Annotated in this window: 42 protein-coding genes, 1 pseudogene and 1 riboswitch (2 of these 44 only partly in view); of the genes and pseudogenes, 22 read left to right on the top strand and 21 right to left on the bottom strand. The window is 63.3% G+C overall.

The features are described 5' to 3' along the window. Positions 1-474 carry the 3' portion of a hypothetical protein gene (locus AC097L_RS08135; RefSeq protein ID WP_479585828.1) on the top strand. It extends 159 nt beyond the left edge of the window, so only the last 474 of its 633 coding nucleotides appear in the window; its start codon lies off the left edge, out of view; its stop codon occupies positions 472-474. A 235-nt stretch (positions 475-709) separates the two neighbouring features. Here the strand turns inward: AC097L_RS08135 and AC097L_RS08130 are convergent, their stop codons facing one another. Continuing rightward, positions 710-1,636, bottom strand: coding sequence for a LysR family transcriptional regulator (locus AC097L_RS08130; protein WP_479585827.1), 927 nt, complete (start codon positions 1,634-1,636; stop codon positions 710-712). 88 nt (positions 1,637-1,724) lie between these two features. Between AC097L_RS08130 and AC097L_RS08125 the strand changes: the two genes are divergently transcribed. Next, positions 1,725-2,153: a PACE efflux transporter gene (locus AC097L_RS08125; protein WP_479585826.1), complete on the top strand. Its 429-nt coding sequence runs from the start codon at positions 1,725-1,727 to the stop codon at positions 2,151-2,153. Positions 2,154-2,266: 113 nt separating this feature from the next. Here AC097L_RS08125 and AC097L_RS08120 read toward each other — a convergent pair whose 3' ends face one another. Further along, on the bottom strand, positions 2,267-2,875 hold the full coding sequence (locus AC097L_RS08120) for a cyclic nucleotide-binding domain-containing protein (protein WP_479585825.1): 609 nt from the start codon (positions 2,873-2,875) through the stop codon (positions 2,267-2,269). 164 nt (positions 2,876-3,039) lie between these two features. Continuing rightward, positions 3,040-3,109, top strand: a riboswitch (S-adenosyl-L-homocysteine riboswitch). Positions 3,110-3,134: 25 nt separating this feature from the next. Between AC097L_RS08120 and metH the strand changes: the two genes are divergently transcribed. The 4 genes from metH to AC097L_RS08100 all read left to right on the top strand — a co-directional run bounded on the left by metH (position 3,135) and on the right by AC097L_RS08100 (position 11,644). After that, entirely contained in the window at positions 3,135-5,882 is a 2,748-nt protein-coding gene (gene metH, locus AC097L_RS08115) for a methionine synthase (RefSeq protein WP_479585824.1), read from the top strand. A 112-nt stretch (positions 5,883-5,994) separates the two neighbouring features. Then, a complete protein-coding gene (locus tag AC097L_RS08110; protein ID WP_479585823.1) occupies positions 5,995-8,238 on the top strand; it encodes a GGDEF/EAL domain-containing response regulator in 2,244 nt (747 codons plus the stop codon). After that, positions 8,235-9,338 carry an ABC transporter substrate-binding protein gene (locus AC097L_RS08105; protein ID WP_479585822.1) on the top strand — a complete coding sequence of 368 codons (1,104 nt, stop codon included), beginning with the start codon at positions 8,235-8,237 and terminating at the stop codon, positions 9,336-9,338. Before AC097L_RS08110 ends, AC097L_RS08105 begins: the two co-directional genes overlap by 4 nt. Continuing rightward, positions 9,335-11,644, top strand: a complete 2,310-nt coding sequence (locus AC097L_RS08100; protein ID WP_479585821.1) for an ATP-binding protein — start codon at positions 9,335-9,337, stop codon at positions 11,642-11,644. Before AC097L_RS08105 ends, AC097L_RS08100 begins: the two co-directional genes overlap by 4 nt. Positions 11,645-11,796: 152 nt before the next feature. On the opposite strand, the gene AC097L_RS08095 is transcribed toward AC097L_RS08100, so the two are convergent. Further along, complete coding sequence (locus AC097L_RS08095) at positions 11,797-13,338, bottom strand: YifB family Mg chelatase-like AAA ATPase (protein ID WP_479585820.1); 1,542 nt, start codon at positions 13,336-13,338, stop codon at positions 11,797-11,799. A gap of 279 nt (positions 13,339-13,617) precedes the next feature. Here AC097L_RS08095 and glnK point away from each other — a divergent pair, with 279 nt between their 5' ends. The 9 genes from glnK (at position 13,618) to AC097L_RS08050 (ending at position 22,763) form a co-directional block, all read left to right on the top strand. Continuing rightward, positions 13,618-13,956 (top strand): P-II family nitrogen regulator, encoded by a 339-nt coding sequence (gene glnK / locus AC097L_RS08090; RefSeq protein ID WP_295957531.1) that lies wholly within the window; start codon positions 13,618-13,620, stop codon positions 13,954-13,956. A 33-nt stretch (positions 13,957-13,989) separates the two neighbouring features. After that, positions 13,990-15,555, top strand: a complete 1,566-nt coding sequence (locus tag AC097L_RS08085; RefSeq protein WP_479585819.1) for an ammonium transporter — start codon at positions 13,990-13,992, stop codon at positions 15,553-15,555. A 229-nt stretch (positions 15,556-15,784) separates the two neighbouring features. Beyond that, a complete protein-coding gene (locus AC097L_RS08080) occupies positions 15,785-16,684 on the top strand; it encodes an SMP-30/gluconolactonase/LRE family protein (RefSeq protein WP_479585818.1) in 900 nt (299 codons plus the stop codon). 87 nt (positions 16,685-16,771) lie between these two features. Further along, positions 16,772-17,521 (top strand): YoaK family protein, encoded by a 750-nt coding sequence (locus AC097L_RS08075; protein WP_479585817.1) that lies wholly within the window; start codon positions 16,772-16,774, stop codon positions 17,519-17,521. 87 nt (positions 17,522-17,608) lie between these two features. After that, on the top strand, positions 17,609-18,010 hold the full coding sequence (locus tag AC097L_RS08070; RefSeq protein ID WP_479585816.1) for a hypothetical protein: 402 nt from the start codon (positions 17,609-17,611) through the stop codon (positions 18,008-18,010). Positions 18,011-18,245: 235 nt separating this feature from the next. After that, positions 18,246-19,283, top strand: coding sequence for a D-xylose ABC transporter substrate-binding protein (gene xylF / locus AC097L_RS08065; RefSeq protein ID WP_479585815.1), 1,038 nt, complete (start codon positions 18,246-18,248; stop codon positions 19,281-19,283). Positions 19,284-19,461: 178 nt separating this feature from the next. Next, positions 19,462-20,649 (top strand): sugar ABC transporter permease, encoded by a 1,188-nt coding sequence (locus AC097L_RS08060; RefSeq protein WP_479585814.1) that lies wholly within the window; start codon positions 19,462-19,464, stop codon positions 20,647-20,649. Continuing rightward, a complete protein-coding gene (locus AC097L_RS08055; RefSeq protein ID WP_479585813.1) occupies positions 20,649-21,440 on the top strand; it encodes an ATP-binding cassette domain-containing protein in 792 nt (263 codons plus the stop codon). Before AC097L_RS08060 ends, AC097L_RS08055 begins: the two co-directional genes overlap by 1 nt. A gap of 162 nt (positions 21,441-21,602) precedes the next feature. Then, positions 21,603-22,763: an ROK family transcriptional regulator gene (locus tag AC097L_RS08050; protein WP_479585812.1), complete on the top strand. Its 1,161-nt coding sequence runs from the start codon at positions 21,603-21,605 to the stop codon at positions 22,761-22,763. Between the two features lie 350 nt (positions 22,764-23,113). On the opposite strand, the gene AC097L_RS08045 is transcribed toward AC097L_RS08050, so the two are convergent. The 7 genes from AC097L_RS08045 to lplT form a co-directional block, all read right to left on the bottom strand. Then, positions 23,114-23,569: a hypothetical protein gene (locus tag AC097L_RS08045; RefSeq protein WP_479585811.1), complete on the bottom strand. Its 456-nt coding sequence runs from the start codon at positions 23,567-23,569 to the stop codon at positions 23,114-23,116. Positions 23,570-23,604: 35 nt separating this feature from the next. Then, entirely contained in the window at positions 23,605-23,901 is a 297-nt protein-coding gene (locus AC097L_RS08040; protein WP_479585810.1) for a hypothetical protein, read from the bottom strand. 547 nt (positions 23,902-24,448) lie between these two features. Next, a complete protein-coding gene (locus tag AC097L_RS08035; protein WP_479585809.1) occupies positions 24,449-24,841 on the bottom strand; it encodes a hypothetical protein in 393 nt (130 codons plus the stop codon). 8 nt (positions 24,842-24,849) lie between these two features. Continuing rightward, a complete protein-coding gene (locus AC097L_RS08030; protein WP_479585808.1) occupies positions 24,850-25,782 on the bottom strand; it encodes a glutaminase in 933 nt (310 codons plus the stop codon). Positions 25,783-25,903: 121 nt separating this feature from the next. Continuing rightward, the gene (locus tag AC097L_RS08025) at positions 25,904-26,392 is read right to left on the bottom strand and encodes a glutathione peroxidase (RefSeq protein ID WP_479585807.1); all 489 of its coding nucleotides are present in this window, start codon (positions 26,390-26,392) and stop codon (positions 25,904-25,906) included. Between the two features lie 26 nt (positions 26,393-26,418). Continuing rightward, positions 26,419-27,312, bottom strand: a complete 894-nt coding sequence (locus AC097L_RS08020) for a DMT family transporter (protein WP_479585806.1) — start codon at positions 27,310-27,312, stop codon at positions 26,419-26,421. A gap of 164 nt (positions 27,313-27,476) precedes the next feature. Continuing rightward, complete coding sequence (gene lplT, locus AC097L_RS08015; RefSeq protein WP_479585805.1) at positions 27,477-28,757, bottom strand: lysophospholipid transporter LplT; 1,281 nt, start codon at positions 28,755-28,757, stop codon at positions 27,477-27,479. Positions 28,758-28,936: 179 nt separating this feature from the next. Here lplT and alr point away from each other — a divergent pair, with 179 nt between their 5' ends. The 4 genes from alr (at position 28,937) to AC097L_RS07995 (ending at position 34,067) form a co-directional block, all read left to right on the top strand. Continuing rightward, positions 28,937-30,058 carry an alanine racemase gene (alr, locus tag AC097L_RS08010; RefSeq protein ID WP_479585804.1) on the top strand — a complete coding sequence of 374 codons (1,122 nt, stop codon included), beginning with the start codon at positions 28,937-28,939 and terminating at the stop codon, positions 30,056-30,058. Between the two features lie 321 nt (positions 30,059-30,379). Next, entirely contained in the window at positions 30,380-31,822 is a 1,443-nt protein-coding gene (locus AC097L_RS08005) for a lipopolysaccharide biosynthesis protein (protein ID WP_479585803.1), read from the top strand. Positions 31,823-31,889: 67 nt separating this feature from the next. Next, entirely contained in the window at positions 31,890-33,062 is a 1,173-nt protein-coding gene (locus AC097L_RS08000) for a glycosyltransferase family 4 protein (RefSeq protein ID WP_479585802.1), read from the top strand. A 12-nt stretch (positions 33,063-33,074) separates the two neighbouring features. Further along, the gene (locus AC097L_RS07995) at positions 33,075-34,067 is read left to right on the top strand and encodes a glycosyltransferase family 2 protein (RefSeq protein ID WP_479585903.1); all 993 of its coding nucleotides are present in this window, start codon (positions 33,075-33,077) and stop codon (positions 34,065-34,067) included. Here AC097L_RS07995 and AC097L_RS07990 read toward each other — a convergent pair. Continuing rightward, a complete protein-coding gene (locus AC097L_RS07990; RefSeq protein WP_479585801.1) occupies positions 34,064-35,989 on the bottom strand; it encodes an alpha-amylase family glycosyl hydrolase in 1,926 nt (641 codons plus the stop codon). The genes AC097L_RS07995 and AC097L_RS07990 overlap by 4 nt on opposite strands. 282 nt (positions 35,990-36,271) lie before the next feature. On the opposite strand from AC097L_RS07990, the gene AC097L_RS07985 reads away from it, so the two are divergent. Continuing rightward, positions 36,272-37,588: an Nramp family divalent metal transporter gene (locus tag AC097L_RS07985; protein ID WP_479585800.1), complete on the top strand. Its 1,317-nt coding sequence runs from the start codon at positions 36,272-36,274 to the stop codon at positions 37,586-37,588. 142 nt (positions 37,589-37,730) lie between these two features. On the opposite strand, the gene AC097L_RS07980 is transcribed toward AC097L_RS07985, so the two are convergent. The 10 genes and pseudogenes from AC097L_RS07980 to glnE all read right to left on the bottom strand — a co-directional run bounded on the left by AC097L_RS07980 (position 37,731) and on the right by glnE (position 52,732). Further along, positions 37,731-38,501: a hypothetical protein gene (locus AC097L_RS07980; protein ID WP_479585799.1), complete on the bottom strand. Its 771-nt coding sequence runs from the start codon at positions 38,499-38,501 to the stop codon at positions 37,731-37,733. A 381-nt stretch (positions 38,502-38,882) separates the two neighbouring features. Next, on the bottom strand, positions 38,883-40,601 hold the full coding sequence (locus AC097L_RS07975; RefSeq protein WP_479585797.1) for a hypothetical protein: 1,719 nt from the start codon (positions 40,599-40,601) through the stop codon (positions 38,883-38,885). Between the two features lie 389 nt (positions 40,602-40,990). After that, a pseudogene (locus AC097L_RS07970) lies at positions 40,991-41,233 on the bottom strand (phosphotyrosine protein phosphatase). A 71-nt stretch (positions 41,234-41,304) separates the two neighbouring features. Next, entirely contained in the window at positions 41,305-44,460 is a 3,156-nt protein-coding gene (locus AC097L_RS07965) for an efflux RND transporter permease subunit (protein ID WP_479585793.1), read from the bottom strand. A gap of 10 nt (positions 44,461-44,470) precedes the next feature. Then, positions 44,471-45,619: an efflux RND transporter periplasmic adaptor subunit gene (locus tag AC097L_RS07960; protein ID WP_479585790.1), complete on the bottom strand. Its 1,149-nt coding sequence runs from the start codon at positions 45,617-45,619 to the stop codon at positions 44,471-44,473. 26 nt (positions 45,620-45,645) lie between these two features. After that, on the bottom strand, positions 45,646-47,067 hold the full coding sequence (locus AC097L_RS07955) for an efflux transporter outer membrane subunit (RefSeq protein WP_479585786.1): 1,422 nt from the start codon (positions 47,065-47,067) through the stop codon (positions 45,646-45,648). 149 nt (positions 47,068-47,216) lie between these two features. After that, positions 47,217-48,455, bottom strand: a complete 1,239-nt coding sequence (locus AC097L_RS07950) for a beta-ketoacyl-[acyl-carrier-protein] synthase family protein (protein ID WP_479585783.1) — start codon at positions 48,453-48,455, stop codon at positions 47,217-47,219. Then, complete coding sequence (locus AC097L_RS07945) at positions 48,452-48,718, bottom strand: hypothetical protein (RefSeq protein WP_479585780.1); 267 nt, start codon at positions 48,716-48,718, stop codon at positions 48,452-48,454. Before AC097L_RS07945 ends, AC097L_RS07950 begins: the two co-directional genes overlap by 4 nt. Beyond that, positions 48,715-49,539 (bottom strand): alpha/beta hydrolase, encoded by an 825-nt coding sequence (locus AC097L_RS07940; protein ID WP_479585776.1) that lies wholly within the window; start codon positions 49,537-49,539, stop codon positions 48,715-48,717. Before AC097L_RS07940 ends, AC097L_RS07945 begins: the two co-directional genes overlap by 4 nt. 370 nt (positions 49,540-49,909) lie before the next feature. Further along, positions 49,910-52,732 carry a bifunctional [glutamate--ammonia ligase]-adenylyl-L-tyrosine phosphorylase/[glutamate--ammonia-ligase] adenylyltransferase gene (glnE, locus tag AC097L_RS07935; protein WP_479585771.1) on the bottom strand — a complete coding sequence of 941 codons (2,823 nt, stop codon included), beginning with the start codon at positions 52,730-52,732 and terminating at the stop codon, positions 49,910-49,912. On the opposite strand from glnE, the gene AC097L_RS07930 reads away from it, so the two are divergent. Beyond that, complete coding sequence (locus tag AC097L_RS07930) at positions 52,731-56,870, top strand: YhdP family protein (RefSeq protein WP_479585767.1); 4,140 nt, start codon at positions 52,731-52,733, stop codon at positions 56,868-56,870. The genes glnE and AC097L_RS07930 overlap by 2 nt on opposite strands. Further along, positions 56,867-57,671: the 5' portion of a carbon-nitrogen hydrolase family protein gene (locus tag AC097L_RS07925; RefSeq protein WP_479585763.1), read on the top strand. The gene runs 11 nt beyond the window's last position; the window shows 805 of its 816 coding nt (coding positions 1-805); its start codon is at positions 56,867-56,869; the stop codon falls past the right edge of the window. The genes AC097L_RS07930 and AC097L_RS07925 overlap by 4 nt, the downstream gene beginning before the upstream one ends.

Here is a 57,671-nt window from a genome sequence, read left to right as displayed (position 1 = left end):
GCCGCCGCCAGTGCGCCTACGGCTGATACCGCCACGCCCACCACGCCTGCCACCCTCAAGGCGCAAATTGCAAAGCTGGAGTCCAGCGGTGCCCTACCCGCATTAGACCGCTCTAGCAGCATTGCCGGGCCAGACGTGAATGGCAACGGGGTGCGGGATGACATTGAGGCCTATATCACCCGCCTGCCACTCACAGCTGCACAGCAACGCGCTGCGGTGCAAGATGCAAAAGCAACCCAAATGACACTTACTGTTGAATTGACGGACAAGGTCGCCCTGCAAAAGGTCGGTGATGCGCTTATGGCATCTACTAATTGTCTCGGTAAAAATTTTGTTGAGGGCCGCAGCGAAATGTCCGGCCGTATTGAAGCCATGACCGCCAATACCCGTGAGCGTGCCAAGCGTTATATGGAATACAACGCTGCACGCTCTGGCAGTTTTACAACAATGCCCAATGGTGACACCTGCGAATAAGTTCTGTCATCCCATCTGCGGCAGCCTGCTGGCCTTCAGCCTCGTTGCCTGCGGCGGGGGAAGCGGGAGCAGTGCAAACGCCGGCGCGCTCTCGGCAGATACTTCAGCATCTCCCATCTCCTCCATTACGCCCGCGACCATCAAGGCGCAAATTGCGCTGCTGGAGTCCAGCGGAGCCCTGCCCGCATCGGACCGCTCTAGCAGCATTGCTGGGTCACAACGAGCGTCAGACCCCTTATAAATCCCTAGAAGGCCCTGGCGGTGGTTTGCCGCCGACCCGCCCGGCGCTGACCAGCGCCACGAAGCGCCGCGCGCCCAGGCCCAGCGGGCGCTCTTTGGACCACACCACGTCCACCCACAGCTCCATGCGGTTGGTCAGGTTGTCGAACGGCATCTCGACCAGCGTGCCGACGGCGATCTGGCTGCGCACAAACGACTGCGGCAGCCAGCCCCAGCCGATACCGGCCTCGATCAGGCCCAGCGCGGCGATGTGGTTGTCGGTGCGCCAGCAGTGGCGGGCGTAGGCGAAGCGGGTGTCGATGGTGGCCAGGTCGCGGCTGGCGACCACGATCTGGCGGGTGTTGGTGAGCTGCTCTTCGCGCGGGCCCGCTCCTGGCCGCTGGGTCTGGGCCAGCAAGGCGGGGGCCATCACCGCCACCAGAATTTCGCTGCTCACCTCCTGGAAGCCTTCGCGCCCGTCCAGGCTGGGCCGCTCGAACACCAGCGCCAGATTGGCCCGCCCCGCGTGCAGCATGGCTAGCGCGTCGGCCTGGGGCGCGGCCAGCACCTCGACTTCCAGTAGCGGGTATTCCTGCGCCAGGGTGGCCAGCGGGCTACGCCACTCTGCGGCCAGCAGCTCGGGGGCGATGGCCAGCGTCAGGCGGCTTTCCAGGCCCTGCGTCAAGGCCAGTGCCTGGGCCTGCAATTGCCGCAACTGGGCCGCCAGCAGCCGGGCCTGCGGCTCCAGCGAGCGAGCTGCTGCCGTGGGCTGGGGCTCACGGCCACTGCGGTCAAACAGCGGCAAATTCAGCTCGGCCTCCAGGTGGGCAATGGCCATGCTGACGGCCGAAGGCACACGCCCCAGCGCCCGCGCGGCGGCCGAGAACGAGCCCCGGTCCAGCACGGCCAGAAACACCTGCACGCTTTCGGAGGTAAATGCCATCGTCCATCTATCAGTTAAGTTGAAATAAGCTGACTTTAAGTATCAAAGTTTAAGACATACATTCATCCCATATTCAAGGAATCGCGCCATGCAAGGAATGAAGAGAAAGTTTGTTTACGTCAGCCTGTACGAGGGCTTTGCCATCGTGGCCGCCACACTGGGGCTGGCCGGCATGTCGGGCCAAGGCATGCAGACCGCGGGCCTGCTGGCGGTGGCGGCTTCGGTGGTGGCCGTGGTGTGGAACCTGGTGTTCAACACCTTGTTTGAGGCCTGGGAAGCCCGCCAGACCGTGCGGGGCCGCAGTGTGGCGCGCAGGGTGGCGCACGCGGTGGTCTTTGAAGGGGGGCTGGTGCTGTTCCTGGTGCCGCTGATGGCCTGGTGGTTTGACACCACGCTATGGCAAGCCCTGGTGATGGACCTGGGGCTGGTGGTGTTCTTTGTGGTCTACACCTTTGTTTTCAACTGGGTGTTTGACCGGGTGTTTGGCCTGCCTGCGGCGGCGCTGGCTGTGGTTTAACAACCGCTTCCAGAAACACCGCAGAACTGGCTTTGCCAGGCTGCTGGTGTTGCCCCCTGCAAGGGGGGTGGCGAAAGATGCGAAGCACTGTAGCCTGGGGGTGAGCGTAAAAGTCAGGTTGGCATCAAATGGTCGATTTCCTGCTGCATGGCTTGCACCAGCTGGCTGTAGCGTTTGACCTTGCCCGTGGTGTCGCGCAGCCGCTCGGCGATGCGCATGGACACGGCCAGCAGCAGTTTGGCGGCAGTTTGCGGGTCGTCCTGGCTGAGTTTTTCCAGCGCGTCGCGCGACAGGATGGCGCAGGTGACGTGGGTGCTGGCGGTGCACGAGGCCAGCCGGGCCTGGCCGTCGATCAGGCCCATTTCGCCAATCAGGCTGCCGGGGCCAAGCACGCTGACGGTTACCGGGTCAACGCGGCTGACGACGATGTTTTCCACCGTCACCTCGCCTTCCAGCAGTAGCAGCATGTAACCGGTTTCGGTTGTATCGCCCTCGTGGATGAAGGTGGTGCCCATGGGGATGCGGCGTGGGGTCATGTAGCTGACGATGGCCAGCGCCTCGGCGGGCTTGAGCTGCATCAGCGCGGTGGGTGCAATCAGTAACTCCGCCGCCCGGCTGGCCGACCCCGAGTGCTGCACCGACCGCATGCGCTCGTGGGCTTCCAGCAGTTCCGGTGGCCGGGACAGCTGGGTTTTGATGCCGTCAATCAGATTTTTGAACATGGTCGGGTGGGTGGTGAACTTGTAACAAGCTGTGTAACACAGCGGTTTAAAGCCCGTGTGTAGCGAGGAAGATGATTGCTATTAAATAAATAGCTAATAGCGTATGCGATATAAGCGCTGGAGCCATATTTTTTATAAATTTTCGTCCGCCCTTAAAATTGCAGCTTCCCAAGGAGCGTTGCAGCGGGCTGGTTCCCGTCAGGCTTGGGTTGTTGCCAACGACGCTCACCTGAACCATGTCCCTCCACAGGTGAGTTGTATGTCCGAATCCGTCGTAAGCCCCGTCCCCCCCATGCTGTTGTCCGGTCTGGAGCCTGTGCTCATTGGCCAAGGCACGCTTTTTGTCAACATCGGCGAGCGCACCAACGTCACCGGCTCCAAGGCCTTCGCCCGCATGATTTTGAACGGCGAATTCGACCAGGCCTTGTCCGTCGCCCGCCAGCAGGTGGAAAACGGCGCGCAGGTGATCGACATCAACATGGACGAAGCCATGCTGGACAGCAAGGCGGCCATGGTGCGGTTTTTGAACCTGATTGCCTCAGAGCCCGACATCGCCCGCGTGCCGATCATGGTGGACAGCTCCAAGTGGGAGGTGATCGAGGCCGGGCTGCGCTGCATCCAGGGCAAACCCATCGTCAACTCCATCAGCATGAAAGAAGGCGTGGAGGCCTTCAAACACCAGGCCACGCTGGTGCGGCGCTACGGCGCTGCTGCCGTGGTGATGGCGTTCGACGAGCAGGGCCAGGCCGACACCTACCAGCGCAAGATTGAAATTTGCGAACGCGCCTACCGCATCCTGGTGGACGAGGTGGGCTTTCCTCCCGAAGACATCATCTTCGACCCAAACATCTTCGCCATTGCCACCGGCATCGAAGAGCACAACAACTACGCGGTCGATTTCATCGAGGCGGTGCGCTGGATCAAAGCCAACCTGCCAGGCGCAAAAATTTCCGGCGGCGTATCCAATGTGAGCTTTTCCTTCCGGGGCAACGACCCGGTGCGCGAGGCCATCCACACCGTGTTTCTGTACCACGCTATTTCAGCGGGCATGGACATGGGCATCGTCAACGCGGGCATGGTCGGCGTGTACGACGACCTGGAGCCGGTGCTGCGGGAGCGCGTGGAAGACGTGGTTCTGAACCGCCGCCCCGATGCGGGCGAGCGCCTGGTCGAGATTGCCGAAACCGCTAAGAGCGGTGCCAAGGACGAGAGCAAGCGCCTGGACTGGCGCGGCACTGCCGACCATTTTGTGACGGTGGAGCAGCGTCTGAGCCACGCCATGGTGCACGGCATCACCGACTTCATCGTGCCCGACACCGAAGAAGCCTACCAGGCCATCCTGGCCAAGGGCGGCCGCCCGCTGCACGTGATCGAAGGCCCGCTGATGGCGGGCATGAACATCGTGGGTGACCTGTTTGGCCAGGGCAAGATGTTCCTGCCGCAGGTGGTCAAGTCGGCGCGGGTGATGAAGTCCGCGGTGGCGCACCTCATCCCCTACATCGAAGAAGAAAAGCGCCTGGACGAAGCCGCGGGCCGCGATGTGCGCACCAAGGGCAAGATCATCATCGCCACGGTGAAGGGCGATGTGCACGACATCGGCAAAAACATCGTCACCGTGGTCTTGCAGTGCAACAACTTCGAGGTCATCAACATGGGCGTGATGGTGCCCTGCCACGAAATTTTGGCCCGCGCCAAGGTGGAAGGGGCCGACATCGTGGGCCTCTCCGGCCTGATCACCCCCAGCCTGGAAGAAATGCAGTACGTGGCGGGCGAGATGCAAAAGGACGACCACTTCCGCATCAAGAAGATCCCGCTGATGATTGGCGGCGCCACCACCAGCCGCGTGCACACCGCCGTGAAGATTGCGCACCACTACGACGGCCCGGTGGTATATGTGCCCGATGCATCACGAAGTGTGGGCGTAGCGCAGAGTCTGCTTGGGAATGGCGCTTCTAATTTCATAGCAGAACTAAACGCCGACTACGACAAGGTGCGCCACCAGCACGCCAACAAGAAGCAAACCCCGCTGTGGCCGCTGGCCAAGTGCCGGGCGAATAAAGCCGTGGTCGATTGGGCGGCCTACACGCCCAAGGTACCCAAGTTCATTGGGCGGCGTGTGTTCAAGAACTTCGACCTCACCGAGCTGGCCCGCTACATCGACTGGGGCCCGTTCTTCCAGACCTGGGACCTGGCCGGGCCCTACCCCGCCATCCTGACCGACGAGGTGGTGGGCGTGGAAGCCAGCCGCGTGTTCAAGGATGCGCAGGCCATGCTCAAACGCGCCATCGAAGGCCGCTGGCTCATCGCCAACGGGGTCGTCGCCCTGTACCCGGCCAACAGCGTGAATGACGACGACATCGCCTTCTACACCGACGAGTCGCGCACCGAGGTGGCCTTGACCTGGCACGGCCTGCGCCAGCAAGCCGAAAAACAAGCGGTTGAAGGGGTCATGCGCCCCAGCCGTTGCCTGGCCGACTTCGTGGCGCCCAAGACCAGCGGCATTGCCGACTACGCCGGCCTGTTTGCCGTCACCGCCGGGCTCGGTGCCGAAAAGAAAGAAGCCCAGTTCCAGTCCGAACTGGACGACTACTCCAGCATCATGCTCAAGGCCATTGCCGACCGGCTGGCCGAGGCCTTTGCCGAATGCCTGCACCACCGCGTGCGCACCGACCTGTGGGGCTACGCGCCGCAAGAGTCGCTGAGCATCGAGGAGATGATTGGCGAAAAGTACACCGGCATCCGCCCTGCGCCCGGTTACCCGGCCTGCCCTGACCACAGCGTCAAGCAAGACATGTTTGCGCTGCTGCAATGCGATGACATTGGCATGCAACTGACGGAGAGCCTGGCCATGATGCCCGCCGCCAGCGTCAGCGGCTTCCAGCTGGGCCACCCTGCAGCCCAGTACTTCAACGTCGGCAAGATCGGCGAAGACCAGCTCAAAGACCTGGCCCAGCGCCGGGGCGTGCCCGAGGCGGATTTGCGGCGCTTTCTGGCTCCCAATCTGTAAATTTAGGGTTTTCCCTATTGCACGGGCTCATGGGGCGATGCGCTTGTCCTAGGCTACATTTTGTAAGAGACTTAGCTTTTAGTTTGAACCTGCGCACGCCGCCCCACAGCCCATGGATGATGAAGATCTGCTTGAGTTCATAGACGGCCCGCCTACCAGCCCGCCCCGACAGGCGGCTGCTGGGCGAGAGCCGTGGCGGATTCTGGTGGTGGACGATGACTCCGATGTGCACGAAAGCACGGCCTACGGTTTGCGCGGGCTGGAGATCGAAGGCCGGGGCCTGCAGCTATTCCATGCCCACTCTGCCGCCGATGCCCTGGACGTGCTGCGCCGGGAGCGCGATGTGGCGGTGATCCTGCTGGATGTGGTGATGGAAACCGACAACGCCGGGCTGGTCACCGTAGGGGCTATCCGGGGCGAACTGGGTCTGACCCATGTGCGCATCATCTTGCGCACCGGCCAGCCGGGCCAGGCCCCGGAGATCGATACCATCCGCCGGTTTGACATCAACGACTACAAAACCAAAAGCGAGCTCACCCGCACCAAGCTCTACACCACGCTGACCACCGCTATCCGCTCCTACGACCAGCTGCGCCGCATGGATGCCAACCGCCGTGGGCTGGAGAAAATCGTCCATGCCAGCAACCAGTTCATCGCCGAACCCGGTCTGCAAAGCTTTGCCGAGGGCGTGATCACACAAATTGCCGGGCTGGTGGGCGTGGAGCCCGAGGGGGTGGTGTGCGCTTGCACGCCCAACACTCAGGTCGGTGCGCAGTGTGTGGTGATCGCCGCCGCCGGACGTTTGGCTTACCTGATGCAGCGCCACATTACCGATATTGACGACCCGTACATCGTCGCCAGCCTGACCCAGTGCCTGGCCGAGCGCCGCAACCTGCTGGGCGAGCGCAGCGTCACTTTGTTCTTTCCCGGCCGGGAGGGCGGTGACTTTGTTGCGTTTGTCTATGCATCGGCGCCGTTGCGCAATGTGGATGTGCATTTGCTGGAGGTGTTTTGTACCAATATTGCCCTGTGCGCGGCCAATGTGGAGCTGGTGACCCGGCTGCGCAACTATGCGTTCGTGGACCGCATGCTCGGCCTGCCCAACCGCACGGCCTTTATCCAGCACCTGGACGATGCGGTGGCCGCAGGCAGTACGGCTGGGCATGCCATCGGCCTGATGGACGTAGACCAGTTTGCCGAAACCAATGACATGTTTGGCCACGGCTACGGTGACCAGTTGTTGGCCGCCATCGCCCAGCGGCTGGGTGCGGTACATGCTGGAGCCGGGTATCTGGCGCGGGTGGCGGGCGATACCTTTGGCCTGTTTGGGCTGGAGTCCAGCGTCAACCCCGAGCTGCTGCGCGGCGTGTTTGAGCAGCCGTTTGCGATTGAGAACGTGCTGCGCCCGGTGTCGGTCTGCATGGGCTTTGTGCGCTGCGACGACACCAGCGGTAATGGCCTGGAGCTGCTGAAAGACGCGTCCATCGCCCTCAAGCGCGCCAAAGAGCTGGGCCAGGGCCGCAGCGCCTACTACTCGGCCGAGGTGGGAACCATCACCCGCGAGCGCACCCGCATGCTGCATGGCCTGCAGCGCGCGTTTGACCACGAGCATCTGTTCGTGGTCTACCAGCCCCAGGTGCGTTTGAGCGATGGCCAGCCCATCGGCGTGGAAGCCCTGCTGCGCTGGCGCACCGACGACGGCAAATTTGTACCGCCCGACCGCTTCATTCCGGTAGCCGAGCAATCCGGCCTGATCGTCACCATGGGGGCTTGGGTGCTGCGCACGGCCCTGCATGCCATGGCCGCCCTGCGTAGCCAAGGCCAACAAGGTGGCGCAATGGACATCCGGGTGGCGGTCAACGTGTCGTCGGTGCAGTTTGCCCAGCCGCAATTTCTGAACACGGTGGACGAGGCCCTGCGGGACACCGGCATGCCGCCCGAGAGCCTGGAGCTGGAGATCACCGAGTCGGTGGCCGTGATGGGCATGGAGCGTGTGGCCGCGCTGCTGCGGCAGATCAAGACGCGCGGTATTGCGGTGGCGATTGACGACTTTGGCACCGGCTTTTCATCGCTGTCCTACCTGGACCGCCTGCCTGCCGACCGCTTGAAGATCGACCGCGCCTTTGTGATGTCGCTGGATTCGGGCCGCCTGGGCGCACGCATCGCCGAAATGATTGTGCCGTTGGGCCACCAATTGGGCATGCAGGTGCTGGCCGAGGGCGTGGAAACCGAGGCCCAGGCCGACATTTTGCGTCGGCTGGGCTGCGACGAAGCGCAGGGCTACCTGTACGCCAAACCTATGCCGATTGAAGACCTGGGGCCCTGGCTGGCGCAACGCCTGGCCCCTTCCCCGTGAACCGGTGGCTCTGGCTAGCAGCCCTGCTGGTGGTGGGGTGCTTGCCAGGATGTGGTCCACCCAAGGCCATCCATCTGGGTTTCATCGGCAGCTTGTCGGACCGGGGTTCCGATACCGGGGAAGATGGCCGCAACGGCATGATTCTGGCGGTGGAGCAGCGCAACCAGGCCGGTGGGATCCACGGCCGCATGGTCGAGATGCTGGTGCAGGACGATGGTATGGACCCGGGCAAATCACAGTTGGCGATGCAGACCCTGGTCGCGGCGCACGTCGATGCGGTAGTGGGGCCTTTCAGTAGTGCGGTGGCGACGGTGGCGGTGCCGTTGAGTAACCAGGCAGGTATCGTCATGGTTAGCCCGACCGTAACCTCCACGGATTTTGCGGGACAAGACGATTTTTTGATCCGCATCAACCGCACCACGCGTGACAACGCCAACGAGTATGCGCAAGTGCTATACCAGCGCGGCCAGCACCGCATGGCGCTGGCCTACGACACCCGCAACGCCAGCTACTCCTTGGCCTGGCTGAAAGCTTTCAATGCAGCTTATGCCGCGCTGGGCGGCCAGGTGGTGGCTGCGGTGGCATTCGAGTCCGATGCCCGTACGGGTTTTGGCGATGTGGTGCGCAAGATGCTGCTCCAACCGCCGCAGGGCCTGCTGTTCATCGGCAGTGCCATTGATGTGGCGCGTCTGGCCCAGCAGGCCGAAAAGCTGGCCCCGCAAATGCCCAAGAGCGCGGCAGAAAGGGCGTCCAGCGAATTGCTGCTGGAGTTGGGCGGGCGCTCGGTAGAGGGGCTGTTGATTGCACAGGCCTTCAACCGGGATGACCCGTCCGAGCGCTACCGCAGCTTCCACCGGGAATTTGTGGCGCGGTTTGCACACGAGCCTGGTTTTAGTGCGGTGCTGTCGTACGACGCCACAGATGTGCTGTGCCAGGCCCTGGCATTGCAGGTGCCGGGCCAGTCCTTGAAAGACAGCATCCTTCAACACGGGCCGTTCCAGGGCCTGCAGCAAAGCATCCAGTTCGACCGTTTTGGCGATACCGCGCGCAAGGTGTTTTTCACCGAAGTGCGTGGGGGCAAGTTTGTGTTGCTGAAATGAACCGCTTGCGCGTCTGGCGTTTACGCAGCAGCCTGGCGGCTTTGCTGGTGGCGACGATTCTGGCTACGTTTGCGATTGTCGGTTCCGGCATCCTGCTGCTGCGCATCCCCCAGATTGAGCGCGCCAACAAAGAAGAGGTGGTGCGCGACACCAACGAAATCGCCGAGCGGGTGGAGATATTGCTGGGCTCGCTGCAAGCCCGCATGGAGCTGCTCAGTGAAGCGGTGGAAAACCGGGATCTGTTGGAAACCACCGCCCTGCTAGAACGCGCCGCGTGGGACGGTCACGCCATCCGCGCCATCTACCTGGCCTCCAACGAGGGCACGGTGCTGGCCGCCGGGGTGGTGCCTGCACTGCGGGTGCACCGCACCGACCTGCTGGGCAGTGACCTCTCGTCCAGCCCGCTGTTTCGCGCTGTGCTGGCATCGCGCCAAATGGTTTGGGGCAACAAGTTTCTGTCGGCCCTGTCGGGCGAGGTCACCGTGGGCATGGCTTACCCGGTGGGCCGCAATCGGGTGCTGCTGGCCGAGGTGCCGCTGTCCTACCTGCTGGACACCTTCCAGCTGGCGGCAGGGCAACGCACCGCGTCGATCTGGCTGGTAGACCGTAGCGGTGAAATCGTGGCCGACACCGACGGCGGGCGGCATGTGGGCACCGCCAATGTGCTGAACTGGCCGCTGATGCAAGCCGCGCTGAATTTCCAGACCCTGCCCGAAGTATTCCGCTTCGATGGCCACAGCTTCCACCCAGCGGTATCGCACTCCCTTGCGCTGGACTGGTACTTTGTCGGCGGCATGCCCGCGGGCATGGAGAACACGCAGCTTCGGGCGCTGGTGCTGGGCGTGGTGTCCGGGTTTGCGGGCGCGCTGCTGGTGGGCTTGTTGATGGCCCCATTCTGGGCCTCGTGGTTGACCCAGCCTCTGCGCGGCATCGTGGTCCGGGCAAAACAGATCACCCAGGGGGCAGAAGGCGGGCCCTGGCCCCGGGGCGCGATTGCCGAGTTCAACTGGCTGTCTGCCGACATCGAAAAAATGGCGGCCACCCTGCAAGAGCGGGAGCAGAAGTTTTTGGCGATCTTCAATGCTTCCCCGGTGGCCATGTCGGTGACCAGCACCGATCTTCCCTATGCTCTGATGGACGTGAACCAGGCATGGTGCCGGGTGTTTGAACGGCAGCGAGAACATGTCCTGGGGCGCACGGTAAACGAGCTGGGGGTCTGGCGCACCCAGGCCGAGCGGGAGGCCATGCTGGAGCGGTTCAAGCAAGGCCATGCTGCGGTTGAAGCCTGGATGTTGCGGGGCAGCGGGCAACCGATGCTGCTCCAGATCTCCTACCAGACAGTGCAAATCGGTACGACCAAATTGCTGGTCTGGGCCGGGGTGGATATCACCGACATGCACCGCATCGGCAACGAACTGCGCGAACTCAACACCGAACTTGAAGCCCGCGTAGAACGCCGCACCGAGGCGCTGGCCGCCGCCAATGAGGACTTGTCCGGTGCCATGGCCCATCTGCGGGAGACCCAGGTTGAGCTGGTGCGGGTCGAAAAAATGGCCGCCCTGGGCGGGCTGGTGGCGGGGGTCGCGCATGAGCTGAACACCCCGCTGGGCAACAGCCTGCTGGCTGTCACCGCGCTGAGTGCCGAGGTGCGCCAGTTCCGCACGGCCATGCAGGCCGGACTGCGCCGCAGCGCGCTCGACAGCCTGCTGGACAGCGTGGCGCAGGCCACCGACATCGCGGCCCGCAACCTGCACCGCGCGGCCGATTTGGTCACCAGCTTCAAGCAGGTGGCGGTGGACCAAACCAGCGCGCAGCGCCGTTCCTTCGAGCTGCGCGAAGTGGTCGATGAAATGGTCGCCAGCCTGCGTCCCAGCTTCGCCCGCACGCCTTGCAAAATCCAGGTGGAGGTGCCCACCGGCCTGCGGTTGGACAGCTACCCCGGCGCGTTGGGCCAGGCCATTGGCAACCTGCTCCACAACGCCGTGCTGCACGGCTTTGAGGGCCGCGACCAGGGCACCGTGTGCATCACCGGTGAGCGCGATGACCAGGGTGTGGTGCTGCTGCGTGTCGCCGATGACGGTTGCGGCATCCCGCCCGCGCTGCTAGGCCGCATCTTCGATCCTTTCGTGACCACCAAAATGGGCCGGGGCGGCACCGGTCTGGGCCTGCACATCGCCTTCAACGCGGTGACCCACGTGCTGGGCGGCAGCCTGGTTGTGCGCAGCGAGGAGGGCGTGGGGACCACCTTCGAAATGCGCCTGCCGGACACCGCCCCCAGGAACAGCGATGCGCTGCCCTTCGCGTAAAAATAGGCATTAAATCGGCTTCTGGCGCATATTCAGCATGCGCTGACAGCTATCGAATGCATAGTATTTGGCTTGTCCGCTTCTTATCCGCCTTGTGTCCCCAAGCGCATCAGGCTGGCCGATACGCGCCGGGTGTCGGGTGCATATCGACCCTAGCTTGTAGCCTTCAAAGCCCGCCGGTACTGCATCGCCTCCGCCACATGGGCCACCTGGGTAGTGGTGGACCCAGCCAGGTCGGCAATTGTTCGCGCCACTTTCAAGGTGCGGTGGATGCCCCGCGCCGACCAACCCAGTTTGGCGGCAGCCACGGTCAGGAACTTGGCGGCGGTGGGGTCGAGGGCGATCGACTGGTCGATCTCTTGTCCTTGCAGCGCCTGGTTGGTGCGGCCCTGGCGGTCGATGGCGCGTTGGCGTGCGGCGCTGCAGCGCGCCCGGATGGCGGCGGTGGATTCGCCAGGCGGGGCGTGCAGCAGGTCTTCGGCGGGCAGGGCGGGCACTTCGATGTGCATGTCGATGCGGTCGATCAGCGGGCCGCTGAGCTTGCTTTGGTAGCGCGCCACTTGGTCGGGGCTGCAGCGGCACACCTGCTGGCGTGAGCCCGCGTAACCACAAGGGCAGGGGTTCATCGCCGCAATCATCTGGAAGCGCGCCGGGAATTCGGCCCGTCGGGCGGCGCGGGCGATGGTGATACGGCCGGTTTCCAGGGGCTCGCGCAAGGCCTCTAGAGCAGCACGGGGAAACTCGGGGAGTTCATCGAGGAAGAGCACGCCGTGGTGTGCCAGCGAGATTTCACCGGGCCGGGGTGGTGACCCGCCGCCCACCAGCGCCACCGCGCTGGCCGTGTGGTGCGGGCTGCAGGTGGGCCGGGTGGCCCAGCGCTCCAGCGCAAAGCAGCCACCCAGGCTGGCAATGGCGGCGCTTTCCAAGGCTTCGTCCACCGTCATGGGCGGCAGCAGGCCGGCAAAGCGCTGCGCCAGCATGGACTTGCCCGAGCCCGGGGGGCCGATCAAAAGTAGGCTGTGGCCGCCAGCGGCGGCGATTTCCAGCGCCCGTTTGGCTCCAGCCTGGCCTTTGACATCGGCCAGATCGGCGTAGTCGGCGGTGGCGGGCAATTTGGTGGTGGCCAGGCGCGCCCAGCCGTCGGTAGGGGCGGCTTCGCCATCGCCACCATCTTCCAGGGGTAGAAACTGCTGCACCACATCGAGCAGATGGTGGGCGCAAAAAACCTGGGCATCGGGCACCAAGGCGGCTTCTTCGGCACTGCCAGGGGGCAACACCAGCCGGGTCTGCACCTGTTGGGTGTGCAGGGCCAGGCTCATGGCCAGCGCGCCGCGTACCGGCCGCAAAGCTCCGGACAGCGACAGCTCGCCGGCAAATTCATGCCCGGCCAGGCGCGTGCTGTCAATCTGGCCACTGGCGGCCAAAATGCCCAGGGCGATGGGCAAGTCAAACCGGCCCGAGTCTTTGGGCAGGTCGGCCGGGGCCAGGTTGACCGTGATGCGCTTGTTGTTCGGAAACTCCAGCCCGGCGTTCTGAATGGCCGAGCGCACCCGCTCGCGGGCCTCTTTGACCTCCACTTCGGCCAGGCCGACTAGCGTAAAGCTGGGCAAACCATTGGTTAAGTGCACCTCAACGGTGACAGCGGGGGCATCCAAGCCCAGCAAAGCCCGGCTTTGCACCAAACTTAAGCCCATAGTAACTAGCCTCCCCATATCGGTGCAAAAGAGCAGTTCAAAACACATAACCTACCCGTGCGCACCATTTGTGTGCGATAAAACCCTGCCCAAACCTGTGCGCCGTGGCATCGGGGGCTTGCTCCACGGTGTTACCAAAGTAACACTTATTTGGCACGCAACCTGCTTTAACCCGTTTGCCGTTCCCCTTTTCATTTTGGAGAAGCACATGACACAGCCCGTGCCCAAGGCCGCCCGCCTTGCAGCCCCATCTTGCGACAGCCTACTGAAAGAGCAGCCATGAAACTAGTCACCGCCATCATCAAACCTTTTAAGTTGGACGAAGTGCGCGAAGCCCTGTCCAGCATTGGTGTGCAGGGTATCACCGTGACGGAGGTCAAAGGTTTCGGTCGCCAAAAAGGGCATACCGAGCTGTACCGTGGTGCCGAGTATGTGGTCGATTTCTTGCCCAAGGTCAAGATTGAAGCCGCCATCTCCGACGAGCTGGTAGACCGCGTGATCGAAGCCGTGGAAGGCGCAGCGCGTACCGGCAAGATCGGCGACGGCAAGATTTTTGTTTACAACTTGGAGCAAGTTGTACGCATCCGCACGGGTGAAACCGGCAAAGAAGCGCTGTAAACAGCACCATCTTTCATCTGAAAGTAAATAAAAATGAAAAAACTACTAGCATCCCTGGCTCTCGGCTTGGGGTTAATGTGGGGCGGATCTTTCGCCCAGGCACAGGCTCCTGCCGCTGATGCTGCCAGCGCTCCGGCCATGGCAGCTTCTGCTGAGGCTAAACCTGCCGATGCGGCTCCAGCACCCGCTGCTGCGCCCGCACCGGCGGCTGCCGAAGCCGCTGCGTCTGCCCCTGCCGATGCCGCTTCTGCACCTCCCGCTCCCGTACCCAACAAGGGCGACACCGCCTGGATGATGCTGTCCACACTGCTGGTCATCATGATGACCGTGCCCGGCCTGGCCCTGTTCTACGGCGGCCTGGTGCGCAGCAAGAACATGCTGTCGGTGCTGATGCAGGTGATGGTCACGTTCTCGATGATCATCGTGCTGTGGTTCATCTACGGCTACAGCCTGGCATTCACCGAAGGGAATGCCTACGTCGGTGGCTTCGACCGGCTGTTCATGAGGGGCATCTGGGACAACGCTGCAGGCACATTTGCCAACGCTGCCACGTTCAGCAAGGGTGTCTACATTCCTGAAATCGTGTTTGCCGCCTTCCAGGCGACCTTCGCTGGTATCACATGCTGCCTGATCGTTGGTGCGTTCGCAGAACGTATCAAGTTCTCGGCCGTGCTGTTGTTCTCGGCCCTGTGGTTCACCTTCAGCTACGCTCCTATTGCCCACATGGTGTGGTTCTGGATGGGCCCTGATGCTTACTCCGGCAAGGAAGTGGTCGATGCGATGAACGCCAAGGCCGGTCTGGTCTGGCAATGGGGCGCGCTGGACTTCGCAGGCGGCACCGTGGTGCACATCAACGCCGCTGTGGCCGGTCTGGTCGGTGCCTTCATGATCGGCAAGCGCGTCGGTTACGGCAAAGAGTCCATGGCGCCTCACAGCCTGACGCTGACCATGGTCGGTGCTTCCCTGCTGTGGGTGGGCTGGTTCGGCTTCAACGCCGGTTCCGCTCTGGAAGCCAACGGCTTTGCCGCCCTGGCCTTCATCAACACCCTGGGTGCAACGGCCGCTGCGGTGCTGGCATGGTGCGTCGGCGAAGCGCTGATGAAGGGCAAGGCTTCGATGCTGGGTGCTGCATCCGGTGCCGTGGCCGGCTTGGTGGCTATCACGCCAGCCGCTGGTAACGTCGGTATCGGCGGTGGTTTGGTCATCGGTTTCCTGGCTGGTTTTGCCTGCCTGTGGGGTGTCCATGGCCTGAAGAAGATACTGGGCGCAGACGACACATTGGACGTGTTTGGCGTGCACGGCGTGGGCGGTATCCTGGGTGCGTTGTTGACCGGCGTGTTCAACTCGCCTAGCCTGGGTGGCCCATCCACCGTGGCCGACTGGGTGTCTGCCGGCATGACCCCTGCGGACGCTTACTCGGTAGGCGCACAGGTCTGGATCCAATTGAAGGCTGTGCTGTTGACCATCGTCTGGTCGGGTGTTGTGGCTGCCATCTCTTACAAGATCGTGGACCTGACCGTGGGTCTGCGTGTCACGGAAGAAGAAGAGCGCGAAGGTCTGGACATCAGCTCGCACGGCGAAACCGCATACAACAGGTAACACCCCCAGGCTGCAGCGCAAGCGCTTTCCGCCAACCCCCCTCGAATCTGTTTGCAAAAACAGATGCGACATGCAGGGGGCGGTATCTACAGCCCGGCAAAGCCGGTTCTGTGATACCCCTGGAAGGAGAGAGTAGCGTTTTGTCTGCCACGGCCCGGCTACAGCGATGTAGCCGGGCTTTTTTGTGCGCGTTCACAATACGGGTATCGCAACCTCTCAGATTTTTGCCATGACCTGGACCACCGTCACCACCGAACCCAACGCCCTGGGCGAATCGCCGTTTTGGCACCCGCAGGAAAAGCTTTTGTACTGGGTCGATGTGCCCGGCAAGCTGCTGCAGCGGCTGGACGTGGCCAGCGGCGTAGTGGAGCGCTGGGCCATGGCCAGCGAGCCGGGCTGCATCGCCCCGGCCACCGGTGGTGGCCTGGTGGTGGCGCTGCGCGACGGCATCTACCGCGCGCCGGTGTGGGGGGGCGAGATGGCCCTGCTGGCCGCCGCACCGTATGACCCGGCCACCACCCGCTTCAACGACGGCAAATGCGACCCGCTGGGCCGCTTCTGGGCCAGCACCATCTACGAGCCGCGCGATGCCCGCAAGGCCGAGCTGTACTGCCTGGAAGGCAGCACGCTGCGCAGCCTTGCGGGCAACGCCATCACCGGCAACGGCCTGGCCTGGTCGCCGGATGCCAAGACCCTGTACTGGTCGGACACGCCGCACCACATCGTCCACGCCTGGGACTGGGATGCCGTGCCCAATGTGCTGTCGCATTACCGCGAGTTCCTGCACATGGCCCCCAAGCCCGCAGGCTGGCAGCCCGGCATGCCCGGCTACGGTGGCCGCCCGGATGGCGCCGCGGTGGACGTGCAGGGCAACTACTATTCGGCCCAGTTCGAAGGCCAGCGCCTGTGCAAGTTCTCGCCCGATGGCGACCTGCTCAACGCCTATGCGCTGCCGGTGCGCTGCCCCACCATGCCTTGTTTTGGCGGTGACGATCTGCAAACCCTGTATCTGACGACGGGCCGCCACGGCCGCCCCGCTGCCGAGCTGGAGGCCATGCCTGCGTCCGGCTGCGTGCTGTCCATGCGGGTCGATGTGCCGGGCCTGCCAGTCAACTTCTTCCAGGGTTGATGCAGACCGGTTATTGCTGCGTTTTATGTAGCTACTAGCGTAGATGGAATATGCGCTAGAGCCCTATTTTTTATAAATTTACAGCCCATGCGCCGCCTTCGCCATTTGACCAGCCAGCACCGCATAGCCGCCACCAACCGGTTGCTGGGCGGCCTGCTGGCGTTCAACGCGGGGGCCATCAACGCCGGGGGCTTTCTGGTGGTGGGCATGTACACCTCGCACATGACCGGCTTTGCCTCCATGCTGTCCGACAACCTGGTTCTGGGCAATATCAAACTGGTGCTGGGCGCGCTGGGGGCTTTGCTGGCGTTTACCGCAGGCGCGGCGGCCACGGCGTTGTTGGTCCACTGGGCGCGCCAGCACCATCTGCGCAGTGAATACGCGCTGCCTTTGTTCTGCGAGGCCTTGCTGCTGCTGGTGTTTGGTTTGATCGGTGGCACGCTGAACCGGCAAACCCCGTTTGCCGTGCCGCTCACGCTGCTGGTGCTGGCCTTCACCATGGGGCTGCAAAACGCGGTGGTGTCCAAGCTTTCGGCCTCGCAGATCCGCACCACCCACATGACCGGCGTGATCACCGACCTGGGTATCGAACTGGGCAAGCTGGTCTACATGAACCGGCAAGACAGCCCGCTAGCCTCCCGTGTGCGGGCCAACCGCGTCAAGCTGCGCCTGTACGCCACCCTGCTGTCGGCCTTTGTGGTGGGTGGGCTGGTGGGGGCGACCGGCTTCAAGTACGTGGGTTTTATCTGGGTAGTGCCGCTGGCGCTGCTGCTGCTGGGCCTGTCGCTGCCGCCTTTGTTGGCCGACCTGGTGCGGCCCCGGCACCGGCTGGGGTAGCGGTTGGGGTGAGGGACTGGATAGCGGCACTTTTTACCCGCTTTTCGGGGATTTGTGGCGCGGATGGGTGGGTATGGTTGGCCCACCATGCACATCCAAGCCAGTCGCCTGCAGTCTGCCCTTGCCACCCCGGCCAGCGCTGCGCCGACCCGGTCGGTGGCGGCGGCGGCAACGACGGCAGTGGCCTCGGATGCCAGCCTCAGCACCTCCGGCAACTCCAGTACCGTCACCATCTCCCAGGCCGCCAAAGACCTGCTGGCCCAGTCCCAGGCCAGCGTGTCCCTGTCCAGCCGGGCGATGGACCTGATCCAGGGGCGCAACCCCTATGACAGCGCACCCGGCAGCACCCTTGGCAGCGCCAACCAGCAGGCCCAGGTCCACAAGGTGATGGACAACCTGGCCACCCAGCACAACAACCGCCAGATCTCCGACACCCAGTACCAGCACGACATGGCCTTCTACACCCGGGTATCTACCGCCATCGGCTGAAGCTATTGTTTTTATAGCTTCTTGCGCAGGCGGAATGTGCGCTAGAAGCCTATTTCATCTAGAAATGTGCTGAGATCCTTTTACACCGCCACCTAGGGCAAGTCCTAATCTGGCAATGCCCAAAATGCCGGATAGTTCGTCCGGAAGTCGAACTATCTGCCGCCACACGCTGTATTCGCCTTACCAGACCCGGTTTACCAGCCCCGCCTTTTGCAGGCATCCCATGGAGACAAGCATGAAAAATACACTTAAAACAACCCTGTCCGTTCTGGCCCTGGCCGCCCTCGGATCGGTCAGCACCGCCACGCTGGCGCAAATGACCGTGGGGGTGAGTTGGTCCAACTTCCAGGAGGAACGCTGGAAAACCGACGAAACTGCCATCAAGGCGCAGCTGGAAAAGCTAGGTGCCAAGTACATCAGCGCCGATGCCGGTGGCTCGCCCGAAAAGCAGCTGGGTGACATCGAAGGCCTGATGACCAAGGGCGCCAAAGTGCTGATCGTGCTGGCTATGGACAAAGACGCCATCCTGCCCGCCGTCAACAAGGCCACCAAACAAAAGGTGCCCGTCATCGCCTATGACCGCCTGATCGAAGCGCCAGGCGTGTTCTACATCACCTTCGACAACAAGGAAGTCGGCCGCATGCAGGCCCGCGCCGTGGTCAAAGCCCAGCCCAAGGGCAGCTACGTGATGATCAAGGGCTCGCCCACCGACCCGAACGCCGACTTCCTGCGCGAAGGCCAGCAAGAGGTGATCGCCGCCGCCGTCAAGTCCGGTGCCATCAAGATCGTCGGCGAGGAATACACCGACGGCTGGAAGCCCGAAGTGGCGCAAAAGAACATGGAGCAAATCCTCACCAAGGTGGGTGGCAAGGTGGATGCGGTGATTGCCTCCAACGACGGCACCGCCGGTGGCGTGGTGGCGGCCCTCACCTCCAAGGGTATCAAGGGCATCCCGGTGTCCGGCCAGGACGGCGACTTTGCCGCGCTGAACCGCGTGGCCTTGGGCTCGCAAACCGTCTCGGTGTGGAAAGATGCCCGCGCGCTGGGCAGTGAAGCCGCCAGCGCCGCTGTGGCCTTGGGCAATGGCAAAAAGGTGCCCGGTGCCGTGAGCTGGAGCGGTGGCGAGAAGAAGATTGCGCTGGAATCGCATTTCCTGGCCCCCGTGGCCATCACCCGCGACAACCTCGACGTGGTGGTGAAGGCGGGCTGGATCAAGAAGGATGAGCTCTGCAAGGGTGTGGACGCAGCTGTGGCTCCGGCTGCCTGCAAATAAATAGGCCCACCCCTAGGCTACGCTGCGCTTCGCCAACCCCCCTCGCATCTGTTTGCAAAAACAGATGCGACATGCAGGGGGCGAACCCTGGTGGCCCGGCAAAGCCGGTTCCACGGGTTCTCTGGAAGGGAACGCTGCGCCCGGCCGGCCTGGGTTTTCTCAACGTTTCGGAACTTCAATGACTTCCTCCCCCAACCCCTGGCGCAATGCCGCCATCGACTGGCGCCTGGTGCTGATGAGTCTGGTGCTGGCCGTGCTGGCGCTGGCCTTTGGCCTGATGTCCGACGGCCTGTTTTTCTCGCCGGAAAACCTCTACAACATCGCCCAGCAGACAGCGGTGGTCGGCATCGTTTCCACCGTCATGGTGCTGGTCATCGTGGCCCGGCATATCGACCTGTCGGTGGGCTCGGTGATGGGCTTTGTGGGCGTGCTGATCGCCTATCTGCAGTACAGCGCCAACTGGTCCTGGCCCACGGCCTGTCTGGCTGGGCTGGCGGTGGCCATGGCGGTGTCGATCTACCAGGGCTGGCTCACGGCGGTGCTGGGCGTGCCCTCGTTCGTGGTCACGCTGGGCGGGCTGATGTCGTTTCGCGGCGCGGCTTTTCTGGTGGCCGACGGCAAGACCCAGCCGGTCACCAACGATTTCTTTCTGCGCCTGGGCGGCGGCTACGACGGCGGCATCGGCACCACCGCCAGCTGGGTGGTGGTCGGCCTGCTCAGCGCGGGGATGCTGCTGCGCGCGGTGCAAAAGCGCCGCACCCGCCAGCAGCACGGCGTGGCCACCGACCCACTGTGGATGGAGGCCCTGTTGGTCGGCGTGCCCATCGCCTTGCTGCTGGCCTTTGCCAGCGCCATGAACCATTACCAAATATCCAGCAAGACCGAGCCGCAGGGCATCCCGGTGCCGGTGCTGATCTGGGCCGTGGTGGCGGGCGGCTTGTCGTTTCTGGTGCACCGCACCCGTTTTGGCCGCTACGTCTACGCCATGGGCGGCAACCCCGACGCGGCCGCCCTGGTGGGCATTCCGGTCAAGAAGGTGACCTTGCAATTATTCGCCCTGCTGGGTGTGCTGATTACCATTGCAGCTATAGTTTCAATAGCGCGGCTGAACGCGGGCACCAATTCGCTAGGCACCGGCATGGAGCTGTACGTGATTGCCGCCGCCGTGATTGGCGGCACCGCGCTGGCCGGGGGCAGCGGGTCGATCTTCGGCTCGGTGTTGGGCGCGCTGATCATGCAGTCGCTGGACAGCGGCATGCTGCTGCTGGATGTGTCCATCGGCAAGCGCATGGTCATCATCGGCCAAGTGCTGATCGTGGCAGTCGTCTTCGATGTTCTGTACCGCAAATTCACGGGAGATCGCTGATGGCCGACAACTCCCTACCCCTGGTCCAACCTTTGGTCGAACTGCGCGACATCCGCAAAGCCTTTGGCGGCGTGGTCGCGGTGGACGGTGTCAGCGTCAACCTCTACCCCGGCGAAGTGGTGGCCTTGCTGGGCCACAACGGCGCGGGCAAGTCCACGCTGATGAAGATGCTGGCGGGGGCCTACCCCATCGACTCCGGCGACACCGTGATTGCCGGGCAAAAAGTGCACATCCGCACCCCTGCCGAGGCCCAGGCCCAGGGCATAGAGACCATCTACCAAACCCTGGCCCTGGCTGACAACCTGGATTCGGTGGCCAACCTGTTCCTGGGCCGCGAGAAGATGACCCGCTGGAACACGCTGGACGACCATTTCATGGAGGTCAACGCCCGCAAGGTTTTCGCCCGCCTAAACAAGAACTTCACCAACATCCGCGTGCCGGTGCGTCGCCTCTCGGGCGGCCAGCGCCAGGTGGTGGCCATCTCGCGGGCGCTGTACTTCAACGCCCGCATTCTGATCATGGACGAACCCTGCGCCGCCCTGGGCCCCGAGGAAACCGCCATGGTCGGCCGCCTGGTGCAGCAGCTCAAAAGCGAAGGCGTGGGCATTTTCCTGATCACCCACGACATGCCCGACGTGTTTGGCTTGAGCGACCGGCTGGCGGTGATGAAAAACGGCAAGCTCGTCGGCACCTACGCCACCGCCGACGTGACCGAAGACGAGGTGCTGGGCATGGTGATCACCGGCAAACGGCCCGAGGGCAAGCCGCAAACCGAGCGCGCGCACCACTAGACTCCAGGGTTATTCCAATCCAGCTGCTCAACACCCTTCGATGACCAGAACGCACGCTCTTTTCACCAAGATACCGTGGAACCGGCTTTGCCGGGCCGCTGGTATTTCCCCCCGCAAGGGGGTTGGCGAAGCGAAGCGCAGCCTGGGGGTGAGCCAAAAATTATGAAGACCACCGGCGACCAGCAATTAGTTAAACGCATCAACCGCAGCGTGCTGCTGCGTCTGCTGCGCGCCCAGCCCGGCCTGTCGCGGGCGCGGCTGGCGGCGGAAAGCGGACTGACCAAATCCACCGTCAGCCTGCTGGTGCGCGAGCTTCTAGAGGACGGCTGGCTCACCGAGGCCATGGAAACCGTCAACGAAGGCCTGGGCCGCCCGTCTACGCCGCTGCGCATCCACGAGGGCAAGCGCGCGCTGATCGGGGTGGAAATTGCCGTCGAAGTGGTGCGCGTGGTCTGTGTCACCCTGCAGGGCGAAATCCTGCATTCCGAAGAGCAGCCCCTGGCCAGCACCAACCCGGCGCTGGCCAGCCAGCAAACTGCCCGCATGGTGGCCACGGCCTACACCGAGCTGCTGGCGGTCGGTCTGGAGCTGGTGGGCGTGGGCGTGTGCACGCCGGGCGCCATCGACCACGCCAGCGGACAGGTGCTGTTTGCCCCCAACCTGGGCTGGCGCCAACTGGACCTGCTCAGCCACCTGACCCAGGCCCTGGCCGAGGTCGGCTTACCCCCTGTGCCCCTGCAGCTGCAAAACGATGCCGATGCGGGCGCACTGGGCGAGTACGAATTTGCCGACGGCGAGGGCGAAGACCCGCTGATCTTTGTGAGCTGCGACGTGGGTGTGGGCGCGGGCATCGTCTCCAACGACCGGCTGTTCAGCGGCGCGCAAGGCATGGCCGGGGAAATCGGCCACACCATCATGCAGATCGACGGCCCGCTGTGCTCGTGCGGGCGCAAGGGTTGCGCCGAAGCCTTCATCGGCCTGCGCGCCCTCAGCGGCCAGGACGGCCAGGCCGCCGACCTGAGCCGCTCCGGCCACTACCTGGGCGTGCTGCTGCAAAACCTGTGGACCACCTTCAACCCCCGGGCCATCGTGGTTGGCGGCAAATCCTGCGACCACCACCCCGAATTCCTGCAAAGCGCCCTCGACACCGTAGCCCAGTACGCCGCCAGCGCCGGCATGCCAGCGCCCAGCATCCGCATGGCCCGCTACGGCCCGCTGGCTGCCGCTGTAGGGGCTGCCGCCCTGACGCTGCACGAGTACCTGCGGCCGATGCATCCGAATTCAGAGGCGCGGAGGGCGCGGGCGGGGAGTGCTGGTGGGTAAGAGCCGCCCGAAGCGCCGCGGGTGGGGCCGATCCCCGGTATGTGTCGGGACGGCAGGAATATAGCGAGAGCCTGCTGGATGCGGTTATTTGAGAAGTGCTATTGAGTTTGTAGCTGCTGGTGTAGGCAGTACATGCGCCAGAGGCTGATTTCTCTTAAATTTTTAGAGTGAGAACAGGCGAAACTCGGTCAAGCGGTGGTGGTTGACTTGTGGAGAAGAAATGGTCTGGCGGATGGTGACACCATGGCCCTTTGATCAGTGGGAGTTAAGAGTGGTTTGGGGCTGCTTTGGGTCCAAAGCCGCCTGATGCTCTTCGTCAAAGCAGACGTTCAATCGCGAGACCGCACCGTCTACGCCATTGGTCCGTTACGGTGATAGCCCACCGTCAAATTGAAGCGTTCATGTTGCGCAGCTGGCTTCCTCGATTGCAGCAGAACAACAAAGCCCGTACGTAAGAACTGCGTCCAATATTCGCCGTTCCGAATGTTGGACGCGAGAAATGGCCCACATGCAGCCTCGATTCTTTCTACGGTCGCGGGCACCTCGCCCAATGGCACTCGAAGCCAGCAGGACAGTCCCTTCAGCGGCTGGTCTCCATCTATATCGAAGATGAACTTCAAGGGCAGATGCGCGACCAACTCGCTGCCGAAAAGCTTGCCCTTACTCTTTACGCTGTATTCGATATACGCAGTGCCGGCTTCCGTTCGTCGATTCCACTTGCCGCCGGGGTGGACTGACTCGAGGTCCTCATGAGAGACGTTCCAGGAGACACCAAGCAGTCCCTGTTCAAGTTTTGGGTTGGACATGCAGTTGTTCGTCAAAGGTCAGCTTCTGGTCGTGTTCAGTCTTGTGGACTGCTTACCGACGCCTTCCAAGCCAGCAATTGGCGGGCTATCGTACGGTCATGGTCCGCATTCGCCGATAAACCCATGCGCTCGGTTGCGATGGCGCCGAGATGCCGAGCTATTTCGTCTTCATTGCCTCCATCCTTGAGCAGCGCAAAAATACCAGGAAGGTAACCGTAATACTCGTCTCGCGCCTCTGGGACGTTGGCAACCCCGATAGGGTCCCAAAGATAGTGCAGCACCTCATCCACAGCCCGATAAAGCGTGATGTCAGATTGGCTTAGATGGCTCATTTTTGACGCTTCCCATTTTTCAACTTACCGTGAGTCTGAATGTCTGCTCCTAGCCGTTGTCTGTCAGGGGCGACTCAGGCGCAATGCCAAGTTAGCACATAGCCGAGCTTGGGATTCGTTTATCGGTGCCTTACTAAAGTCCCTCGAAACCAACTTTCTACCAAGACGGAGCTCAACGCAGTCGAGGCAAAGCATGCCATCAATTTTGTAGTTGATGGAGCGCCAGATGCGGTACCAAAGCATGTAGTACTCCTGGCTTGTGAAAGTATCTTCGCGGCAATCCATGCAGAGCCACCGAGACCTCCCTTGAGCTTCTTTTTCCTCGTCAGTGAGCCGAACGTATTTCTTTCGCATATCCATCACCCTACAAGCATGTTGCTGGCCACGGAAGTCGAATGGCTGCTTCTGGCCGAAACCGGCTTTTTAAGCTTCATCCTATCACTGGAAAATAGTACGTTCATCGGTACTTTTGCTATCCAAAAAATAGCTACTAGCGTAGCCAATCCCTGCGCTAGCGCTCGATTTCCCTTAAATTTCTCGCCGCACGCTAGTTCCCACCCCACAACCCGTCCGCATCCAGAATCTCAAACGCGATCGTTGGCGTGGCCTCCAAGCAGCGCCGTACCGCCGCCGGAATCGCCTGTTTGGTCCTGCGGCATAGCCCGGGCAGGTCGTGCACCTCGATGTGGAAGCCGCGCACCGTTTGCACTTCGTTCGGGCCGGGGGCGATGGTCAGCACGATGCCCAGTTGCGCTTGCAGGCGGTCTACCATGCGGTGCAGGTCGGGCAGGGTTTGCAGCGTCTCCAGCCGTTCCAGCAGGCGTCTTTCTTCCTCCTTGGTGAGCTGCAGGATGCGCAGGTCGGCCAGCGGGTCGGCCAGTAGCTTTTCGCGCTGGCAGGTGCAGGCACCGGGTGGGCACTCTTTGCGGATGGGAACCATGGTGCAGGCTAAAAAATCGACAGGCCGGTGCGCGCCGCAAACAGCTCCAGCGCGTGCATGCCGAGCAGCGAATTGCCGCTGGCATCCAGCGCGGGGGACCAGACGCAGACGGTGAGTTGGTCGGGCACCACGGCGATGATGCCGCCGCCGACGCCGCTCTTGCACGGCAGGCCGATGCGGTAGGCAAATTCGCCCGCGGCGTCGTAGGTGCCGCAGGTCAGCATCAAAGCGTTGAGGCGGCGGGCCTGGTCAGAGCTGACGACGGGTGCGCCCTCGTGGTGGTGGTGGTTGTGGTGATAGGGGTGGCGGCCGTCGCGGCACAGGTAACCGGCGGCGCGGGCCATTTGCTGGCAGTTCATGCGGATGGCGCACTGGTGGAAGTACAGGTCCAGCACGGCGGCCACCGGGTTGTCCAGCTTGCCAAAGCTCTTCATGAAGTTGGCCACTGCGTGGTTGCGAAAGCCGGTTTGGGCTTCTGACCGGGCCACTTCGGGGTCGAGGTGCACCGGCTCACCGCACAGGCTGGACAACATTTCCAGCAGCGTGCCGATGCCGTCGCCGTGCGACAGCAGCCGGTCGGCCACGGCGATGGCACCGGCATTGATAAAGGGGTTGCGCGGCTTGCCTTGCTCGTTTTCCAGCTGTACCAGCGAGTTGAACGGGTTGCCCGAGGGCTCGCGGCCGATGCGCTGCCACAGCGCGTCGCCCAGGTGCTGCATGGCCATGGTCAGCGAAAACAGCTTGGACATGCTTTGGATGGAAAACGGCGTGGCACTGTCGCCGCTGGCGGCCTCCAGCCCGTCGCGGGTGCGCAGGGCAATACCGAACTGCAGCGGCGATACCCGGGCCAGCGCCGGGATGTAGCTGGCCACCTGGCCCTGCGCGCCCAGCAAGGGACGCACGGCGGCATTGATATCGTCAAGAATGGCTTGGAAGTTCACACACAGCTCCGCAGAAAGGAGCCCGGATTGTGCTGCATTCCGGCTGTCGTGCAAAAACCGGAATGCTATTAAATAAATAGCTGCTAGTGCATATGGAATATGCGCTAGAGGCCTATTTGGCTTAAATTCCGAGGGCTGTCTCGATATCCTTTTCCAGGCTCTTGGGCGTGTCGGTGGGTGCGTAGCGTTTGAGCACCTGGCCGTCCTTGCCGACCAGGAACTTGGTGAAGTTCCACTTGATGGCCTTGGTTCCCAGCAGGCCAGGGGCTTCGGCGCAGAGCCACTGGTACAGCGGGTCGGCACCGCTGCCGTTGACCTCGATCTTGGCCATCATTGGGAAGCTGACGCCGTAGTTCAGCTGGCAAAAGCTGGCGATCTCGCCGTTGCTGCCTTTGTCCTGCGCGCCAAACTGGTTGCACGGAAAGCCCAGCACCGCCAGGCCCTGGGCGGCGTAGCTTTGGTGCAGTGCCTCCAGCCCGGCAAACTGCGGCGTGAAGCCACAGGCGCTGGCGGTGTTGACGATCAGTAAGGCCTGGCCCTTGAACTGCGACAGGGCAACGGGCTGGCCGTCGATGCCGGTGGCGGTGAAGTCGTAAATAGAGGTGGTCATGCCCACGATTTAAGCAGAAACAGCGTTCAGTCGCTGCGGGCCGCGAGCAATGCCGCCAGCAGAATCAGGGCTGCTCCTGCCAGCGTGCGCAGCGACAGGCTGGCGGCACCCAGGGCGACGGACGAGACGCTGGCGAACACCACTTCGGTCAGCATCACGATGGACGTGGTGCTGGTGGGCAGGCGCGAGGCACCGTATTGCAAGCCCATATTGCCCAGAAAAAACGCCACGCCCAGCCCGGCCACCACCAGCAGCGTACCGCCGTGCTCCCACAGCGGCGGCAAGGCTGGCACCACGCCAAACTGGCCGCCCATGCCCGCCGCCAGCCCGGCCATCAGCACGCCGCCGGTAAACATGGCCGCCATGCGCTCGGTGCCGGGAACGGCATGGAAGCGTTTGAGCAGCACATTGGTCAACGCAAAGCCCAGGCCGCCCAGCATGGCCAGCAGGTCGGCAATCGAGAGCGCCGAGGTCGCCACGCCACCCGTGGGCCACAGAACCACCAGCACGCCCGCCACGGCCAGCGCCAGCCGCAGCAGTGCCGCACGGGTGGGGCGTTCGCCCAGCATGCCCCAGGCCAGCAGCACAGCCCAACCGGGCATCAGGTAAAACAACAGCACCACCCGCACCACGTCGCCGATGGCCACGGCCCAGTTGAAGCAGACATTGGTCATGCCAGTGGCGGCCAGCAACCACCACAATCCCGGTTGGCGCAGCCCTTTCCAGGCGCTGGGGCGCATGGCCAGCAGGCCCGCCAGTGCGACGGCGAAAAGCAGGGAGGTGGCCCACAGCGGGTGCAGTCCGACCTGCTGCAACTGGCGAAACGGCCACCAGGACACCCCCCAGATGAAGGCGTTGAGCAGCAGCGCCAGAAACGGCAGTAGCGATGTTTGTCGGGGCTCAGGATTGCTTATAGCCATACACCCCGCGAACAAGCAGAACGCACATTTGCCAGGCATACCGTGGAACCGGCTTTGCCGGGCCACTGGTATCGCCCCCTGCATGTCGCATCTGTTTTTGCAAACAGATGCGAGGGGGGTTGGCGAAAGATGCGCAGCACTGCAGCCTAGGGGTGAACCACAGTTCAGTGGGTGTTGTCGGTGCGGGCCAGCATCAGCAGGTGCTCGACTTCGTCCTTGTGTTTGATGCAGTTGTTGGCGTGCCAGCGCTGGATCAGCCACATGAAACCGGCGACCACCAAGCCGAAAGCAGTGATGGCACCAAACGACGACATGCCCATGCCGGTGGATACGCTGTAGAACGCGCCCAGCGCCAGGATGCACAGCTGTTCGTTGAAATTCTGCACGGCAATCGAACGGCCCGCGCCCATCAGGTTGTGGCCGCGGTGCTGCAGCAGGGCGTTCATCGGCACCACCATGAAGCCACCGAGCCCGCCCAGGATGATGAGGAAGGGCACGGCGATCCAGACGTTGTGGATGAAGTTCATCAAGATGACCAGCAGGCCCATTGCCAGGCCCAGCGGGATCACCTTGGTGGCCGTGTCCAGCCGCATGCGCATGGATGCCGCCACGGCCCCCACAGCGGTGCCGATGGCCACCACGCCCAGCAGGCTGGTGGACTGGGTGATGCTGTAGCCCAGGGCGGTGGCGCTCCAGGCCAGTACGATGTATTTCAGGTTGCCGCTGACGCCCCAGAACAGGGTGGTGGTGGCCAGGGTGATCTGGCCCAGTTTGTCGTTCCACAGCCGGGAGTTGCAGCGCCAGAAGTCAGGCAGCAGCGCCAGGAAGTTGCGCGGCATGGGGCGCATTTCCACCCCGGTATCAGGGATGCGGGTGTTGAACCACGCGGCCAGGGCATACACCACAATCAGCACGCTGATGGCAGCCTGGGGCGGGGTGCTGATACCGGTGTCGATAAATGGAAAGTCCAGGGCCAGCAGCTTGGCCGACAGGACCGGGCCCACCAACTGGCCACCAAACAGTACGCCCAGGATGATGGAGGCAATCGTCAGTCCCTCGATCCAGCCATTGGCCTTGACCAGTTGCGAGGCGGGCAGCATTTCGGTCAGGATGCCGTATTTGGCGGGTGAGTAGGCCGCGGCACCCAGGCCGACGATGGCCGTGGCCACCAGCGGGTGTGTGCCAAACAGCATCATCCCGCAGCCCACCATCTTGATGGCGTTGCTGGCCAGCATCACCCGGCCCTTGGGGTAGGCATCGGCCAGGGCACCCAGCCAGGGGGCCAGAATGACATAGAACAACGCAAACATCGGCACCAGTGCCGCTTGCTGCCATTGCGCACCGCCGCTGCCCCGGATCATGGCCACCGACGCGACAAAGAGCGCTTGGTCGGCCAGTGACGAGAAGAACTGGGCCGACATGAGGGTAAAGAAACCGCGCTTCATTAAATGAGGGTAACGGCATCAGCGTGGCTGATGCGGGTTGATTTAAGCCATGTCTCTAAAGAAGTGCGGGTTATATCACGTGGCGGAATGCCAAAATCCCTAATACCCCCGGACTTACTCGGCACTTACTCCGCATCCACCCCGCAACCCTGCGCCTTCCCTTTGAATGGACCCCACCCATGCCCCGTCCTATCCAAGCCACGATCCACACCAACGCCTTGCGCCACAACCTGGCCCGTGCCCGCGCCGCCGCAGGCGATGCCCGGGTTTGGGCGGTGGTCAAGGCCAATGCCTATGGCCACGGCATCGAGCGCGTGTTTGAAGGCCTGCGCGGGGCCGATGGCTTTGCCTTGCTGGACCTAAACGAGGCCGAGCGCGTGCGGGCCTTGGGCTGGCGCGGCCCGGTGCTGCTGCTCGAAGGCGTGTTTGAGCAGCGTGACCTGGAGCTGTGCTCGCGCCTGGACCTGTGGCATACAGTGCACTGCGATGCCCAGATCGACATGCTGGCCGTCCACAAAACCAACGTACCGCACCGCATCTTTTTAAAGATGAACAGCGGCATGAACCGCCTGGGCTTTACCCCCGAGCGCTACCGCTCCGCCTGGACCCGGCTCAACCTGCTACCCCAGGTGGATGAAATCTCGCTGATCACCCATTTCAGCGATGCCGACGGCCCGCGCGGCATTGCCGAGGCCATGGCCTTATTCAACGCCGCGTGTGCCGACCTGCCCGGTGAACGCAGCGTGGCCAACAGCGCCGCCACCCTGCGCCATACGCCCGGCGGCCCGTTGCAGCAGCCCGCGCTGGCCGCCCAGGTGGCAGGCGACTGGGTGCGCCCCGGCATCGCCATCTACGGCAGCGCGCCCGATTTCCCGGCCTACAGCGCCGCCGACTGGGGCCTGCAACCCGCCATGACGCTTGCTGCAAAAATAATAGCTACCCAGGATTTGCAGGCGGGCGCTAGCGTGGGATATGGCTCCAGCTTTGTGGCCGACCAGGCGATGCGCATCGGCGTGGTGGCTTGCGGCTATGCCGACGGCTACCCGCGCATCTGCCCCACCGGCACCCCGGTGCTGGTCGACGGTGTGCGCACCCGCACCCTGGGCCGCGTCAGCATGGACATGCTGGCCGTAGACCTGACCCCCGTTCCCCAGGCCCACACCGGCAGCGTCGCTACCTTGTGGGGCCGGGCTGCAAACGGCGTGGTACTGCCAATCGACGAAGTCGCCCGCATGGCGGGTACGGTCGGCTATGAGCTGATGTGTGGGCTGGCGCAGCGGGTGCCGGTGGTGGTGGATTGAGCCAGCCGGTAGTTGTGTGTTTGACCTTGACGTAGTGCGCGGTTGGGTTGTGCCGAAACGCCAGTCTGCTGTCGTCCAGCGCACGCGCCGAACTGCAGGGCGGCCCAGGTCCAGATCGCCGTTTTCCAGGGATTAGGGCATTGGGCGATGGGTTTTGAAACGGTGCGGCAACATCAGGCGGGAGAAACCGCCTGTGAGATACTTTGGGTGGATATACGCTGTGCTGCCATGGGGTGCGTACAGATTTTCTACTTGTAGCCATCCCAAGGGCATATTCATCGGACTTGCGCAGTACCTTCTGCGCCGCCAGCACAGATTTCTATGTCCACCCGCAAATCGCTGTTTTTTTCCTTTTTAGACCGCTATGCGAGCCTGGCTATCTCCATAGCTTCGTCTATGGCGATTGCCCGCTTGCTGACCCCCGCCGAAATTGGGGTGTTTTCAGTCACCATGGTGCTGCTGACCTTTGTTGCCACGGTGCGGGACATGGGGGCCGGTTCTTATTTGGTGCAAGAGAAAGAACTCACAACCGACCGTATCCGGGCGGTTTGGGCGGTGCAGCTCGGTTTGGGCTTGACCCTGGCATGCGTGGTGCTGCTGGCTAGCTATCCCGTATCCGTGTTCTACCAAGAGCCGCGCATGGTCCACATCATGTACGTCATTGCTTTGAACTATGCGGTCAATCCTTTTGGTTCTTTGACCTACGCCTGGTTGATGCGTGAAATGCGCTTCAAGAGCATTGCCGTGATGCGGTTTTCTGCCGCACTGGTGGGCGCGCTGGTTTCCACGGGGCTTGCCTGGGCAGGCTTTGGCCCTATCAGCTTGGCCTTCGGCTCCTTGGCGTCCATTCTGGTCAACGCCCTTTTGGCGGTGTACTTTCGACCGAAGTCTTTTCCCTGGATGCCCGGTGTGGGCGAAATCAAACGCGTGTTGTCCTTTGGCTCCAAAGTCACAGGGACGAGTTTGGTTGGTGTGTTGTCCGCGGGAACACCGGAGCTTTTGCTGGGCAAGCTGCAAGATTTGACGGCTGTTGGTTTGTATTCGCGCGCGACGGGCCTGGTGCAAATGTTCCAGCGCTTGTTTGTCGATGCGGTGGGCGTGGTCTGCCTGCCCTGGTTTTCCAAGCAGTCTCGCGAAAAGGGAGGCTTTGTGGAGCCCTACATCAAAGCCACCCTGTATGTCAGCGCCTGCGGCTGGTCATTTTGTGTGGTGGTCATCTGTTTGGCCCACCCCCTGATGCGGTTTTTGTACGGCACGCAGTGGGACCAGGCGGTGGATCTGGCGCGGCTGTTGGCGGTGGCTACGGCGTTTGCCGTTCCCGCCATTCTGGGCCAGGTTGCCCTTTTGGCCGCTGGTGCGGTGGTGCCCATGGCCCGCCTGACGGTGGTGTGTGCATTGCAAAACGTGATCTTTATGGCTGTGGGTGCGTACCTCGGACTGTGGGCAATGGGATTTGCCGCCATCTTTTCTGCCATCGTTGCATCCAGTCTATGGCTGCGGACGACTTCGCGGCACATCGGCTTGTCCTTACTCCAGCTTGTCCCCGGTATGCGCCAGAGCGCCCTGGTGGCGCTGCTGGCGGGTGCAGCGCCATTTTTGGTGCTTTGCATCTACGGGCCGTATCCCGAGGCCGTGCTGGCACCGTTGCTTCTGGGTGGAGTAGGTGGGCTGGCAGGTTTTGTTGCGGGGGTCTTTTTATCCCACCATCCGCTACAAGAAGAGTTTGGGACGCTTTGGTTGCAGTTGCGGCAAAAACTGGGTTAACCGCCCCGCGCCCTTGCGGTGATGTCGTAAAGTGCGCCATCGTCCGCTGATTCCCCCACCATAACCCATGCATTCTTCGCGCCCCGTCTACCTGTTTGTTCTGCCGTGGTCCTTGGAGCATGCGGGAGGTGTCAACCAGGTGGTGCTCCAGCTAGCGCAAGAAATGCAAAAGACGGGACTCTTTGAGCCGCTGGTGCTCATCACCGACTGGGATGCCGTGCAACCCCAATGGGGTACGTTTCAGGGGCTGCGTACGGTGCATTGGCGTGTGCGCCCGTATCCCTTTCGCGGCAATCTGAGAACCCGACTGACCTACTTTTTATGGCAGCGGCAGTTTGGTGCGGCATTCCAACAGTTATGCCAAGAAAATCAGATTGCAGCCATTAATGCCCACTACCCAACGCCCTCGGTTTTTATTCTTGAGCGGATGGCGCGAAGTTTGGCAAAACCGATTCCAATGTTGCTTTCGTTCCATGGTGCCGACCTCAGCACGGTGGGTGATGCGTCTGCACCCGAAGTAGCGGCCTGGCGGGCCTTGGCACAACGCGTGCAGGCCAATGTGGTGTGCTCCCGAGATATGCAACACCGGCTGCACCAGACTTTGGGTGCCAACGTAACGACTTGCGTTATCCACAATGGCATCCACGCACACCAATTACAGCGCATGGCCGACGTGGCGCAGCCCATGCCCATACCGTGCGGGCGCATGGTTTTGAACGTGGGTAAGTTTGAGCACAAGAAAGGGCAAGACGTTCTGATTGAAGCGTTTAGCCGTCTGCGAAACGACTATTCCGATCTGCAGTTGGTGCTAGTGGGTGCCACCGACCAGGCTTTGCCCGCATTGCAGGCCTTGTGTCAGCATCACAGACTGGGCTACCGGGTGCATTTTTTCCAGGACATACCGCATGCCCACATGGCGAGTTTTTTCCAGAAAGCCAGTGTTTTTGTACTGCCCAGCCGCATCGAGCCCTTTGGTTTGGTGCTGCTGGAAGCGGGGATCTTTGGCGTACCGGTGGTTGCGTCCCGCGTGGGCGGGATTCCCGAGATATTAGAAGACGGTGTGACAGGCCACTTGGTGCCGCCAGGCGACCCCGATGCCCTGGCGGTGTGCCTGCGTACCCTACTGGACGAACCCGCAACCGCACACGCCATGGGCTTGCGGCTGCGCGAGCATGTGATGTTGGCTTTCACTTGGGCCCAGGCGCTCGCCAAATATATGGCGCTGTTGCCGAGCCGGTAAACACACGCTGTGATGGTATCCAACAATATTATGGCGAATATGGATAAAAATACCCCACTGGTTTCCGTGATTGTGGCTTGTTTTAACAGTGAGAAATATCTCGCGCAAACGATTGAATCGGTTATCAGCCAAACCTACAAAAACTGGGAACTCATCGCCGTCAATGATTGCTCCACCGACTGCACGCGCGATCTTTTGGTGGCAGCCGGGCAATCGGACGGGCGCATCAAACTCATTGATAGGCAGCAGCGGGGTGGCCTACCGTCCATTACCAAAAATACGGGTTTAGAACATGTAAAAGGTGACTACATTGCCTTTTTGGACCATGACGATTTGTATTTGCCTACAAAAATAGAATCCATGGTTAAAGCACTAGAAATCCACACAGAATGTGTCGCTGCATTCCACGATATTGTTTTTATTGACAAAAAAGGGCGAGAAACCGGCCGGTATATTGAAAATTTTACGCAGGATGCGGCTGAATACCTGGAGCAGAAAAGTGATTCGACATATGTTTGTTTAAATACTTTTTATATCTTCCAATCTCTGCGGTATGCAGCCCTGCACACCATCAGTTGCATGATTGCCCGGCACCGGGTGCCCCAGAGCCTGCTGTATTTCGACCCGCAGTACAAGGTGTGCGACGACACGGATTTATGGATTCGATTGGGGCTGGCCGGGGCCATGGTTTTCGACCGTTCTGTGCAGGCGCAATACAGAATCCACGACTCCAACATCACCCGCAACACTTTGAAGGTGCATGCGGACATCACGTTGCTGCTGGAAAACAATAGAAAGCGCGTGAAAGGTTTGCTCAGCCGCCCACAGCAAAAATTGCTGCAGCACCGGCTAGCCCGCAGCTACGCCGATCTCGGCTGGTCACTTCGCCAGGAGAAAAACCCCTGGGCTGCCGCCAACGCCTACCGCAAATCTTGGGTTTTGATGCCCCGTTGGGCCACCTTGGTGGCCATGGGTAAATCGGGGCTGCCCCCCCAGGCGGCTTAAGCCAATGCCTCCCGGCAATCCAGCCACAGCACCTCGTACGGTGCCAGCGTCAGCCCGGCGTGCAAATGGCGCGTTTCCCGTGTCAGCAAATCCACCGCGCTCTCTGGCTGGGCGCTGAACACAATGGCCGGGCAGGTTTGGGGCTGCTCGCTGAAGTTGGCCAGCACCAGCACATGCGTGCCCCCAGCGTCACCTTTGCCGCGCAGATAGCCCAGCACGCTGGGGTTGCCGGCGCGAAAGCCGGTGAGCTGGCCCCCGGCAAACGCCTCCAGCGACGCGCGCACTTCCACCATGCGGCGCAGGCCCTGGTAGATCTGGCCGGGCACGGTGTTCTTTTTATTCCGCTGGCTGTACAGGCCGGGCACGCGGGCCGGGCGGTGCACCCAGCGGCTGTCACCGGCTTTGGCGGGGTCGCTCAGGTAGCGGGTGTCGTTGGGTGTGCCCACCTCGTCGCCCAGGTAGATCAGCGGCATACCGCCGGTGCTCAGGGCCACGCTGTGCAGCAGCAAGATGCGGGCGGGTGCCACCGGGTCGCCTTGCTCGATGCCTGTCAGCGACGCGCAGGTGCCGCTGATGCGGCAGTCGCCGGTGGCCGGGTTGTCCTGGAACGGCACGCCTCGCGCAAAGCTGCCCTCAAAGCGGTTCACGTAAAAGCGGTTCAAAAATTGCCGGTGCGGAAAACCGTGGATGCCCAGCTGGATGGCGTCTTCGTCGGCAAAGGTCCAGCCGATGTCGTCGTGGCTGCGCACGTAGTTGACCCAGCTGGTGTCGGGGTCGAGGTTGTGGCGCTGCTCCAGGGCCTGCTGCAGCAGGTTCACCTCGCGCGTGGCCAGGCTGTTCCACAGCAAGGCCATCTGCAGCGGGTTGTACGAGAGCTGGCATTCCTGCGGGGAGATGTACTTGACCACGTCGTCCGGGTGCACGATGGCCTCGCTCTTGAACAGCATGCTGGGCGCGGCAATGCGCACCAGGGCGCTGAAAGCGCGGATCACCGTGTGCGCCTCGGGCAGGTTCTCGCACACCGTGCCCAGGCGCTTCCACACAAAGGCCACCGCGTCCATGCGCAAAATCTCGGTGCCCAGGTTGGCAATCGCCAGCATCTCGCCCGCCATGGCGGTAAACACGGCGGGGTTGCTGTAGTTCAAATCCCACTGGAAGCTGTTGAAGGTGGTCCAGACCCAGCGGCCATCGGGCAGCTGCGAGAACGCGCCGGGGTGCTGGTCGGGGAAAATCTCGCGCACGGTTTTGTCGTACGCATCCGGCAGCGTGCGGTCGGGGAACAGGTAGTAAAAGTCGGCATACTGCGGGTCGCCCGCCACCGCACCCGTGGCCCAGGCGTGCTCGTCCGAGGTGTGGTTAAAGATGAAGTCCAGCACCAGGCTGATGCCCTCGGCGCGCAGCGCGGCGGCCAGGTTTTGCAGGTCGGCCATCGTGCCCAGGGCCGGGTTGACCTCGCGGTAGCTGCTGACCGCGTAGCCGCCGTCGCTGTTGCCGTCCGGGCATTTAAACAGTGGCATCAGGTGCAGATAGGTCAGCCCCAGCTCCTTGAAGTAGGGAATCTGCTTTTGCAGGCCTTTGAGGTTGCCCGCGTACAAATCCACGTAGCACACGCCGCCTAGCATTTTTTGCGACTGGAACCAGCGCGGGTTCTTCTCGCGTTGCACGTCCAGCGCCTGCAAATCCGCCGGGCGGGCGTTCCAGGCATCGAAGGCCTTGGACAGCAGGTCCACCAGAAAATCCAGAAAGTCGCGCCGCGCGCCGTACAGCGGGGCCAGCTCTTGCACCAGCTGCGGGAAGTGCGTGTCCAGCCGGGCTTCGAACGCCTTCCAGGCCTTGCGCGCGGCCTTGGCCTCGGGGCGGGCTTTCAGGGCGGCGGCGACGTGCTGGTGGGCGAGTTGGGTTTGGTGTGCGACGGAAAGCATGGTGCGGCCGGTGGATGGGTAAATGGGTGGAATGGAAGTTGCCGCGAGTGTAGGGGAAACCGCCATTCAAAGCGCTTTGAAGCATACAGATTGGAAGCCGGAATGGCCTGCCAACGGCACAGGGAAAACACCAGTGCCGCCGCCGCCCAGCGCACGGCCATGCATTTACCCGAAATTTATATAAAAAGTGCCTCTAGCGCAGATAGTGTCTGCGCTACTAGCTATGACAAGCATAGCAATTGCATATCGGCCAGCGTGTAGCGCGCTTCTATACTTTGGCGGATGTTTGCACTCCCCCGCACCGCCACCGCGCCGTTTTGCCCGTCCGAAGTCAAAGGCAGCGTGGCCGTCGCCCCTGGCCTGCCGTTCCACAAAAAACTGCTGCGCTACGCCGGACCCGGCCTGCTGGTGTCGGTGGGCTATATGGACCCCGGCAACTGGGCCACCGACATCGAAGCCGGTTCGCGCTTTGGCTACGGCCTGCTGTTTGTGGTGCTGCTGGCCAGCCTGGCGGCAATGCTGCTGCAGACCCTGTGCGTGCGGCTAGGCATCGTGGCGCAAAAGGACCTGGCCCGCCTGTGCCGCGAACAGTATTCGCCCGCGGTGAACCGCTTTCTTTGGCTGGGGGCCGAGCTGGCCATCGTGGCCTGTGACCTGGCCGAGGTACTGGGCAGCGCGCTGGCCCTGCACCTGCTATTGGGCGTGTCGGTGCCGGTGGGCATTGCCATCACCGCGTTTGACACCGTGCTGGTGCTGGGCCTGCAGGGCGCGGGCTTTCGGCGGGTGGAAGCGATTGTGCTGGGGCTGGTGGCCACCATCGCAGGCTGTTTTGTGGCGGAGCTGGCGCTGTCGCAGCCGGTGTGGGCGGACGTGGCCATCGGCTTTGTGCCCAGCCTGCAGCGCCTGCAACAGCCCGGCGCGCTGTACCTGGCCATCGGCATCGTCGGTGCCACGGTGATGCCACACAACCTCTACCTGCACACCTCCATCGTGCAGACCCGCCGCCTCGCGCCCACCGAGGCCGGGCGGCGCGAGGCCGTGCGCTGGTGCACGCTGGACGCGCTGGTGTCGCTATCGCTGGCCTTGCTGGTCAACGCCGCCATCCTGGTTCTGGCCGCCAGCGCCTTCAACACCAGTGGCCACCGCGAGGTCAGCGATATTGCCGATGCCTACCACCTGATCGAACCCGTGGTCGGCAGCGCACTGGCCGCCAGCCTGTTTGCCATCGCCCTGCTGGCCTCGGGCCAAAGCTCCACCTTCACCGGCACTATCGCGGGCCAGATCGTGATGGAGGGATTCTTAGACCTGAAGATCCCTTGCTGGCAGCGCCGCCTGCTGACCCGCGCCCTGGCCCTGGTGCCCGCCTTCATTGGCGTGTGGTGGCTGGGCGACGCGGGCATTGGCAAGATGCTGGTGCTGAGCCAGGTAGTCCTCAGCTTCCAGCTGCCCTTCGCCATCTGGCCGCTGGTGCGCTTCACCAGCAGCCGCAAGCTGATGGGCGCGTACGCCAACGGCCCGGTGCTGAAGCTGTGCGCCTGGGGCGTGTTTGGCGTGGTCAGTGGGGCGAATGTGTGGCTGGTGGCGCAGGTGTTTGTGTAGCCGGTGGCGACGCGGGCGAGATGGGCTGCGGCTCCATGTCTTTGATGGCCTGCAATGTGCCGCTATAGACGCGGGGAGGGCTTCGTTGGCCTTGGGTCATGGCCGGGTTGACTGCGCAGGGCGATGCCGCTCCCTGGCCGATTCAGGTGCCGGGCACGAACACCATCGCGATGCTGACCCACACGCCGAAGCTGAAGTACGGCGTCAACCACAGCGCATCGGCCTTCCATGCCGCCCAGTTGCCGCTGGGCACGCGGCGCTGCCAGGCATCGCGTGCGCCCTGGTCCAGGCGCATATAGGCCAGCCCATGCGCGCGGCCATGCTGGTAGCGGCGCCAGTACATCGGCACATCCACGCAGAGCACATAGGCCACGAAGGACACCGAGCCCAGGATGCCGACGACGGCCAGCGCGTGCACCCAGCCGCTGCTGTCCAGCGCGATGATGCCCAGCAGTGCCGCCATCCACGAGAAGCCCGCCGCCCACAGCGAGGACTCCACCGCCTGGGTGATGTGGTTCAGCGTCAGCACGCTGTGCCAGCAAAAACCCTGTGCCACCACCATGAACACCGGTATCGCCCAAGCCGCCATTTGCACCCACGGCAGGCCGGCATGCACGCCCAGCTGGTGTACCAGCAGCCCCAGCTGCAGCGCAAAGCAGATTTCGGCCACCGTGGCCGCGCTACGGCCCAGGAAGATGCTGGACAGCCGCGTGTCCACCACCACCAGCCGCTCCAGGTCCACCCGCGGCAGCACCGAGCGATAGGCGCACACCAGCACGTACACGCCGGACAAGGCCAGCTGCAGCCCCGCGTGGATACCGCTGCCCGGCCCCAGATGCAGCACGGCGAGCCACAGGCATACATTCAGTACCGCAATCGCGCACAGCGCCCGCCACCAGGACAGAACGCCCATATCTGCTTCAATGGGGACTAGCGAAAAATTGTGGCGATTTGATGACATGAGACTCAGGGTAACCGGGAGGGGGTTGGGGAGGCAAGCGCTTTTGCTGGCTTTAATGTTTGCAACGCAGCGGCTGCCGCCGGTTGCGACTGGATCGTGACAGTACGCCTTCTGTCCTGCAACTGATACCCGAGACCTGGCGTTCTCGCCAGCCCGACGACTGGTTTCATGTGTACCGCCGACTTTGGTGAGGTGCCGCCATACGCGGCATCTTGTAAATCAACTACCGGCTGCTGTGAGCGGGTACTCCCGACCCGAAGTTGACACTTGCAGGCCACAGAAGCAGCCGATCAACGGGTGAGGCTGATATGAGTTTGTCAATGCCGATGCGACTCAGGTCGCAATAAGCTCGGCTTGGTCTGAGGGTAGGTCAAGCTCAAGGTACATGTAGCTCGGCTCGCGCCTAAGTCCTTCGGCTGGAGACGTGCGCACTAATCGCCGATTCTCCGGGTCAAAGGCCATGCCGTCCACCAAGCACGCTTCTGCTACACGCGGGTTGTACCCGTGCAGCCAGACAAAGTTCTTCCTCGTCCAAGCCAACACTGCCCCTTGAAGCGCCCGACTGTCCTTGTCGTAATCGCCCTGCTTGTCAGTGAGTCCCATCACGTTCAGGCAGAAGCCGAGAATCTTTGCTCCTTTGAAGTTAGGGAAGCGCTTCATGTCGGCAATCTCGTCGTACAGGAGTCGTCGCACCTTGAATTTCACCACCTTGCCGGCGGGGCCATTGAGGTGATCGAAGTTGAACAGTTCGCCCCACACCGAGTTGTGCTGGATCGACCAGCATCCCCACTGTGGCGATCTGACGGCCGACGCATGGAAGATCACCTCGAAAATCATGCTGGCCATGTGATCGTAGAAGGTCTCGCGCGGGTGTCCGTGCTTCGCTCTCACACGAACGCGACCATGATCGGGAACGCCCTTCTCGTCAAGAATCTTGACCGCGTTCTTTACGAACTCGACAACGACTCGAAGACGGCGGGACAAATCTGTGTCCCAATTGTTGGCAAGTTCGTTCAGCTTGTAGAGATCAGAGGCAGCGTTCTCGATGTAACGCTTGGCGCGATACAGCACGAACGAATGCTCTCCGTACCCCTCTTTGACATAGCTACGGAAGGTCATCAAGACCACCCTACAGTAAGCCTCCCATTGCTCAGCATCCCATTCCCTCTTGCCATATATGTCAGGGTCAAGGAGAGTTCCGATTGTCTCGACCATTTGATAGTTGGCGAACATCGCCTGGCTGAGAGGCTTGTGATAGCCAATCAGGCCCGACTCATAGCCCTCGGTCTCGTGGTAGAGAAAAGAGTCCTTATTTGCCAATGCCTCATTCGCTATGTTCTTAGCAAAGGTCTCCACCTGGATGCCGTGCTTTTTCATGTTGGCAAGTGCATGGAACACCGCTAGCGCGGTGCCCGGCGACGACTCGACGATTGCACGGCACAACCGCTTGTCGGCGATGAGCAGAAGTAGATCGTTGGCATATCCCTCCACCTTCGGAGGGACGTTCTTCTCCTTGTCTTCTCGCTCTAGCCGATAGTTCTTGCGTTTGCCTCTGTCCGTGGCGAAGCGGACGAGCGTACTGGCCGAGTAGGCGAGTTCGTCAGCGATGACGGCAAGCTCTGCCGGTGAGCCTTTCAGAATGAATCTATACAGGGTCTGTGCGAAGCGCTCAGCGTTGTACCGACCGTATATGGGTGGCCGGATGAACGCGAACCATGCCCAAGTGAGGAAGGTCAGCAGGAACAGTCCGCCCAAAACCGCTTGCCACGACGCAGGCGTCAAGAGGTTGCCTTTTGGTACCAACCACTGCTCGGCACGCCAGAGGTCCGTTAGCAGGGTGAGCACACCGACGATAGCGACGACCGAGAACGTGAAGCCCAGCAGAGGTAAAGGCGCAGTTCGGACGCGAAACCGGTAGCGAACGTCTGCGATCGTCCAAGCCAGTACCATCAGCGCGAGGCCAGCGAGGAACTCGGAGAAGCCGAAAAATTTCTGCCCGCTGCTGTCGAGAGGGATGAAACAAACACCAAGAAAGCACTGTTCAACCGTCACTAGAAATCCCTTCTCAATCTACTTTCTTGTAATGTAGTGCCTGTATGTAATGTCATTACTGCTCGATACGCCGACGTTAGACGGTTCATTCTTCTTCTGTGAAGTCACGGAGGGTAGCAGTGCGACTCGCACGATTTGATCACCTCCTGTCTGCTTTGGGTCGACAGCGCCAGTTCCTGAAGGGGAAGGGCTACAGTTGAATGATGTGACTGGGCTCGCCCATGAAATGTCAGCTTACGGCAGTTCTGCAAGCATCCGACTGCAAAGCTTGGCAATGGCCGGTATCGGCCAAGCCGTCACTAGATCGCCAAAGTTGACTGGCAGCAACCAGCCTGTAACAGTCGTTTGACGGTTTTCGGTTAACGGTCGCTCCAGGCCAATACGTGCGTCTACCGCAAATGCCCCGGCACCCGTTTCTCCAACAACGCCACAAGCTCCGGCTGCATGAACTGGTAGTTGTCCTGAATATCCAGACACACCACCTTCTTGCCGGATAAGTGCCGCTTGAACCGCTGGGCCAGTTGCGTGCGGTGCCGCTTCTCCATCACACAGATGATGTCGGCCTATTCGATTTGGTCCGCCGTGGGGCTGCGCAGTCTGTTGCGGCTGCAGATGAAGAGTACGCGTGGCATAGCAGGAGTTACATCAAAAATTTAAACAAAAAGGCTGCTGGCGCTTGTATTACCTGCACCAACAGCTCTTATTACGATAGCGCCTTGGGCTGCGGTGCCGGGGGCAGTTGGGCTGCCCCTGGGGCCGGTTTCCCCCGCATCTTCGCGCCCATGCGCCTAAACCAGTGCTCTAGATCGTCGATATAGGTAAACACCGCAGGCACCACCAGCAAACTCAGCACCGTAGAGGTGATGAGCCCGCCGATCACCGCCACCGACATCGGGCTGCGGAAACTGGAATCGGCCGCGCCCCAGCCCAGCGCAATCGGCAGCATGCCTGCGCCCATGGCCAGGGTGGTCATGATGATGGGGCGGGCGCGTTTGTGACACGCATCCAGCAGGGCTTCTATGCGCGACATTCCAACGACGGCCGGCCGGCCGTCGTGTGCCGGTTGGCCTCGGCGCGCCACGATGGCGTACTCCACCAGCAGGATGGAGTTCTTGGTAGCGATGCCCATCAGCATGATCAGGCCGATCAGCGAGGGCATGGAGAAGCTTTTTTGCGCGATCAGCAGGCCCACGAAGGCCCCGCCCAGCGCCAGCGGCAGCGCGCACAGGATGGTCACAGGGTGCAGGAAGTCTTTGAACAGCAGCACCAGCACGATGTAGATGCACAGCACCCCGGTCAGCATGGCCAGGCCAAAGCTGGCGAACAGCTCGCCCATTACCTCGGCATCGCCAATTTCCACCACCTTCACGCCGGGCGGTAGCTGGGCCATGGCGGGCAGTTTTTGCACCGCTTCTTTCACATCGCCCAGCGGCAGGCCCGACAGTTCGATTTCGAAGTTGACGTTGCGGGTGCGGTCGTAGCGGCTGATGACGGCGGGGCCGCCGTTGGTCTCCAGCGTGGCCACCTGGCCCAGCATCACCGGGCCAATACCAGGTTTCGTGCCCGGCACGGCCAGGCGCTCCAGCACGGTCAAGTCTTTGCGGGCCGCGTCGTCGAGCTTGACGACGATGGGCACCTGGCGCTGCGACAGGTTGAGTTTGGGCAGTGAAATGTCGTAGTCGCCCAGCGTGGCGATGCGCAGCGTCTCGCCGATGGCGCTGCTGGTCACGCCCAGGTCGGCGGCGCGGGCAAAGTCGGGCCGCACCGCGATCTCGGGCCGGATCAGGCTGGCGCTGGACGCGACGCTGCCCAGGCCGGGGATGGTGCGCAGGTCTTTTTCCACCGCCTGCGCGGCGGCCTGCAGGGCGACCGGGTCTTCGCCGGTGAGCACCAGGATGTATTTTTCGCCCGAGCCGCCCAGGCCGACCTTGCTGCGCACGCCGGGCAGCGGCTCCAGCGCGGTGCGGATGTTGTTTTCAATGCCCTGTTTGCGCGGGCGCTCGCCCCGGTCGCTGAGCAAAATGGTCAGCGTGGCCTTGCGCGCCTCGGCGGCCCCGGGGGGGGCAAACGGGTCGCCGCCCGCGCTGCCGCCGCCAATGGTGGTGTAGATGCTTTTGACGTGCGCTACCTGGGCAATCAGCGTGCGTGCCTGCTCGGCAGACACTTGGGTTTGCGCCAGGGTGGAGCCAGGCGGCAGCTCGATGTACACCTGGGTTTGCGAGTTGTCGTCGGGCGGGATGAAGCCGGTGGGCAGCAGTGGAATCAGTGCGATGGAGCCGATAAAAAACACCGTGGCCCCCACCATGGTCAGCACCCGGTGCTTCAGGCACCACGCTGCCCAACGCATGTAGACGCGCATCCAGCCGGCGTCTTTCTCGGCCCCTACGATGGGCTTCAAGATGTAGGCCGCCATCATCGGCGTGAGCACCCGCGCCACGATCAGCGATGCCACCACTGCCAGCGAGGCGGTCCAGCCAAACTGCTTGAAGAACTTGCCCGCAATGCCGCTCATGAAGGCGGTGGGCAAAAACACCGCCACCAGGGTGAAGGTGGTGGCCACCACGGCCAGGCCGATCTCGTCTGCCGCCTCCATGGCCGCCTGGTACGGGGTCTTGCCCATGCGCAGGTGCCGCACGATGTTTTCCACCTCCACAATCGCGTCGTCCACCAGAATGCCGACCACCAGCGACAGGGCCAGCAGCGTGATCACGTTGACTGAAAAGCCCAGCAAATACATGCCGATGAAGGCCGGAATCACCGACAGCGGCAGCGCCACGGCCGACACAAAAGTCGCCCGCCAGTCGCGCAAAAACAGCCACACCACGGCCACCGCCAATATCGCGCCTTCGTACAGCAGGTGCATGGAGCCGGTGTATTCCTCCTCCACCGGGGCCACGAAGTTGAAGGACTCGGTAAGCTCCATATCGGGGTGCTGTAGCTTGAGCTCGGCCAGCGCGGTTTGCACCGCCGCGCCCACCGCCACTTCGCTCTCGCCGCGGCTGCGCGACACCTCAAAGCCAACCACTGGCTGGCCGTTAAGCAGGGCCGCAGAGCGTTGCTCGGCCACCGTGTCCGTCACGGTGGCCACCTGGTCGAGGCGGATGCGGCGGCCATCGCTGAGCGCCAGTTGCAACTGGCCCAGCTCCTGGACAGTCTGCACCGTGGCCAGGGTGCGCACCGGCTGCTCGCCCACGCCCAGGTCGGCGCGGCCACCCGCGCTGTCCAGCTGCACCAGGCGCAGCTGGCGCGAGATGTCGGCGGCGGTGGCGCCCAGCGCCTGCAGCTTGAGCGGGTCCAGCGCTACCTGCACCTCGCGGGTCACGCCGCCCACGCGGGTGACGGCCCCCACGCCACGCACCGCCAGCAGCTTGCGGGTGACATCAAAGTCCACAAACCACGACAGCGCCTCGGCATCCAGCTTGGATGAGCGGATGGTGAAGGCCAGCACCGGCTGGGCCGCCATGTCCACCTTGTTGACGATGGGGTCGCGCACGTCGCCCGGCAGGTCGCTGCGCACGCGGGCCACGGCGGATCGCACGTCGTCCACCGCCTCTTGCACCGGCTTCTCCAGCCGGAACTCGGCGGTGACGGAGACGACGCCGTCGCTTACCGAGGTGTAGATGTGCTTCAGGCCCTGCACGGTGGCGATGGAGTTCTCCAGCTTGCGGGCCACCTCGGTTTCTAGTTGGGCCGGGGCTGCGCCGGGAAGGCTGGCGGTGACTATGACGGTGGGCAGGTCGATGTCGGGGAAGTTCTGCACCTTCATGGCGTTGAAGGACAGCAGCCCGGCAAACGTCAGCAGTACAAACAGCATCACCGCCGGAATCGGGTTCTTGATGGACCAGGAGGAGACGTTCATGGCCTGCTCTTTATTTGCTAGCTGCTGGTGTAGGTGCTATCTGCGCTGGAGGCACATTAGGCTTGGAATTGTCGACCACGCGCACCCGGTCGCCGTCGTTCAAAAAGCCCGCGCCGCTGGCCACCAGCACGGCATCGGGCTCCAGCGCGCTGGTGATCTCCAGCCGGTCGCCCAGCTGCCGCCCGGTTTGCACCTTGACCTGGGCCACCCGCTGGTCTTTGCCCACGCGGTACACAAAGCTGAAGGCATCGCGCACCACCACAGCGGTTTGCGGCACGGTCAGCGCGCTGGTCTGGCCGAGTTCAAACGCGCCCTTGGCGAACATGCCGGGCTTGAGCTGCTTGCTTTGCAAGTCCACGTAAACCAGCCCCATGCGGGTTTGCGGGTCCACCGTGGGCGCGACCATGCGCACCTTGCCTTTGATCGGCGTGCCATTGGCGGTGCTGACCAGGGCCGTAGTGCCGACCTGGATGCGCTCCAGCTCGGCGGCGGTGACCTCGGCGCGCCACTCCAGCCGCCCCTGGCGCACCATGCGGAACAGCTCGGTGCCGCTGCCCAGCACCGCACCCACGGTGGCGCTGCGGGCGCTGATGACGCCGCTGTCGGGGGCCACTACCTGGGTGTTTCTCATGCGCTGCTGCTGCACCACCACGCTAGCCTTGGCGGCGGCGACGCGGGCCTTGGCAACCTGCTCGGTGGTGAGGTACTGGTTGATCTGCTGCTCGCTCAGGGCGCCGGTGCTTTGCAGGGTGCGGGCGCGGGCCGCGTTGCCGCCGGCGTCCAGCGCATTGGCCTCGGCCTCCAGCAGGTTGGCGCGGGCCTGGGCCAAGTCGGCTTGCACGCTCTCGGCGGCGAATGTGGCCAGCACCTGGCCGGCACGCACCACGTCGCCCACATTGGCGCGCACCTCCAGCAGGCGCAGGCCGGTGGCCTCGCTGCCGATGCTGGCTTCTTGCCAGGCGGCGACGTTGCCGTTGGCGCTGAGCTGCAGCGGCCAGGCCAGTGCCCGCGGCTGCACCGTGGTGACGCTGAGGGCGGGCTTGGGCTGGGCCTGGGGCTTGTCATCCGCCGCTTGGGAATTTATAGAAAAAAGGCCTGCAGCGCAGATAGACAGTGCGCAAGAAGCTGTAAAAAAGATAGCGTTGGGTTTGAAAGTCATGCGGTGTGTCCAGGGTCGTGTCAGGGCTAGCGGGCGGTACTGGCTGTGCTGGTGGTGTTGGCATCGGGGCCGGGCCAGCCGCCACCCACGGCGCGGTACAGCGCCACCCAGGCCAGCAGGCGCTCGCGCTGCAGGGCGATGACGTTGGTATCGGCGGCCAGGGCGGTGCGGCGCGCGTCTTCGAGTTCGGGCAGGCTGGCCACACCGGCCTTGTAGCGCGCCTGGGTGGCGTTGTACGACGCCTGGTAGCCGGCGGCGGCGGTCTGGGTGTCGGCCATGCGGTCGTCGCTGCTGAGCAGGTTGACCAGGGCTTCCTCTACCTCGCGCACGGCCTGGCGCACCTTGGCCTGGTACAGGGCCACGGCCTCGGTGTAGCGGGCCTGGGCGGCGTCGATGTTTGCATCTTGTTGTCCGCCGTCGAACACGGGCAGAGATACCGTCAGTGGTCCGATGGACCAGCTTGCAAAATCATCGTTGCTTGCGGTGGAGCGGTAGCGCATGGCTCCGATGGAGCCATTCAAGCTCAGGCGCGGGTAGCGCTGCCCCTGGGCGTTGCCTACGTCGAAGCTGGAGGCAGCCACGTCGCGCTCGGCGCTGAACACATCGGGCCGCTGGGCCAGTGCCTGGGCCGGAATGGATGCTATTGAAAAAATAGCTATTTGCGCAGAAGGTGCGGGCGCTGTAGCCAGTTTTTGTGCCAGCTCTGCCTCGGGCAGCGCGGTCAGCGCGACCATGGCTTTCAGGTACAGGTCACACTGCGTGAGCTGCTGGTTCAGCCGGTTATTCGCCTCGGCGGCGCTGGCGCGGGCCAGCGCGTCCACCGCCGGAGCGGTGAAGCCGGCGCGGGTGCTCAAGCCCGACAGGCGGGCCGTCTCCTGGCGCGAGCGGGCGTCTTCGCCGGCCAGGCCGCGCAACAGGGCGCAGGCGCGCACGTTGACGTACTGGTTGGCCACCTCGGCGGCCACGGATACGCGGGCGTCGTGCCACAGCGCCTGGGTGCCCTGCTGGCGCGCCTGGGCGGCGTTCAGCGCGGCACGCTGGGCACCGAACAGGTCGATCTCCCAGGCAGCTTGCAGGTCGCCCTGTACCAGCGTGGCGGGGGGCGAAAGGGGCTTGGTGGCGCTGCGGCTGGCGTTGACTGTGGCGTTCAAGCTGGGGCCCAGCGCGGCATCGGCGCCTACCGTGCTGGCGCGGGCCTGGGCAATTCGCGATGCGGCGGAGGCCACTGATGGACTGACATTCTGGGCTGCCTCGATTAACTGCACCAGCAGCGGGTCGTCCAGCCGCGTCCACCAGTTGGACAAGTCGCCCAATTGCCCGCGGTGCGGCAGCGGGGCCTGCCATTGTGCAGGGGCCTGGGCCGCGACATGGGTCGGTGGCGGCGTTATGGCACAGCCCGCCAGCCACAGCGGCAGCGTGCACAGAATAGACCAACGGGAGAGATGCATGCGGGAGGCTCCTTGCGGTTTGGCGGCGGACGTATCGTATTGCGCTGGCCCGGACCTGCGCGCGGGGAGGGATGCTTGGTCCCCTGTTGGGGCGAAGCCGTTCAGGAACTCGCCAAGGCGTGGGGCCATCCGCACCCCATAGGCCTAGATCACGCGGCCTTCAGTACCAGGACCGCGTTGCTGCCACCAAACGCAAAGGAATTGGACAGCGCAACCTGGAGTTTGACGCCTGCACGGCCCGTGCCGCACACATGGTCCAATCCGGCGCAGGCGGGATCGATTTGGTCCAGATGCGCCGTGGGCGGTACGTTTTGGGTCTGCAGTGCCAATGCGGTAGCCATGATCTCGATCGCGCCCGCCGCCCCCAGCAGGTGACCGTGCATGGACTTGGTGGCGCTCACAAGCGTGTGCGGAGCATGTGCGCCGAGCAATGTCCGCAAAGCCGCGATTTCCACCGCGTCGCCGTCTAGCGTGGCCGTGCCATGCGCATTGACGTACTGTACGTCTTCGGGGTTCACGCGGGCATCCCGCAAGGCTTGGCGCAAAGCGCGCAACTGGCCTTGGGCGTCGGGTGTCGTCAGGTGCATATGGTCGCAACTACTGCCGTATCCAGCTATCTCGGCGTAAATGCGGGCACCGCGGCGGTGTGCGTGTTCCCAGTCTTCCAGGATCAACGCCGCCGATCCTTCACCTAGAACCAAACCCTGTCGGCCAGCGTGGAAGGGACGGCAGCTGGCCTCGGGCTGCGTACCCGCGGGTGCGATGATCTTCATGGCCTCCCAGGCTTTCACTATGCCAAACGGCATGGCCGCTTCGGCACCACCGGCCACAACAATATCTGCCTGTCCCGATTGCACGCGCCGAAACGCCTCGCCCACTGCGACGGCCGAGGAGGCACACGCGACGGAGTACGTCAGGCAATCGCCACCCAAGCCCAATTGCAGGGCGATATGCGAAGCTGCTGCGTTGTGCATGCCGAGGACAACGGACAGCGGTGAAATGCGCGGACGTTGTTTGACAAACAGATCGCGGTAGCTACGCTCGGTGGTATTGGTACCACCACCACCCGTACCCCAAAGCACGCAGGCACTATCACGCTGCGTAGCATCCAATCCCTCCAGTTGCGCATCATGCCAAGCCGACGTGGCTGCCACAGCGCTCAGCTGGCTGACGCGCTCCATAGTGGCCAGGCGGCTGCGCCCCAGCACCGCGGTAGGATCGAAACCCAGGCACAAGGCAAACGGCACCACAGTGGTGTAAGGCGCTTCGCCAATATCGTGCAAGGCAATGTCGGAAATGCCATTGCACCAGGCTTCAAATGCTGCAGCAGGGGATTGGCCTTGGCTTGAAACCAGACCCAGGCCGGTAATGGCAACTCGGCGCTTCATAGGGGTTTTTTGCTGCCGTCCTCGTTGAGGTAGGGCTCCAACATGCTTACCAGATCTGACACGCTCTGTGGCAGGTTAGGGGTTTCGGGAATGGTGGTTTCCAGCCAGTCTTCTAACTCGAAAAGCAACTCGGCCGTGGTCAACGAATCCACCTGGATGTCTGCCAATAGGGTCTCCATTCCAATTGCTTCCACGGGTGAATCGGTGTAGCGCTCTAAGGAACTGCGAACAATGTTCAGCGCGTGCATTTCTTTTTCCGTCATCTACCAATTCCTATGCGACCATCTAATGCTGGTCGAACGCCGGGCGCTTTTAGAGCGTTATCGATCGGAGCGATTTTCCTGGTGTCCGAAACGAACTGCAATATCTCTGAGAGTACGCGCTCTTTTTCCCGATCTATGCTGATCATATGATAGCTATCGCTCAGTAAGATGCAGCGTATGGCGGACGATTGGACGCGCGAGGCCACTTCGTAGCTACTGCGTGGTGTTGCGCACTCGTCTTCCTTGGCGTGGATCAGCAAAACTGGGCAGGTGATATCGGGCAAGACTTTGCGGGTCAGCGCAATCAGCTCTCGGGCCTTTAAAAGTTCACTTACATGCAGAACCGAGGCGCCTGCATCCGACTTGCCAGCCTCCTCCATCTGGCGTGCGATCCAGGCGCGCATGCGCTCGTCCTTCAATCCAAAGGGCTCGCCTTCCTTGATCTTGATCTTGGGCGCAAAAGGGACATAGCGGGCCAAGGGCAACAGCGCCGTGTACCAAGGATTCGCCCAGCCGTCATAGTGGAGCGCCGTTGACAGTGCCAGCACGGAAGACAACTGGTTAGAACGTAACGCTGCAATCCTCAATGCCATGACCGACCCTAAACACAGGCCACCCAAAGACACGGTGTCGCACTCGGCTAGCAGATCGTCCAGATTTTTGAGCGCGGTGTCCAGCCACTGTGCTACAGATTGTGGGCGGTCACCCAGGAGGCCATACGTATAGCCGTGTATCACGGGGACGCGTACCGTGTAGCCTGCGCGTTGCAGGCCTCGGGCAACAAACTGCAGTTCTAGTGGACTGCTGCTGAGACCATGCAAGAGAAGCACTCCATGCGATCCTCCCTTGAAGTGCAACGTTTTGGGCCGCGCCGGTTTGGACGCAATGGCTATAGGCGGTAGATTATTTTTCAAGAGGGTCAAACTAAAATGGACTAGGCGGCGCGTAGTCCCAGACGGACAGCTTGCAACTTCACCGTAATTTCTGCCCTGATGACCGCTCTAAATGCGCTGATTTTAAGCGATCGTAGGGGTTGCTAGAGTGGCAAGTGGCCAGGCCGAGCACTCCACGAGCCGGTACCGTGAGACCCATGCTGGGGCGCCTCTAGGACGTATCTCGCAATTTTTGGCATTGCGTGCGTGAATGCGTCGCGCGACTTTGGCTCGCAGTGGTCTTCATACGGTACTAGCCTTAGCCAAACACTGCCCCCCACAGCGCCAGCACCGCGTCCCGCTCTTTCTGCAGCAGCGGCGGTGCTACCTGGGTGGGGGTTTCGTTCAGGCGCGCCTGGTGCTGGGCCTTGCGCAGTTCGCGGTAGGCGTTGGCCGCCGCCTCGCCGATCTCGGGGGGCAGCAGGCCGCAGGCTTCGGCGCGCTGCAGCAGGGCGATGTTGCCCACGTTGTCTTGCAGCGTGGGGTGCTGGGCGGCGTGGGCCAGCACCAGAAACTGCACGGCAAATTCTGCGTCCACCATGGCACCAGTACTGTGTTTCACGTCGAAGCTGCTGTTGCTATCACTGCCCCGCACCGGGTGGGCGGCGCGGACCTTGTTGCGCATGGCGACGATCTCCGCCTGCAGGGCGGGCAGGTCGCGCGGGGCGGTGATGACGTTTTGGCGGATGGTGTCAAACCGATGGCACATGGTGTCGGGGCCGAGTACGCAGCGGGCGCGCGTCATGGCCTGGTGCTCCCAGGTCCAGGCGGTGTTGCTGCCCCGGCCTTCCTGGTAGCCCGCATAGGCGTTCAGGGTGGTGACCAGCATGCCGGAGTTGCCGTTGGGTCGCAGGGCGGTGTCGATTTCGAACAGGTCGCCCTCAGAGGTTTTGACGCTCAGCCAGTTGATGAGCTTGCGCACCAGTTGGGCGTAAACCTCGGGTGCGCGTTCGTCTTCGTCCTCGTACACAAACACGATGTCCAGGTCGCTGCCGTAGCCCAGCTCCTTGCCGCCCAGCTTGCCGTAGCCGATGACGGCAAAGCGCGGTTCGTCCAGATGGTGGCTGGGCAGGCGCTGCCAACACCAGCGGGCGGTGACGCGCAGCACCACTTCGGCCAGTGCGCTGAGGTCGTCGGCCACCTGCTCGACGCTGATGCGGCGTTCCACGTCGCGCGCCAGGGTGCGGAACAGCTCGGCATGGTGGGCGCGGCGCAGCAGGTTGAGCAGGGTTTCTTCGTCGTCTTCTTGCGTGATCTGCAGCGAGGTACGGCGGGCTTCCAGCTCGGCTTCCAGCGCGACGGGGTCGAAGCGCTCGGCCAGCATGGCATCAGATGCCAGCTCGTCGATCACGCCAGGGTGCAGCTGCAGGTAGCGGGCGGGCCATTTAGCGGTGGCCAGCAGGCGCAGCAGGCGTTGGTGTACCGAGGGGCGTTCCAGCAGCAGGGCCAGGTAGTGGTCGCGGCGCAGCAGGGGTTCGATCCAGTCCATCCAGCGCAGCACGCCGTCGATGCTGGTGCTGCCGTCTTGCAGCCAGCCAAGGGTGCGCTGCACCAGCCGTGACAGCCGGGCGCTGGAGAGATCGCGCAGGGCCAGCACGCGGGCGTGGGTGGACCAGCGCAGCAGGCGGGCCTTCAAGGGTTCGTCCAGGCGCTCGGCCAGGGTGGCCAGGTCGGGTGTACCCGACAGGTCGCCCGGCCCGGCGTAACCCGTCTTACCCGTTTTGCCGTTGCAGCCCTTGCATTCTTTTTTACCGCCCAGCAGGGTGTCGAACTCTTGCGCCACCAGCTCGCGGTGGGTGTCCAGCTCGGTCAGGAAGGCGCAGCATTGGGGGTAGCCCATGCTGTGGGCGATCCAGGCCAGGTCGGCATCTATGGTGGGCAGCACATGGGTTTGCTGGTCGTCCAGGTACTGGATGCGGTGCTCCACCCGGCGCAAAAAAGTGTAGGCCCGGGCCAGCGCGTCGGCGGTGGCCTGGGGCATCAGCCCAGCATGGGCCAGGCGCGGTAGTGCGTCCAGCGTGGGGCGGGTGCGCAGCTCGGGGAACTGGCCGCCACGCACCACCTGCAGCAATTGCACGGTGAATTCGATCTCGCGGATGCCGCCGCGCGACAGCTTGACATCGTTGGCCCGCTCGGGGCGGCCCGCACTGCGCTTGGCCGAATGGTCGCGGATCTGCTGGTGCAGGTTGCGCAGCGCGTCGAACACGCCGTAGTCCAGGTAGCGGCGGAACACAAACGGCAGCACCACGGTGCGCAGCGCGCTGGCGTCAAGAATGCAGCTGCGCGGGGCGACCACCCGGCTTTTCAGCCAGGCAAAGCGTTCCCATTCGCGGCCCTGTTCTTGCAGGTAGTTTTCCAGCGCGTCCATGGACACCGCCACCGGGCCGGAATTGCCGTGCGGGCGCAGCGCCAGATCGACGCGGAACACAAAGCCGTGTTCGGTGGTGTCGCCCACCAGCGCGTAGATGATCTTGACGGCCTTGCAGAAGTACTCGTGGTTGCTGGTGCGGCCCCGCCCCTCGCCCATGCCGACCAGGCCCGCGGTGTCGCCGTCATGGTTGTAGACGTAGATCAGGTCGATGTCGCTGGACACATTCAGCTCGCGCGCGCCCAGCTTGCCCATGCCCACCACCCACATCTGGGCCCGGCTGCCGTCCGGGGCCAGGGGCGCGCCGTGCTGGCTATCCAGTTGGGCAAAGGCGTGGACGCAGGCGGCATCCAGGGCGATTTCGGCCAATTCGGTGACGGCCCGTGTCACCACCTCCAGAGGGGCCTGCTCGTCACAGTCCAGCACCACCAGGCGCTCCATCACCAGTTGGCGCAGGCTGCGCAGGGCCGCACCCGTGTCCAGCCCGGTGGCGCGCAGGGTGGCCAGGGTGGCCTCCATGCTGGCGCGCACCGGCGGGCCGGGGGGCAGCAGGTCGAGCTGGCTGGCGTAGCGGCGGCGCAAACGCTGCACAAAACGCGAGTGGCCGGACAAGGGCGCGATGTGTGTGGGACTGCTTAACAAAGTGACACCGTAAAGGAGGTGGCCTGCTGCAGGCGCGGCTGCCGTGGGAGTGATAATTCTGGTTGCATCCATGTGTCCAATGACTGAGTCCAAGCCTATCTCCAGCACCTATCCCACACGCCTGCTCCGTTGGTTCGCCACTGCCGCATCCTGGTGCCTGGGCTTGGTGGTGGCGGCTTGGCTGGTGCTGGCCTTGGCCTGGGGAGCCTTACACGGCTGGATTGTGCCGCGAATTGGCGAATTTCGCCCGTGGCTGGAAACCCGTGCCAGCCAGGCGCTGGGGCTGCCGGTGCGCATCGGTGCCATCTCGGCGCATTCGGAGCACCTGATCCCCTCGTTTGAGCTGCGCGATGTGGCCCTGCTGGACGGCCAGGGGCGCGAGGCGCTGAAGCTGTCGCGGGTCACCGCCACGCTGTCGCCTGCGTCGCTGCTGAAACGCGGTTTCGAGAGCATTCTTATCGACCAACCCGAGCTGGACGTGCGCCGCAGCGTGGACGGCAGCCTCTCCATCGCCGGGTTGGATGTCTCCCACACCAGCAACGGCGATGGCCAGACCCTGGACTGGCTGTTTGCCCAAACCGAGCTGGTGGTCCGCGGCGGTACGGTGCGCTGGACCGACGAGCAGCGCGCCGCGCCGCCGCTGGCCCTGGGCGGCGTAGATTTTGTGATGCGCAACAAGGGTTTAGGCCACAGCCTGCGCCTGGATGCCTCGCCCCCGGCGGACTGGGGCGACCGTTTCAGCCTCAGCGCCCAGTTCCGCCAGCCCTTGCTCAGCACCCACCGGGGCCGCTGGCAAGAATGGGATGGCCCGGCCTACGCCAGCCTGCCCCGGGTGGATGTGTCGCAACTGCGCCGCTATGCCGATGTGGGGGTGGACGTGGGGGAGGGCGTGGGGGCTTTGCGGGTGTGGGTGGATATCCGGCACGGGCAGGTGACCAGCGGCACGGCTGATGTGGCACTGGCCGGTGCCCGCGCCACCTTGGCCGCCGGGCTGCAGCCGCTGGCGCTGCAGTCGCTGCAAGGGCGCATCACCTTGCAGCAATCACCGGGTAGCCTTGCATTGGCCACCGAAGGCCTGCAGTTCACCACCGACGACGGACAGGTCTGGCCAGGGGGCAATGTGTCGCTGCACCTGCAGGACGCGACCCCCCGCCTGCCCGCGCAGGGCACATTGCGCGCCGACCGGCTGGACCTGGCCTTGCTGGCGCACATGGCCAACAGCCTGCCGCTGGGCCCGGCCACCCACCGCATGCTGGCCACCTATGAGCCCCAGGGGCAGGTGGAGCACATCGAATCCCGCTGGAACGGACCCCTTGCCGCCCCCACCACGTACAGCGCCAAAGGCCGCATCACCGGGCTGAACGTGGCCGCGGGCGTGCCGGCAGCGCCCAGCCCTAAAGACCGGGTGCCGCTGGGGCGTCCCGGTGTGCGCGGTGCGGCGCTGGACTTTGACATTACCCAGGCCGGGGGCAAGGCAGACCTGCGCATCGCCCAGGGCGCGCTCGACCTGCCGGGTCTGTTCGAGGAACCGGTGGTGCCCATGGACCAGCTCTCGGCCACGGTAGCGTGGCAACAGCAGGGCGATGCCCTGGCGGTGCAGGCCAGCGAGGTACGGTTTGCCAATGCCGATGCCGAAGGCCTGCTGCAAGCCAAGTGGCATACCAGCGACCCCGCACAGTCGAGCAGCCATGCGCGCTTTCCGGGTGTGTTGGACCTGCAGGGCCAGTTAAGCCGGGGCGAAGCCACGCGGGTGCACCGCTACCTGCCCATGGAGCTGCACGCCGACGTGCGCCACTACGTGCGCGATGCGGTGTTGGCGGGCCGCGCCAACCAAGTGAAGTTTCGCGTCAAGGGCGACCTGTACGACTTTCCGTTCACCCAACCCCGACAGGGCGAGTTCCGCATTGCCGCCGAGGTGCGCGATGCCACTTACGCATACGCTCCCCCCAGCCTTTCCTCCAGTCTGCATCCGGCCAACGCCTTGCCCTGGCCCGCGCTGGAGCAGTTGTCGGGCGAGCTGGTGTTTGACGGCAACACGATGCAGATCAACCGCGCCAGCGGCAGCTTGGCCGGGGCCACTGGTTTCCAGATGACCCGTGCCGAGGCCCAGATTGCCGACCTGGGCCACAGCGTGGTGGTGGTCAAAGCCCAGGGGCGCGGCCCGCTGGCTGACATGCTGGGCGTGGTCAACCGGTCGCCGCTGGCCGAGATGACCGGTAATGCGTTGGACCAGGCCACCGCCAGCGGCCCGGCCGACCTGCAATTGCGCCTGCAATTGCCGATTGCCAACATGGACAAAAGCAAGGTCCAGGGCAGCATCACACTGGGCGGCAACGATGTGCAAATCACCCCGAGCAGCCCGGCCCTGGGCCGGGCCCGGGGGGTGGTCAACTTTTCGGACACCGGCTTTGCGGTGGTCGGCGGCCAAGCCCGGATGCTGGGCGGTGACGCGAAGATCGACGGCGGCATGGCCGATGCCGCGAAAGGCGGTCTGCAGTTGAAGGTGCAGGGCGTGGCGACAGCCGAGGGCCTGCGCCAGGCCACCGGGCTGGGTGCAGTGGCGCAGATCGCCCAGTTCGCCAGTGGCAGTGCCGCCTATGCCGCGGTGGTGGGCGTACGCCAGGGTGTGCCCGAAATCAGCGTCACCACCAACCTGCAGGGCGTGGCGCTGAACCTGCCCGCGCCGCTGGCCAAAGCCGCCGACACGCTGCTGCCCTTGCGTTTTGACAATGTGATGCTGCCCGGCACCAGCCCGCCTTTGCGCGACAGCCTGGCGCTGGCGCTGGGGGTGGGCGGGTCGGTGGCTTCGGTAGTCTATGTGCGGGATATTTCCGACCCGGAGCCGAGGGTGCTGCGGGGCACCGTGTCGGTGGGCCTGCCCCCCGGCGAGTCGGTGCTGATGCCCGCCGAGGGCGTATCGGCCAACATCCGTGTCGATACCGTGAGCGCCGATGCCTGGCAAGCGCTAGCCGCCAAAATGGCCGGTCCACCGGGTACCGGCAGTGCCGCTTCGGCCTCCAGCAGCACCAGCGGCTACACCCCTACCACCCTGGCCGTGCAAGCCAAGGCCTTGACGCTGGGTGGCCGTACCCTGCACCAGCTGGTGCTCAACGGCTCGCACTTTGCCACCACCTGGCGCGCCAACATCGATGCCCAGGAACTCAATGGCTATGTGGAATACCGCCAACCTGCCGATACCAGCGCAGGCCGTGTTTATGCCCGGCTAACCCGGCTGACCCTGGCCCCCAGCACCGCCACAGAGATGGAAACCCTGCTGGACGAGCCCTCGGACACCGTGCCTGCGCTGGACATCGTGGTCGATGCGCTGGACCTGAAAGGCAAAAAGCTCGGCCGTGTCGAGGTGGAGGCCGTCAACCGCGGCGGCCGCGCTGGCGGGGTCGGGCTGGTCGATACCGGCGTGCGCGAATGGCGGCTGAACAAGCTCAGCATCACCAACCCCGACGCGCAGCTCAGCGCCACCGGCAACTGGGTGGCCTTGGGGGGCCGTGCCGGGTCCACCACGCCCCGGCGCACCACGCTGAACTTTCAGCTCGATATTGCCGACGCGGGGCAACTGTTGGCCCGCTTTGGCATGCCCGGGGTGGTGCGCCGCGGCAAGGGCCAGATGGCCGGGCAGGTCAACTGGCTTGGCTCGCCGCTGGCGCTGGACACTGCCACGCTGGGCGGGCAGTTCAACCTGGCGGTCGACAGTGGCCAGTTCCTGAAGGCCGACCCCGGCCTGGCCAAGCTGCTGGGCGTGCTCAACCTGCAGGCTCTGCCGCGCCGCCTGGCGCTGGACTTTCGCGATGTGTTCAGCGAAGGTTTTGCGTTCGACTCGGTACGTGGCGACGTGCAGGTGGACCAGGGCCGCGCCACCACCAACAACCTGCAAATGAAGGGCGTGAACGCCGCTGTGATGATGGAGGGCAGCGCCGACATTGCCCGCGAAACCCAGGACCTGAAAGTGCTGGTGGTGCCCGAGATCAACGCCGGTACCGCGTCCCTGGTAGCCGCGGTGATCAACCCGGCCATTGGGCTGGGCACGTTTCTGGCACAGTGGTTCTTGCAGCGCCCGCTGAGCGAAGCGGCCACCCAGCAATTCCACATCGACGGCACCTGGGCCGACCCCAAAATTACCAAGGTGCCGCACAAGATGTTCGGTGCCAAAGTAGAGGCCCAGGCCCCTACCAAACCGGAACCTAACCCATGAAAGTTGCCGCCATCCAGATGGTCTCGGGCACCCATTTGCAGACCAACCTGGACCGCGCCGCCGCTTTGCTGGCCGAAGCCGCGGCCAGCGGTGCCGAGCTGGCGGTGTTGCCCGAGTACTTTTGCCTGCTGGGCCAGCGCGATACCGACAAGCTGCAGATCCAGGAGGCCTTGGGGGCGGGCCCCATCCAGGACTTTTTGGCCCGCAGCGCCCGCCAATGGGGCCTGTGGATTGTGGGCGGCACGCTCCCCCTGACCGTAGGCGACGGCAGCCGGGTACGCAACAGCAGCCTGGTGTTCGACCCCACCGGTGCCTGCGTGGCCCGTTACGACAAGATCCATTTGTTCCGCTTCGACAACGGGCAGGAGCGGTTTGACGAGTCGCGGGTGCTGGAGCCGGGGACGGAGCCGGTGCTGTTTGAGCTGCTGGCACGCGGCGGCCAGCGCTGGCGCATCGGACTGAGCATCTGCTACGACCTGCGCTTTCCCGAGCTGTACCGGGCCTACGCTGCGCAGGGGGCCGACCTGCTGCTGGTGCCCAGCGCCTTCACCCACACGACCGGGCAGGCCCATTGGGAACTGCTGTTGCGTGCCCGCGCGGTGGAAAACCTGGCTTACGTGCTGGCCCCAGCCCAGGGCGGACTGCACGCCAATGGCCGCAGCACCTGGGGCCACAGCCTGCTGGTAGACCCCTGGGGCACGGTGCTGGCCGAGCACGGTGAAGGCGAAGCGGTGGTGCTGGGCACGCTGGATGCCGCCCGCCTGGCGCAGTGCCGCAGCCAGTTGCCCGCCCTGGAACACC

It is taken from the genome of Rhodoferax sp. RT5P35 (assembly GCF_056521385.1).
The sequence above is the reverse complement of the archived record's forward strand: the minus strand, read 5'-3'. Positions and strand labels throughout refer to the sequence as shown.

Coding starts and splice junctions, on each gene's coding strand:
- AC097L_RS08130 (WP_479585827.1), bottom strand. CDS start 1,636: ATGGCATTTACCTCCGAAAGCGTGCAGGTGTTTCTGGCCGTGCTGGAC.
- AC097L_RS08125 (WP_479585826.1), top strand. CDS start 1,725: ATGCAAGGAATGAAGAGAAAGTTTGTTTACGTCAGCCTGTACGAGGGC.
- AC097L_RS08120 (WP_479585825.1), bottom strand. CDS start 2,875: ATGTTCAAAAATCTGATTGACGGCATCAAAACCCAGCTGTCCCGGCCA.
- metH (WP_479585824.1), top strand. CDS start 3,135: ATGTCCGAATCCGTCGTAAGCCCCGTCCCCCCCATGCTGTTGTCCGGT.
- AC097L_RS08110 (WP_479585823.1), top strand. CDS start 5,995: ATGGATGATGAAGATCTGCTTGAGTTCATAGACGGCCCGCCTACCAGC.
- AC097L_RS08100 (WP_479585821.1), top strand. CDS start 9,335: ATGAACCGCTTGCGCGTCTGGCGTTTACGCAGCAGCCTGGCGGCTTTG.
- AC097L_RS08095 (WP_479585820.1), bottom strand. CDS start 13,338: ATGGGCTTAAGTTTGGTGCAAAGCCGGGCTTTGCTGGGCTTGGATGCC.
- glnK (WP_295957531.1), top strand. CDS start 13,618: ATGAAACTAGTCACCGCCATCATCAAACCTTTTAAGTTGGACGAAGTG.
- AC097L_RS08085 (WP_479585819.1), top strand. CDS start 13,990: ATGAAAAAACTACTAGCATCCCTGGCTCTCGGCTTGGGGTTAATGTGG.
- AC097L_RS08080 (WP_479585818.1), top strand. CDS start 15,785: ATGACCTGGACCACCGTCACCACCGAACCCAACGCCCTGGGCGAATCG.
- AC097L_RS08075 (WP_479585817.1), top strand. CDS start 16,772: ATGCGCCGCCTTCGCCATTTGACCAGCCAGCACCGCATAGCCGCCACC.
- AC097L_RS08070 (WP_479585816.1), top strand. CDS start 17,609: ATGCACATCCAAGCCAGTCGCCTGCAGTCTGCCCTTGCCACCCCGGCC.
- xylF (WP_479585815.1), top strand. CDS start 18,246: ATGAAAAATACACTTAAAACAACCCTGTCCGTTCTGGCCCTGGCCGCC.
- AC097L_RS08060 (WP_479585814.1), top strand. CDS start 19,462: ATGACTTCCTCCCCCAACCCCTGGCGCAATGCCGCCATCGACTGGCGC.
- AC097L_RS08055 (WP_479585813.1), top strand. CDS start 20,649: ATGGCCGACAACTCCCTACCCCTGGTCCAACCTTTGGTCGAACTGCGC.
- AC097L_RS08050 (WP_479585812.1), top strand. CDS start 21,603: ATGAAGACCACCGGCGACCAGCAATTAGTTAAACGCATCAACCGCAGC.
- AC097L_RS08045 (WP_479585811.1), bottom strand. CDS start 23,569: ATGTCCAACCCAAAACTTGAACAGGGACTGCTTGGTGTCTCCTGGAAC.
- AC097L_RS08040 (WP_479585810.1), bottom strand. CDS start 23,901: ATGAGCCATCTAAGCCAATCTGACATCACGCTTTATCGGGCTGTGGAT.
- AC097L_RS08035 (WP_479585809.1), bottom strand. CDS start 24,841: ATGGTTCCCATCCGCAAAGAGTGCCCACCCGGTGCCTGCACCTGCCAG.
- AC097L_RS08025 (WP_479585807.1), bottom strand. CDS start 26,392: ATGACCACCTCTATTTACGACTTCACCGCCACCGGCATCGACGGCCAG.
- AC097L_RS08020 (WP_479585806.1), bottom strand. CDS start 27,312: ATGGCTATAAGCAATCCTGAGCCCCGACAAACATCGCTACTGCCGTTT.
- lplT (WP_479585805.1), bottom strand. CDS start 28,757: ATGAAGCGCGGTTTCTTTACCCTCATGTCGGCCCAGTTCTTCTCGTCA.
- alr (WP_479585804.1), top strand. CDS start 28,937: ATGCCCCGTCCTATCCAAGCCACGATCCACACCAACGCCTTGCGCCAC.
- AC097L_RS08005 (WP_479585803.1), top strand. CDS start 30,380: ATGTCCACCCGCAAATCGCTGTTTTTTTCCTTTTTAGACCGCTATGCG.
- AC097L_RS08000 (WP_479585802.1), top strand. CDS start 31,890: ATGCATTCTTCGCGCCCCGTCTACCTGTTTGTTCTGCCGTGGTCCTTG.
- AC097L_RS07995 (WP_479585903.1), top strand. CDS start 33,075: ATGGTATCCAACAATATTATGGCGAATATGGATAAAAATACCCCACTG.
- AC097L_RS07990 (WP_479585801.1), bottom strand. CDS start 35,989: ATGCTTTCCGTCGCACACCAAACCCAACTCGCCCACCAGCACGTCGCC.
- AC097L_RS07985 (WP_479585800.1), top strand. CDS start 36,272: ATGTTTGCACTCCCCCGCACCGCCACCGCGCCGTTTTGCCCGTCCGAA.
- AC097L_RS07980 (WP_479585799.1), bottom strand. CDS start 38,501: ATGGGCGTTCTGTCCTGGTGGCGGGCGCTGTGCGCGATTGCGGTACTG.
- AC097L_RS07965 (WP_479585793.1), bottom strand. CDS start 44,460: ATGAACGTCTCCTCCTGGTCCATCAAGAACCCGATTCCGGCGGTGATG.
- AC097L_RS07960 (WP_479585790.1), bottom strand. CDS start 45,619: ATGACTTTCAAACCCAACGCTATCTTTTTTACAGCTTCTTGCGCACTG.
- AC097L_RS07955 (WP_479585786.1), bottom strand. CDS start 47,067: ATGCATCTCTCCCGTTGGTCTATTCTGTGCACGCTGCCGCTGTGGCTG.
- AC097L_RS07950 (WP_479585783.1), bottom strand. CDS start 48,455: ATGAAGCGCCGAGTTGCCATTACCGGCCTGGGTCTGGTTTCAAGCCAA.
- AC097L_RS07945 (WP_479585780.1), bottom strand. CDS start 48,718: ATGACGGAAAAAGAAATGCACGCGCTGAACATTGTTCGCAGTTCCTTA.
- AC097L_RS07930 (WP_479585767.1), top strand. CDS start 52,731: ATGTGTCCAATGACTGAGTCCAAGCCTATCTCCAGCACCTATCCCACA.
- glnE (WP_479585771.1), bottom strand. CDS start 52,732: ATGGATGCAACCAGAATTATCACTCCCACGGCAGCCGCGCCTGCAGCA.